Origin of the sequence: Paenibacillus sanfengchensis, assembly GCF_036864765.1 — a bacterium.
GTDB classification, from domain to species: Bacteria; Bacillota; Bacilli; order Paenibacillales; family Paenibacillaceae; genus Fontibacillus; species Fontibacillus sanfengchensis.
Genome location: NZ_JBAGJC010000005.1, coordinates 346,029 through 403,239, shown reverse-complemented (window position 1 = coordinate 403,239; position 57,211 = coordinate 346,029). Strand labels below are relative to the sequence as shown.

Annotated in this window: 54 protein-coding genes and 2 pseudogenes (2 of these 56 only partly in view); 38 read left to right on the top strand and 18 right to left on the bottom strand. The window is 54.1% G+C overall.

The genetic code is table 11. From position 1 onward, the window contains the following. Positions 1–514: the 5' portion of an AraC family transcriptional regulator gene (locus V4U84_RS13760; protein WP_334077332.1), read on the bottom strand. Its footprint begins 320 nt before the window's first position; 514 of the gene's 834 nt are visible here — the first part of the coding sequence; it begins with the start codon at positions 512–514; the stop codon falls past the left edge of the window. A gap of 120 nt (positions 515–634) precedes the next feature. Here V4U84_RS13760 and V4U84_RS13755 point away from each other — a divergent pair, with 120 nt between their 5' ends. Both V4U84_RS13755 and V4U84_RS13750 read left to right on the top strand, forming a co-directional pair. Further along, positions 635–2,671, top strand: coding sequence for a beta-galactosidase (locus tag V4U84_RS13755; protein WP_334077331.1), 2,037 nt, complete (start codon positions 635–637; stop codon positions 2,669–2,671). A 105-nt stretch (positions 2,672–2,776) separates the two neighbouring features. Beyond that, complete coding sequence (locus V4U84_RS13750) at positions 2,777–3,733, top strand: phosphotransferase family protein (RefSeq protein WP_334077330.1); 957 nt, start codon at positions 2,777–2,779, stop codon at positions 3,731–3,733. A 70-nt stretch (positions 3,734–3,803) separates the two neighbouring features. Here V4U84_RS13750 and V4U84_RS13745 read toward each other — a convergent pair whose 3' ends face one another. Further along, complete coding sequence (locus V4U84_RS13745) at positions 3,804–4,877, bottom strand: M42 family metallopeptidase (RefSeq protein WP_334075277.1); 1,074 nt, start codon at positions 4,875–4,877, stop codon at positions 3,804–3,806. 657 nt (positions 4,878–5,534) lie between these two features. Here V4U84_RS13745 and V4U84_RS13740 point away from each other — a divergent pair. The 19 genes from V4U84_RS13740 (at position 5,535) to rnjA (ending at position 22,216) form a co-directional block, all read left to right on the top strand. Next, positions 5,535–5,735: a hypothetical protein gene (locus V4U84_RS13740; RefSeq protein ID WP_334077329.1), complete on the top strand. Its 201-nt coding sequence runs from the start codon at positions 5,535–5,537 to the stop codon at positions 5,733–5,735. Between the two features lie 327 nt (positions 5,736–6,062). Further along, a complete protein-coding gene (gene spoVAC / locus V4U84_RS13735) occupies positions 6,063–6,569 on the top strand; it encodes a stage V sporulation protein AC (RefSeq protein ID WP_334077328.1) in 507 nt (168 codons plus the stop codon). After that, positions 6,569–7,594 carry a stage V sporulation protein AD gene (gene spoVAD, locus V4U84_RS13730; RefSeq protein ID WP_334077327.1) on the top strand — a complete coding sequence of 342 codons (1,026 nt, stop codon included), beginning with the start codon at positions 6,569–6,571 and terminating at the stop codon, positions 7,592–7,594. The genes spoVAC and spoVAD overlap by 1 nt, the downstream gene beginning before the upstream one ends. Next, the gene (gene spoVAE, locus V4U84_RS13725; RefSeq protein WP_334075281.1) at positions 7,591–7,941 is read left to right on the top strand and encodes a stage V sporulation protein AE; all 351 of its coding nucleotides are present in this window, start codon (positions 7,591–7,593) and stop codon (positions 7,939–7,941) included. Before spoVAD ends, spoVAE begins: the two co-directional genes overlap by 4 nt. 185 nt (positions 7,942–8,126) lie before the next feature. Further along, a complete protein-coding gene (locus tag V4U84_RS13720) occupies positions 8,127–9,101 on the top strand; it encodes an AAA family ATPase (RefSeq protein WP_416367244.1) in 975 nt (324 codons plus the stop codon). A gap of 3 nt (positions 9,102–9,104) precedes the next feature. Beyond that, positions 9,105–10,355 (top strand): DUF58 domain-containing protein, encoded by a 1,251-nt coding sequence (locus V4U84_RS13715; protein ID WP_334077325.1) that lies wholly within the window; start codon positions 9,105–9,107, stop codon positions 10,353–10,355. Then, positions 10,352–12,619 carry a DUF4129 domain-containing transglutaminase family protein gene (locus V4U84_RS13710; protein WP_334077324.1) on the top strand — a complete coding sequence of 756 codons (2,268 nt, stop codon included), beginning with the start codon at positions 10,352–10,354 and terminating at the stop codon, positions 12,617–12,619. Before V4U84_RS13715 ends, V4U84_RS13710 begins: the two co-directional genes overlap by 4 nt. Before the next feature lie 135 nt (positions 12,620–12,754). Continuing rightward, positions 12,755–13,282: a YqeG family HAD IIIA-type phosphatase gene (locus V4U84_RS13705; protein WP_334075285.1), complete on the top strand. Its 528-nt coding sequence runs from the start codon at positions 12,755–12,757 to the stop codon at positions 13,280–13,282. Continuing rightward, complete coding sequence (yqeH, locus tag V4U84_RS13700; RefSeq protein WP_334077323.1) at positions 13,279–14,406, top strand: ribosome biogenesis GTPase YqeH; 1,128 nt, start codon at positions 13,279–13,281, stop codon at positions 14,404–14,406. Before V4U84_RS13705 ends, yqeH begins: the two co-directional genes overlap by 4 nt. Before the next feature lie 39 nt (positions 14,407–14,445). Beyond that, complete coding sequence (locus V4U84_RS13695) at positions 14,446–15,309, top strand: shikimate dehydrogenase (protein ID WP_334077322.1); 864 nt, start codon at positions 14,446–14,448, stop codon at positions 15,307–15,309. 65 nt (positions 15,310–15,374) lie between these two features. Continuing rightward, entirely contained in the window at positions 15,375–15,749 is a 375-nt protein-coding gene (locus V4U84_RS13690; protein WP_334077321.1) for a hypothetical protein, read from the top strand. A 93-nt stretch (positions 15,750–15,842) separates the two neighbouring features. Then, positions 15,843–16,133: a ribosome assembly RNA-binding protein YhbY gene (gene yhbY, locus V4U84_RS13685; RefSeq protein WP_334075289.1), complete on the top strand. Its 291-nt coding sequence runs from the start codon at positions 15,843–15,845 to the stop codon at positions 16,131–16,133. A 21-nt stretch (positions 16,134–16,154) separates the two neighbouring features. Beyond that, on the top strand, positions 16,155–16,748 hold the full coding sequence (gene nadD / locus V4U84_RS13680; RefSeq protein ID WP_334075290.1) for a nicotinate-nucleotide adenylyltransferase: 594 nt from the start codon (positions 16,155–16,157) through the stop codon (positions 16,746–16,748). Then, the gene (gene yqeK, locus V4U84_RS13675; RefSeq protein ID WP_334077320.1) at positions 16,732–17,319 is read left to right on the top strand and encodes a bis(5'-nucleosyl)-tetraphosphatase (symmetrical) YqeK; all 588 of its coding nucleotides are present in this window, start codon (positions 16,732–16,734) and stop codon (positions 17,317–17,319) included. Before nadD ends, yqeK begins: the two co-directional genes overlap by 17 nt. 36 nt (positions 17,320–17,355) lie before the next feature. After that, the gene (gene rsfS / locus V4U84_RS13670) at positions 17,356–17,703 is read left to right on the top strand and encodes a ribosome silencing factor (RefSeq protein ID WP_334075292.1); all 348 of its coding nucleotides are present in this window, start codon (positions 17,356–17,358) and stop codon (positions 17,701–17,703) included. Further along, positions 17,700–18,605 (top strand): CvfB family protein, encoded by a 906-nt coding sequence (locus V4U84_RS13665; protein WP_334077319.1) that lies wholly within the window; start codon positions 17,700–17,702, stop codon positions 18,603–18,605. The genes rsfS and V4U84_RS13665 overlap by 4 nt, the downstream gene beginning before the upstream one ends. Positions 18,606–18,669: 64 nt before the next feature. Then, entirely contained in the window at positions 18,670–19,443 is a 774-nt protein-coding gene (locus V4U84_RS13660; RefSeq protein WP_334077318.1) for a class I SAM-dependent DNA methyltransferase, read from the top strand. Between the two features lie 115 nt (positions 19,444–19,558). Further along, positions 19,559–20,242: an SGNH/GDSL hydrolase family protein gene (locus V4U84_RS13655; protein ID WP_334077317.1), complete on the top strand. Its 684-nt coding sequence runs from the start codon at positions 19,559–19,561 to the stop codon at positions 20,240–20,242. A gap of 213 nt (positions 20,243–20,455) precedes the next feature. Then, positions 20,456–22,216 (top strand): ribonuclease J1, encoded by a 1,761-nt coding sequence (gene rnjA, locus V4U84_RS13650; protein WP_334077316.1) that lies wholly within the window; start codon positions 20,456–20,458, stop codon positions 22,214–22,216. 58 nt (positions 22,217–22,274) lie between these two features. Here rnjA and V4U84_RS13645 read toward each other — a convergent pair whose 3' ends face one another. From V4U84_RS13645 to V4U84_RS13635, 3 genes are read right to left on the bottom strand one after another with little or no spacing between them, the layout of a single operon-like run. Then, the gene (locus V4U84_RS13645) at positions 22,275–23,225 is read right to left on the bottom strand and encodes a DUF4179 domain-containing protein (protein ID WP_334077315.1); all 951 of its coding nucleotides are present in this window, start codon (positions 23,223–23,225) and stop codon (positions 22,275–22,277) included. A 20-nt stretch (positions 23,226–23,245) separates the two neighbouring features. Beyond that, positions 23,246–24,385: a DUF4179 domain-containing protein gene (locus tag V4U84_RS13640; protein ID WP_334075298.1), complete on the bottom strand. Its 1,140-nt coding sequence runs from the start codon at positions 24,383–24,385 to the stop codon at positions 23,246–23,248. Next, a complete protein-coding gene (locus tag V4U84_RS13635; protein ID WP_334075299.1) occupies positions 24,369–24,920 on the bottom strand; it encodes a sigma-70 family RNA polymerase sigma factor in 552 nt (183 codons plus the stop codon). Before V4U84_RS13635 ends, V4U84_RS13640 begins: the two co-directional genes overlap by 17 nt. Positions 24,921–25,217: 297 nt before the next feature. Between V4U84_RS13635 and V4U84_RS13630 the strand changes: the two genes are divergently transcribed. Beyond that, entirely contained in the window at positions 25,218–26,192 is a 975-nt protein-coding gene (locus V4U84_RS13630; protein WP_334075300.1) for a sugar kinase, read from the top strand. Between the two features lie 96 nt (positions 26,193–26,288). Here V4U84_RS13630 and kduD read toward each other — a convergent pair whose 3' ends face one another. The 3 genes from kduD to kduI form a co-directional block, all read right to left on the bottom strand. Next, on the bottom strand, positions 26,289–27,044 hold the full coding sequence (gene kduD / locus V4U84_RS13625) for a 2-dehydro-3-deoxy-D-gluconate 5-dehydrogenase KduD (protein ID WP_334077314.1): 756 nt from the start codon (positions 27,042–27,044) through the stop codon (positions 26,289–26,291). 39 nt (positions 27,045–27,083) lie between these two features. Further along, the gene (locus V4U84_RS13620) at positions 27,084–27,833 is read right to left on the bottom strand and encodes a DeoR/GlpR family DNA-binding transcription regulator (RefSeq protein WP_334075302.1); all 750 of its coding nucleotides are present in this window, start codon (positions 27,831–27,833) and stop codon (positions 27,084–27,086) included. A gap of 62 nt (positions 27,834–27,895) precedes the next feature. Next, complete coding sequence (kduI, locus tag V4U84_RS13615; protein WP_334077313.1) at positions 27,896–28,729, bottom strand: 5-dehydro-4-deoxy-D-glucuronate isomerase; 834 nt, start codon at positions 28,727–28,729, stop codon at positions 27,896–27,898. A gap of 473 nt (positions 28,730–29,202) precedes the next feature. On the opposite strand from kduI, the gene V4U84_RS13610 reads away from it, so the two are divergent. Beyond that, on the top strand, positions 29,203–29,868 hold the full coding sequence (locus V4U84_RS13610) for a bifunctional 2-keto-4-hydroxyglutarate aldolase/2-keto-3-deoxy-6-phosphogluconate aldolase (protein ID WP_334075304.1): 666 nt from the start codon (positions 29,203–29,205) through the stop codon (positions 29,866–29,868). 454 nt (positions 29,869–30,322) lie between these two features. Here the strand turns inward: V4U84_RS13610 and V4U84_RS13605 are convergent, their stop codons facing one another. From V4U84_RS13605 to V4U84_RS13590, 4 genes and pseudogenes are all read right to left on the bottom strand, one after another. Then, on the bottom strand, positions 30,323–31,426 hold the full coding sequence (locus V4U84_RS13605) for a Gfo/Idh/MocA family protein (protein WP_334077420.1): 1,104 nt from the start codon (positions 31,424–31,426) through the stop codon (positions 30,323–30,325). 40 nt (positions 31,427–31,466) lie between these two features. Beyond that, entirely contained in the window at positions 31,467–32,198 is a 732-nt protein-coding gene (locus V4U84_RS13600) for a ThuA domain-containing protein (RefSeq protein WP_334077312.1), read from the bottom strand. A 52-nt stretch (positions 32,199–32,250) separates the two neighbouring features. Next, positions 32,251–33,417, bottom strand: coding sequence for a Gfo/Idh/MocA family protein (locus V4U84_RS13595; RefSeq protein WP_334077311.1), 1,167 nt, complete (start codon positions 33,415–33,417; stop codon positions 32,251–32,253). A gap of 195 nt (positions 33,418–33,612) precedes the next feature. Further along, positions 33,613–34,335: pseudogene (locus V4U84_RS13590) on the bottom strand (helix-turn-helix domain-containing protein); the annotation flags it as partial. Between the two features lie 295 nt (positions 34,336–34,630). Between V4U84_RS13590 and V4U84_RS13585 the strand changes: the two are divergent. The 3 genes and pseudogenes from V4U84_RS13585 to V4U84_RS13575 all read left to right on the top strand — a co-directional run. After that, positions 34,631–35,173: pseudogene (locus tag V4U84_RS13585) on the top strand (ABC transporter ATP-binding protein); the annotation flags it as partial. A gap of 469 nt (positions 35,174–35,642) precedes the next feature. Beyond that, complete coding sequence (locus tag V4U84_RS13580) at positions 35,643–36,434, top strand: ABC transporter permease (RefSeq protein ID WP_334077309.1); 792 nt, start codon at positions 35,643–35,645, stop codon at positions 36,432–36,434. A gap of 1 nt (position 36,435) precedes the next feature. Beyond that, positions 36,436–37,245, top strand: coding sequence for an ABC transporter permease (locus tag V4U84_RS13575; RefSeq protein WP_334075310.1), 810 nt, complete (start codon positions 36,436–36,438; stop codon positions 37,243–37,245). Between the two features lie 968 nt (positions 37,246–38,213). Here the strand turns inward: V4U84_RS13575 and V4U84_RS13570 are convergent. Then, positions 38,214–39,500, bottom strand: coding sequence for a Gfo/Idh/MocA family protein (locus V4U84_RS13570; RefSeq protein ID WP_334076225.1), 1,287 nt, complete (start codon positions 39,498–39,500; stop codon positions 38,214–38,216). A gap of 131 nt (positions 39,501–39,631) precedes the next feature. On the opposite strand from V4U84_RS13570, the gene V4U84_RS13565 reads away from it, so the two are divergent. Next, positions 39,632–40,456 (top strand): helix-turn-helix transcriptional regulator, encoded by an 825-nt coding sequence (locus tag V4U84_RS13565; RefSeq protein WP_334077308.1) that lies wholly within the window; start codon positions 39,632–39,634, stop codon positions 40,454–40,456. A 126-nt stretch (positions 40,457–40,582) separates the two neighbouring features. After that, positions 40,583–41,251: a uracil-DNA glycosylase gene (ung, locus tag V4U84_RS13560; RefSeq protein WP_334077307.1), complete on the top strand. Its 669-nt coding sequence runs from the start codon at positions 40,583–40,585 to the stop codon at positions 41,249–41,251. A gap of 153 nt (positions 41,252–41,404) precedes the next feature. On the opposite strand, the gene V4U84_RS13555 is transcribed toward ung, so the two are convergent. Then, the gene (locus V4U84_RS13555) at positions 41,405–41,773 is read right to left on the bottom strand and encodes a DUF423 domain-containing protein (protein WP_334076228.1); all 369 of its coding nucleotides are present in this window, start codon (positions 41,771–41,773) and stop codon (positions 41,405–41,407) included. Positions 41,774–42,270: 497 nt separating this feature from the next. On the opposite strand from V4U84_RS13555, the gene V4U84_RS13550 reads away from it, so the two are divergent. The 10 genes from V4U84_RS13550 (at position 42,271) to V4U84_RS13505 (ending at position 54,797) form a co-directional block, all read left to right on the top strand. Continuing rightward, positions 42,271–42,942 (top strand): hypothetical protein, encoded by a 672-nt coding sequence (locus V4U84_RS13550; RefSeq protein WP_334077306.1) that lies wholly within the window; start codon positions 42,271–42,273, stop codon positions 42,940–42,942. A gap of 3 nt (positions 42,943–42,945) precedes the next feature. Continuing rightward, positions 42,946–44,451, top strand: a complete 1,506-nt coding sequence (locus V4U84_RS13545; RefSeq protein ID WP_334077305.1) for a phage baseplate assembly protein V — start codon at positions 42,946–42,948, stop codon at positions 44,449–44,451. Positions 44,452–44,471: 20 nt separating this feature from the next. Next, positions 44,472–45,587, top strand: coding sequence for a pentapeptide repeat-containing protein (locus V4U84_RS13540; protein WP_334077304.1), 1,116 nt, complete (start codon positions 44,472–44,474; stop codon positions 45,585–45,587). A gap of 14 nt (positions 45,588–45,601) precedes the next feature. Further along, positions 45,602–46,114 (top strand): hypothetical protein, encoded by a 513-nt coding sequence (locus V4U84_RS13535; protein WP_334077303.1) that lies wholly within the window; start codon positions 45,602–45,604, stop codon positions 46,112–46,114. Positions 46,115–46,131: 17 nt separating this feature from the next. Then, entirely contained in the window at positions 46,132–46,512 is a 381-nt protein-coding gene (locus tag V4U84_RS13530) for a DUF4280 domain-containing protein (RefSeq protein WP_334077302.1), read from the top strand. 18 nt (positions 46,513–46,530) lie between these two features. Then, positions 46,531–52,275, top strand: a complete 5,745-nt coding sequence (locus tag V4U84_RS13525) for a DUF6531 domain-containing protein (protein WP_334077301.1) — start codon at positions 46,531–46,533, stop codon at positions 52,273–52,275. A gap of 2 nt (positions 52,276–52,277) precedes the next feature. After that, positions 52,278–52,625, top strand: a complete 348-nt coding sequence (locus V4U84_RS13520; protein WP_334077300.1) for a hypothetical protein — start codon at positions 52,278–52,280, stop codon at positions 52,623–52,625. 194 nt (positions 52,626–52,819) lie between these two features. Next, on the top strand, positions 52,820–52,981 hold the full coding sequence (locus V4U84_RS13515) for a hypothetical protein (protein WP_334077299.1): 162 nt from the start codon (positions 52,820–52,822) through the stop codon (positions 52,979–52,981). 73 nt (positions 52,982–53,054) lie between these two features. Then, positions 53,055–53,636 (top strand): hypothetical protein, encoded by a 582-nt coding sequence (locus tag V4U84_RS13510; RefSeq protein ID WP_334077298.1) that lies wholly within the window; start codon positions 53,055–53,057, stop codon positions 53,634–53,636. Positions 53,637–53,798: 162 nt separating this feature from the next. Next, complete coding sequence (locus V4U84_RS13505; protein ID WP_334077297.1) at positions 53,799–54,797, top strand: RHS repeat domain-containing protein; 999 nt, start codon at positions 53,799–53,801, stop codon at positions 54,795–54,797. Positions 54,798–54,942: 145 nt separating this feature from the next. Here V4U84_RS13505 and V4U84_RS13500 read toward each other — a convergent pair whose 3' ends face one another. The 4 genes in view from V4U84_RS13500 to V4U84_RS13485 are tightly spaced (at most 33 nt apart) and all read right to left on the bottom strand, a layout consistent with a single transcriptional unit that may run on beyond the window. Further along, on the bottom strand, positions 54,943–55,599 hold the full coding sequence (locus V4U84_RS13500) for a 3-oxoacid CoA-transferase subunit B (protein WP_334072014.1): 657 nt from the start codon (positions 55,597–55,599) through the stop codon (positions 54,943–54,945). Positions 55,600–55,601: 2 nt separating this feature from the next. Further along, on the bottom strand, positions 55,602–56,261 hold the full coding sequence (locus V4U84_RS13495; RefSeq protein WP_334077296.1) for a CoA transferase subunit A: 660 nt from the start codon (positions 56,259–56,261) through the stop codon (positions 55,602–55,604). Between the two features lie 33 nt (positions 56,262–56,294). Further along, positions 56,295–57,041: an acetoacetate decarboxylase gene (locus tag V4U84_RS13490; protein ID WP_334077295.1), complete on the bottom strand. Its 747-nt coding sequence runs from the start codon at positions 57,039–57,041 to the stop codon at positions 56,295–56,297. Between the two features lie 25 nt (positions 57,042–57,066). Further along, on the bottom strand, positions 57,067–57,211 hold the end of the coding sequence (locus V4U84_RS13485; RefSeq protein ID WP_334077294.1) for an acetyl-CoA C-acetyltransferase. The gene runs 1,040 nt beyond the window's last position; the window shows 145 of its 1,185 coding nt (coding positions 1,041–1,185); its start codon lies off the right edge, out of view — the gene reads right to left on this strand; it ends in the stop codon at positions 57,067–57,069.

Here is a 57,211-nt window from a genome sequence, read left to right as displayed (position 1 = left end):
TATTGCGTGTGACCGAGATGGCGCTGGTTTGGCCATATTTGCTGAGCAGTCCGAGAAACCGGTAAATTCCGGCCGAAGCTTCCAGACCGAACCGGTCGGTTCCGGCTTCAAGCATCTCCAGCATGGAGCCAAGTAGTGCCGTCAGGGGAGCATCGGATTCCCAACGAAAAAAGGCCGGCTCCCGAATCATATAGGAGGACAGGATCGAGGGGGCCGCATGACCGCCAAAAGTGAGATACAGCGTTCTCCATATACCGCTGCCGCCGGCCTCGTACCGATGGGGGAGTCCGGGAGGCAGCAGAATACCGCTGTATGGTTCTAGCACGACCGTCTCCGTTCCGTAAAGCAACGTCCCCTGGCCGGACTCGGTCTGAATCCAATGATAACAGGGATATCCCTCGGGACGAACGATGGGTTCCTGGTGAGGATTATAGCCGATGCTTTCGACCACCAGGGGAAGATGGGGGTTTCCTGCTGGCGAAAAGACAAACCTGCGAACGACAGGGGGGTTCATTCGAGTCACCTCAAGTGCCATATTATTATATATCGTGACAATAATATTATATGTAAAGCCATTTCAATACATTTTACAATGAGAATATAATTATATCATGAATAAAGGATGTGTTTCGCAGTGATCAATCAAAAGCTGCCGAAAATATGGTATGGCGGGGACTACAACCCTGAGCAATGGGAGCCGGAAATCTGGAAAGAGGACGAACGGATGTTCAAGCTCGCCGGCATCGATGTGGCTACGGTTAATGTTTTTTCCTGGGCGTTGAACCAACCCGACGAGAATACTTATGATTTCGCGCAATTGGACGAAACGATGGATCGTCTTTATAAAAGCGGCGTCTATATCTGTCTGGCGACCAGCACGGGAGCCCATCCCGCGTGGATGGCGAGAAAACATCCCGATGTCTTGCGCGTCGACGTGCAGGGGAGAAAACGCAAATTCGGCGGACGCCATAATTCCTGTCCGAATTCGCCGACTTACCGCAAGCATTCCACCCGTATGGCCGGTAAACTGGCGGAGAGATACAAGGACCATCCCGGCCTGCTGATCTGGCATATCTCCAATGAATACGGGGGCTACTGCTATTGCGACAACTGCGCGTTGGGTTTCCGCGAATGGCTGAAGGAGCGTTACGGCAACCTGGATGCTTTGAACAAGGCATGGAACACCCGTTTTTGGGGACATACCTTTTATGACTGGGAAGAAATCGTTCCTCCGAGCGAGCTGAGTGAGGAATGGGGAGGCAACCGCACCAATTTCCAGGGCATTTCCCTGGATTACCGCCGCTTTATGTCTAACAGTCTGTTGGAATGCTATCGTCTGGAATACGAGGAGATTAAGAAGCATACGCCGAATATTCCGATCACGACCAACCTGATGGGCTTTTATCCGGAGCTTGACTATTTCGAGTGGGCGAAGTATTTGGATATCGTCTCTTGGGACAACTATCCTTCGCTCGATACGCCGGTCAGCTTCACGGCGATGACGCATGACTTGATGCGCGGCCTGAAGAGCGGCGATCCGTTCATGCTCATGGAGCAGACGCCGAGCCAGCAAAACTGGCAGGCCTACAATTCCCTGAAGCGTCCCGGCGTCATGCGGCTGTGGAGCTACCAGGCGGTGGCGCGCGGCGCGGACACGGTGCTGTTCTTCCAACTGCGCCGCTCTATCGGGGCCTGCGAGAAATATCACGGCGCTGTCATCGAGCACGTCGGCCATGAGCACACCCGGGTATTCCGGGAGGTTGCCGAGCTTGGCCGCGAGCTGCAGCAGCTTGGCGATACGCTGTTGGATGCCCGCACGGAGGCCAAAATCGGCATCGTCTACGATTGGGAGAACCGTTGGGCGACCGAATTGTCCAGCGGACCGACCGTTGCCTTGAACTATGTGAATGAAGTTCACAAGTATTATGACGCGCTGTTCCAAATGCATGTGGAAAGCGATATGGTGTCCGTCGAAGAGGACTTCAGCAAATATGAAATCGTCATTGCTCCGGTCATGTATATGGTCAAACCGGGCTTTGCCAAGAAAGTGGAGGAGTTCGTAGCCGCCGGCGGTACGTTTGTGACCACCTTCTTCAGCGGCATCGTCAATGAGAACGATCTGGTGACGACCGGCGGATACCCGGGAGAACTGCGCTACGTTCTGGGCATCTGGGCCGAAGAAATCGATGCGCTGTTCCCGGATCAGAAGAACCAAATCGTGATGAAGCAGCCTTGGGGGAGCTTGGAAGGGCAGTTTGAATGCGGATTGCTCTGCGACCTCATTCATTCCGAAGGCGCGGAAGTGCTGGCGGAGTACGGGGCCGATTTCTATAAAGGCATGCCGGTCGTGACGGTGAACAAATTCGGGGCGGGACGCGCCTATTACGTGGCCAGCAGTCCTGAAGCGGATTTCCTCCAAGGGTTCATGAAGAACCTGTGCGAGGAGAAGGGAATTAAGCCGCTTCTATACGCGCCGGCAGGCGTGGAAGTGGCCCGCCGCGTCAAGAGCGGGACGGAATATCTGTTCCTGCTGAATCACCATGCGGAAGCTTCCGCGGTAGAAATCGGCGCCTCCGAACGAAAAGATCTGCTTGCGAATGCCATGGTATCGGGTTCCGTAACGGTTCCGGGCCGCGGCGTCGTCATATTGGAAAGCAAACTGTATAATTAGGAATACAACAAGAACCGTCGGCCCTCGGACAACCGGCGGTTCTTCTGTTCAAAAGGCCGACGAAATCCGTCGGGCCACTATTTTCGATGATGGGAGCAAGCCGTGATGGAAAATGCAATTAAGCGCCAGCTATCCCGCCAAGAGCTGGAAGCCCTGGTAGATCGGGCTTTTCAAGGCCACAGAACGCTGGCAGGCTATGAAGAATTAAAAGACGGGTGGTTCAACTCGGCATATGCGCTTACCTGTAATGATGGGTTGAAAGCGGTTTTAAAGGTAGCCCCCCGATCCGGGGAAGGAATGATGTCCTACGAGCGGGATGTGATGAAAGCCGAGGTAGAGGTGCTTCGGTTGTTGAAGGAGGACGGCAGTGTTCCAGTACCCGAAGTGTATTATGACGAAATCGGAAATAAGGACGGCGAATGGTTCCTGATGGAATTCATAGCGGGGGATCCCTATAACAAAGTAAAAGAAAGCCTTGCGAGCGAGGAACGCGCGCAGATTGAAGAGGAGCTGGGCCGTATGAACCGGCGTATCAACCGGATTCGCGGCGAACGGTTTGGGTACTATGCCCGGGAGGAGCACCAGGGAAAGGATTGGCCGACGGTATTCACGGACATGGTATCGGGATTGCTGAAGGATGCCCGGGAAAAGAGAATTAAGCTCCCTGCGGACGAGGAAGCGATTCTGAATCTCTTGGGCAAACGAGAGGCCAGTCTGGCGGAGGTAACCGTTCCGAGTTTGGTCCATTGGGATTTATGGGACGGCAATGTCTTTGTAAAAGACGGGCGGATCACCGCTTTGATCGACTGTGAGCGGGCGCTGTGGGGAGATCCGCTGATGGAATTTTATTTTCGCGCCATAGCCGGGGGAAGTCAGGCTTTTTTCCGCGGCTACGGGAAGGAGACAATTACGTCCGCCGAGCGGGAGCGGATGAAGCTGTACGATTTATATCTGGCCTTCATTTTTCATATTGAGTGTTACTACCGGCAGTTTAGCGACGTGAACCATCTCCGCTGGGCCCAAGAACATCTGGCGGACACCTGGAACTCGGTCAACGGGTGAAGATTGGTGTAAACAAAAAGCGCGGGATTCAGGGGGATTCTTCTCCCTGTTCCAGCGCTTTTTATTATGCTTAGCTGCGTTCCAAAATCGTATTGAGCGTGGTGCGGTCCAGCCCTTTGACGAGGCGGATCAGCAGCTCCTTGGCCGCCGCATAATCATCCGTGTGGATGATCGAGGACGAAGTGTGAATGTAACGGGAGCAAATCCCGATCACCGTGGACGGGACCCCGATGCCGCTAAGGTGGACTTGACCCGCATCCGTTCCTCCCGGGGAAACGAAATACTGGTACTTGATTTTGTGCGTATCTGCCGTGTCCTGAATGTATTCGACCATTCCGCGGTGGGTCAGCATCGTCGGATCGTATATACGCAGCAAGGCGCCTTGGCCCAGTTGTCCGAAAGCCCGTTTGTCTCCCGTCATATCGTTGGCGGCACTGGCGTCAAGACCGAAGAAAATATCCGGCTGAATCAGATTCGCCGACGTCCGGGCTCCGCGCAAGCCGAGCTCCTCCTGGACAGTAGCACCGCAGTACAGCGTGTTTGGAAGCTTCTCCTGGTGCAGTGCCTCCATCAATTCAATCGCCAGGCCGACGCCGTACCGATTATCCCAAGCTTTGGCCATGATCTTCTTCGGGTTGACCATCGGCGTAAACTCGCAAATCGGCACGATTTGCTGTCCGGGACGGACACCGGCCGCTTCGGCCTCCTCCCGGCTGTCCGCGCCGATATCCAGATACATCGTTTTAAGATCGACCGGCTTGCTGCGCTGGGACTCGTCCAGCAGATGCGTAGGGATCGAACCGACAACACCGATGATGCGACCCTTCGGCGTTATGATCTGCAGCCGCTGCGCCAAAACAGCCTGGCTCCACCAGCCTCCGAGCGGCTGGAAATGCACCATGCCATTGTCGGTGATGCTTGTCGTTATAAATCCGACTTCGTCCAGGTGTCCGGCCACCATAACCCGGGGCCCTTCGTCATTGCCGCGCAGGACACCGAACAGGCTCCCCAGCCGGTCCTGCACGAATTCCCCGGTATACTGGGACAAGCGGTCTTTAAACCACGCCCGCAGTTCTCGTTCAAACCCGGGGGCCGCGGGGAATTCCGTAAGCTGTTTGAACAGCTCCATCGTTTTATCGTTCATCGATCGTACACTCCTTCCATTACTAAATAGTATGTACCACCTTGCACGGATTGTCCATGTCTGCCCGGTGACGTCTCCGAAGTCATGCGAATTCCATCTTTGGAGGTAGCAAGGAGCCCCGGGGGCTCATATACTACAGCAAGTTTGATTCAGGAAAATCAGGGAGGCAGAAGCGGCCATGATGGAGCGCTATACCAAGGACTTGTTGTTAATCTTGCTATTGTTCATCTTACTGGTCATCATTCTGGGATATTTATAAGAGAATGGGGATGAAACGGCGGTTTTCCACAGGAAAACCGCCGTTTCAAGGAGTACCTCATTTCCTGGAAATAAAGTCCTTATGCGGCGCTATTTTGTCGAATTTGGCTGGGCGGTGGGGAATAGCGGATTTTTAGGGCCTTATTTTGAGTAAAAGCCGGGACAACCCTGATTTCGGGGTCCGTAACAGTCCAATAACGCCCTTTTTCGCCGCTATTATTCCCCCGGAGCCGAATCGGTCTGCAATAGCGTCCCAAAAGGCCGCTAAGGAAGCGGACAAGTCTTTAGATGGGCAGCACCATGTCAGGTTTGATGCGATGTCCGTGGTCTGAACGACAAAGGAGTGTCAGATTAACTGGAAAAACTCCCGCTAATCAGGTGCGGAGAAGCCTGCAGCACGTGAATAACGGGAATAACACCAGTTATTTTTCGGGCGGAGGGCTGATTTGTGCCGAAGGGGAGAAATTTGCTGGAGGAATTCCAGCTAATGTGGCCAACGGCGTGAATAGCATCAATTTAACTGGAGAAAATCCCGTTAATTTGACTTCGGAGCAGCCCCAGTATGGGCGTGGTGTAACAGGTATGGAATCCGCTGATTAGCTAATTATATAAATTGAACTATTGAGGTACATGTACGGCCGTCGTGTGAAATGTTCTTCCGATTTATCGCTGCCTGTCCCAGATTTCTTAATTAAAAGGCGCAGGCAGCTTGTGCTTGCTTTCTTTCTTTCGAAGCAGATTTCTTGCAGAAAGCTTGTTGCTTCTCCAAATCATTTTGTCGATGGATGTTTTTTAGCACGGGATCCCGTGAATTTGGACGGGCCCAGCCATGGATGATTTACCAATCATAACAAGAAGCTTGATGGCAAATAATGAGGATACAGCGCAAGCCCTGTCTTGAAGTGATGAATAAAGGAGGAATCACGCTTGCCATCAAAAACGAAATCAAAGTCCGGGACTCGAGTAAAATTGAACACGATGTCTCTGACGGAACAGGATTATCAACAAATTGCCAAAAAACATAAGCCCAAGACCAAGGTTTTTACCAACTGCCTTAAGGCTTTTCTGGTCGGAGGGTTGATCTGTCTGCTCGGCCAGTGCATACAGCAGCTGTTCATGACTTACGGCGGCATGACGTCCCGGGAAGCGAGCAGCCCAACTGTGGCGGTGTTGATCATTATTTCCGTGATCCTTACGTCGCTGGGCGTGTACGACAAAATCGCCCAATGGGCAGGGGCGGGTTCTGCTGTGCCGGTCACCGGTTTTGCCAATTCCATGTGTTCCTCGGCGATTGAATCCAAAGCGGAAGGGCTTGTCCTTGGGGTAGGCGCCAATATGTTCAAACTGGCCGGATCCGTGATTGTATTCGGCGTGGTTGCCGCATTTGTGGTCGGCGTTATTCATGTAATCTTCGGTTTAGGGGGCGTACACTGATGATGCTGACCGGTTCGCAAACCTGGGAGTTCAAATCAAAGCCCGTTATTATCGGGACGGCAACCGTTGTCGGCCCGGAGGAAGGGGAAGGGCCGCTGGGCGGGGATTTCGATTTTGTGTACGACAATCTGGAGATCGACGAGAAGACCTGGGAGAAAGCCGAGCGCAAGCTGCTGGAGCACGCCTCTTCGCTGGCTTTGACGCACGCGGGGATTACCCGGGAAGAACTGCAATTCTATATCAGCGGGGACTTGATGAATCAAATTATCAGCGCCACTTTTTCGGCCCGCAAAATCGGGGCCCCGTATATCGGCGTGTTCGGCGCCTGCTCCACTTCCATGGAAAGTCTGGCCATGGCGGCATTGATCGTCGATGCCGGCGGGGCGAAGTATACGATGGCGGCGACGGCAAGCCATAATTGCACGGTGGAAAAGCAGTTCCGGTACCCGACCGAATACGGTTCGCAAAAACCACCTACCGCGCAGTATACGATCACCGGCTCGGGAGCCGCAGTCGTATCTTCCTCCGGCTCGGGGCCGCGAATAACGCATGCGACGATCGGACGCATTCAGGATCTCGGCGTCAAGGATCCCTTCAATATGGGGGAAGCCATGGCTCCCGCGGCGGCGGATACGCTGGTCGCCCATTTTCGCGACACCGGCAGGAAGCCGGAGGATTATGATTTGATCGTTACCGGCGACTTAGCGACGATAGGACATGCCATTGTGAAAGACGTGCTGAAAAAAGACGGCGTCAACATGGCGGCAACGGATTTCAAGGATTGCGGCCTGATGATTTATGACCGGGAGAAGCAGCCGTATGTGATGGCCGGCGGCAGCGGCTGCGGATGCTCGGCGGTGGTGACTTACGGACATATTTTGAAAAAAATGAAAAAAGGAGAACTGAACCGGGTGCTGATCGCCGCGACCGGAGCGCTGCTCTCCCCGCTGTCTTATCAGCAGGGCGAGACCATCCCTTGTATTGCGCATGCCGTCGCCTTGGAAAGGGAGGGATTTGAAGGATGATATTTCTGTGGGCTTTTGTTATTGGCGGTCTGTTTTGCGTTGTAGGCCAAATCATGTTCGACGTGTTTAAAATGACCCCCGCGCATACGATGAGTACTTTGGTCGTGGCCGGGGCGGTGATGGATGCGCTGGGCTGGTACGATCCGCTCGTCAAATTTGCCGGTGCGGGTGCGTCCGTGCCGATTACGAGCTTCGGCAACTCCCTGGTTCACGGTGCCCTGACCGAGCTGCAGCGCGACGGCTGGATCGGGGTGATCACCGGGATATTCGACGTCACCAGCGCCGGAATTTCCGCGGCGATTATCTTTTCGTTCCTGGCAGCCCTCGTTGTTCGGCCGAAAGGATGAAGGAGTAAGTACAATGAGGAAGACCCAATGGGCTGCTCTGGCTCTTTGGGGCTTCTTTTTTCAGGCGAAAATGCTGAACAGCGTCTCGGCGGGTATTCGGCGGGCATAGGGTGAAGTATACTTCCATATCTAACATCATGTACAATAGAAGTAATAACAAGCCAGCTATAGCACATGATGAAATTATGTCTGGAGGGAACTGCGTGCCCGTATACGAGCCATCTATATCCGTTATAGTCGCTGTAAAAGAAAACTTGGAATCCTGCATTCTTGGTAAATCCTTTGAGATCCAATTGCTGCTCACCGCCTTGCTCGCCGGCGGCCACGTGTTGATTGAGGATGTACCGGGTACCGGCAAGACGCAGCTTATCAAAGCGCTCGCCAAATCCATGGATGGAGAATATCGGCGGATTCAATGCAACCCGGACATTTTGCCTAGCGACATTACCGGCGTTTCGGTATTTCATCCGCATGAGGAACGCTTTGTATTCCGACCGGGTCCGGTGATGACGAACATCCTGCTTGCGGATGAAATCAACCGGGCGACGACCAAAACGCAATCCGCCCTGCTGGAGGTCATGGAGGAACGCAGCGTGACCGCCGACGGCGTAACCTACCCGCTTCCCCATCCGTTTATCCTTTGCGCTACGCAAAATCCGATAGATTTTGAGGGAACCTACATGCTGCCAGAGGCCCAGCTCGACCGGTTTATGCTGAAGATCGCGATGGGTTACCCCGATGCGGCCACCGAAAAAAGCATGCTGCAGACCCATAGCCAGGGGCAACCGGTCGACCAGCTCAGGCCCGTAACGACGATGGACCGCATTGCGGAGATTCAGCGGGAAATCCGCGAGGTGCATATCAGCGATGCGCTGGCGGATTATTTGCTGGAGATCGTCAGACGTACCCGTCAGCATGACGCCGTGCTTCTCGGAGCCTCCCCGCGGGCTTCGCTCGCCTTCATGACCGCAACCAAAGCGTACGCCTTCTTGCAGGGACGGGGTTATGTCCTGCCGGATGACGTAAAAATACTGGCGCCTTATGTGCTTGGACACCGGATACTGCTTCGGCCGGAATCACGCCTGGACAGCATGAATTCGACCCAGGTGCTGCAGCAAATTTTGCGGCAGGTGCAGGTGCCGGTGTCCGCGGGGCGGTAACCGATGCGCGCGGTTCTGGATTATTTCAAAACGGGGATCACCTCGCTGAATTTCTGGAAGGTGGCTTCCCTCTGGCTGATCTGTTTACTCTATGTTTTGTTTCAGGGCGGCAAGACGTCGCTGATGCTGTTCGCTATGGTTACGTTATTGGTGGCTTATTGGACGGTTAGCGGGCTTGGCGGAATCAAAAGAATCAAGGGGACTCGGACATTATCGCAGACGGGGGACCGGAGCGGCATCCTGAAAGCCGGCGAACAGGTTCAGGTCAAACTTCACGTGCAGCCGCCGCGGTTCCTCCCGCTTCCTTATATTGTGATCAGGGAGCATTTGCGCCGGCATAACGGAGACTCCTGGATCTTTGAGGATAGCATCGTTCCTCATTTTAACCACGAAGGCTTTTTGATTTACCAGACGCCGCCGCTGGAAAGAGGCAGGTATGTGTTCGCCAGCACGGAATGCCAGTCCGAGGATATTTTCGGATTAATGAAACATAAGGGTGGGTTCCAAGCCGGCGGCGAATTCCGAATTTTGCCGAGAACGGTGTTTGTGCCAAAGTGGCAGCTTTACAGCCGTAACTCCCGATTGGCCGGACCCGAGACGGCGGTTTCGCTGTCCCGCCGGGAAACGACGCAGATCAACGGGGTCCGGGATTATATGTACGGGGACCGGATCTCGCGGATTCACTGGAATGCCACGGCAAAAACCGGGTCCTGGAAGTCGAAGGAATTTGAACATGAATCGCTGCCGAAGACGATTCTGGTTGTGGACGCGCATTCGTCCAGCTATCAGGATCCGGCCCAATTTGAATTGGCGGTATCGACGGCGGCTTCGCTGATTGAATACGCAATCCGGGAAAGAATCAGCATGGGGATGTGCACGCTCGGCAGACCGTTCCGCGGGTTTTCGCCCGCGGAGGGTCTGCTGGAGCGCCAGCAAATGCTCCATCACCTGGTGGATATCGACGCCGAAGGGTACGGGAACCACCGGGATATTTTAGAGGCCAAACGGGATTTTTTCGCGCCGGGCGCGTTTTTTATCTTTATCAGCCCGTTGGTTGACGAAAGATTGCTGAGCGTGATGCATTGGGCACGGACCCGGCGGATGATCCCTTATCATATTCATACGGGGAGTCCCTTTCAAGCACCGACTCGTGAGGGGGGCGGGAGAGACAATCTCCACAAGCACGGGTTCAGAGGGGTTTCTTTATCGTCTCTGGGCCAGCTCCCGGTTGTCCTGGGAGGTGGCCAGCTATGAAACGGGCCGTCAACCGCCAATATTCCTGGTATCGGATATTTGCCGTTCTGTGGCTTTTGCTGATCGGTATGCAGTGGGTGGACTATACGGAACCCCTATGGTTTTCGGAAACAACGACGCTGGTTACGGTTACTTTGATTACGATAGCTCTTATTGAGGTACTGCCGGTCACTCCGCCATGGAAATGGTCGGTGAAAATGATCGCGGTGGTTCTGGGGTGGCGCGTCGTGTTGGTTGTAACGGGAGTTTATGTGCCGAGCGGTCCTTTTTTCCCCGATCAACTTCACGGGATGGCCTTGCATTTTGTGCCGTACATCTGGTTCTCCTTGGGAGCCTGGATTTTATTTGAGTTGGCGCTGGAACTGTTGACCGGAAAAAGAAGCGTATTGCTGTTTCTGGCGGGAAATATTCTGGCCTTCACCATTTTGGACTCTTTTACTTCCTATTATCTGTGGCAAAATGTGGCCTGGACCGTTTTCGCCGGACTCGGCTGGCTGGCCAGCCTGCATTTCCGGAATTTCCAACTGAAATATCCGCTGGGCTGGAGAAGAATGCGCAGTCAGCCGCTTAAGCTCGCCTTCAATATCCTTGCTATTTTTGCCTGTATCCTGCTGATCGGGATCAGCATGCCTACGGTCTCTCCGGTTTTGACCGACCCGTACACCGCCTGGAAAAACAGGGAGAGCGCCTCCGGCCCGGGAGACAGCGCGGCCCTGCCCGCGGCGGCGGCCGCCAACACGCCAACGGACCGAGGCAGGGACCGTTCGGATGTTCAATCCGGCTACAGCCGGGATGACAGAGAGCTTGGCGGCGGGTTTGAGTTCAACTATACCCCGGTCATGTCGGTGGAAAGCCCTGTCCGTTCTTATTGGCGGGGAGAGACCCGGAGAAACTATACGGGGGAAGGATGGTCCGATCTGAGCCAGGAAGAGCGTGATTATGAGCTGTTCCACGAAAACTCTACGGGTACGCTGCCCTTTAAAGAAAGGGCGCCCAAAACCGAAGTTATGCGGGTGGAGCAGACGATCACGATGCAAAATGAAGAGGTGTATCCCGTTTTATTCGGCGGATACGCGATGACGAGCGTTGAATTGCTGGATGAAGGGATCTTCTCGGCCAACATGCAATGGACCGCCAAGGAAAAGGAATTGTTCTGGCTTGGTATGGGTCAGGCGCTGAGCAGCCAAGAGCCGACAAACCGCCTTTACCCGCGGAAATATAAAGTAGTGGCGGACATCCCGGTCATTCCGCTGGAGGAGGTTCGCGGGGCGACCTATGAGGAGCTCTATTCGGGAAAACAGGATAAGGAATATCTGCAAATTCCGAACGGATTTCCGGACCGGGTGCGCGAATTGGCCCAACAGGTCACGGCCGAGGGAGCGACGCCTTACGCGAAAATGGAACTGCTTCAAGCTTATTTGCGGCAAAACTATGAGTATACGAACAAGCCGGACCTAACGCGCAAGAAGAGCAAGGATTTTGTCGACGGATTTTTATTCGACATCAAGCAGGGCTATTGCGATTATTTCTCCACCTCCATGGTGATGATGGCCCGTTCTTTGGGCGTCCCGGCCAGATGGGTCAAGGGCTATGCGCCGGGGTCCCAGCCGGAACCCGAATTGGTCCAGCGGAACCCCGAGAACGGGATGGCTTACCGCGTCAACAATGCGGACGCCCATTCATGGGCCGAGCTGTATTTCGGGGATTACGGCTGGATTCCTTTCGAGGCGACGCCGGGATTCGACGCTCCCATCGTGTACGATGAGAAAGAGGATGTCCCGGCTCTCGCCGAAGCGACGCCGCCCGAGGACACCGTCGCTCAAGCCAATCCCGGCTTGATGGACCGGCTGGATCCGGCCACCGTCCGGACGGTGTTCCTGCTCGCGCTCGCGATCGTTGTGGCCTGGGTCGTTTACCACCTCCGGTCCGCGATTTATTACGGGTTCTTCCGGTTGCGCTTAGGCCGGCCTTTGACGATGTCGGAGAAGGCGGTGATGGAAACGCTGCGTATCGTTGGTAAAATGAAGCGCAGAGGTTTTGAGCGCAGCGGCGATGAAACGCTTCGGGAGTCGTTCGCCCGCTGGAAGGAACAGGAGCCGGGGATATCTGCCGTCCTCGACAGGCTGCTGCGGGAATTCGAGCAAGCGAGCTATAGCCCCCAGGCGTTTTCGGTAAGCCAGTGGAAAATCGTGCTGGAGCTTGGCCACAAATTAGACCGCATGACCCGCAAAAGAGTACGGATTCCGTTTTTGTCGCAATCCTGATGCGGAAACTTGCGGTTAAACATTTAGCTCCATCCCCGGTGCTTGCGCCGGGGACAATTTATTTTTTAAAATAAAATGATAAGATCGAGTAAGAATATGGTATAGTTTGTCGTATGAAACCGAGGTGAACGTATTTTGTTTGAAAGATTTTTGCCGAAATTACGCGTAAACAACGTGTTTGATATCGATCTTCAGAGCTTGTATGATCAAGGCTACCGGGGGATTATCACCGATCTGGACAATACGCTGGTTGGAGCGAAGGCTCCCCTGGCCACGCCGGAGCTCGTGGAGTGGTTTGAAAAAGTAAAGAAAGCCGGGTTTAAACTCGTGATCGTGTCGAACAATAATTTGGACAGGGTGTCGGTGTTTGCGACCCCATTAAATATCGAATATGTACACAAGGCCAGAAAACCGGCCGGCTCCGCTTTCCGCAAAGCCATAGATATGATGGGGCTGCGTCCCGAAGAAACGATCGTGGTCGGCGACCAGCTGATGACCGACATTTTCGGCGGGAACCGGCAGGGCTTGTTTACCGTGCTGGTGCTTCCGATTTCCGTGGCGGACGAAGGGTTTGGAACCCGCATCAACCGCAGGCTGGAACGAATCGTCAAGCATCGGCTCGGGAAGTCGGGATTATGGCTGGAGGAGGAAAAACAGAAATGACTGACAAGCGAAACGAAGGGCTGGAATTCCGTTGCAGCGGCTGCGGGATCCGGCTGCAAAGCGAAGAGCAGAATAAACCGGGATATACCCCGCAACAAGCATTGGAGAGGGAGCCGGTCATCTGCCAACGCTGTTTTCGCATTAAAAATTACAACGAGTCTTCTTCCGTTACTGTGGAGCAGGACGAGTTTTTAAGACTGTTGGGACAAATCGGCGGCAAGGAAGCGCTGGTCATCCATATCGTCGACCTTTTCGATTTTCACGGCAGCGTGATTTCGGGGCTTCAGCGCTTCATCGGGACTAATCCTGTGCTGCTGGCGGTCAACAAGACCGACCTGCTGCCCAAAGTCACCAACTGGAATAAGGTGCGCAACTGGGTACAGAAAGAAGCGAAGGATCTCGGGCTGAAAGTCGAGGATGTGGTACTCTGCAGCGCGAAACAGAACAGCGGGTTTGACCGTTTGCTCGAGGCACTGCAAACTTACCGGGGAGACCGCGACGTCTACGTCGTAGGGGCGACAAACGTCGGCAAATCGACGCTGATCAACCGGCTGATCCGGGATTACAGCGATCTGGAGCAGGAACTGACCGTGTCCAGATATCCCGGGACGACGCTCGATATGGTGCATATTCCGCTTGATGACGGGAAGGCGATCATCGATACGCCGGGAATCATGTACCCATCCCGCTATACCGAATTGGTCAGCCCGCAGGATTTGGGCGTGCTCCTTCCGGACAAGCCGTTGAAACCGGCGGTCTACCAGTTGAATGAAGGGCAAACCCTCTTCTTCGGCGGATTCGGACGTTTCGATTTCATTCAAGGGGAGCGCCAGTCCTTCACCTGCTTTGCGAGCGGCCGGGTGCCGCTGCATCGTACCAAACTGGAGCGGGCGGACGATCTGTTCAAGGATCATGCCGGCGAAATGCTCTCGCCGCCAAACCGCGAAAATCTGGAGAAGCTGCCCGAGTGGACAAGGCACGAATTCCGGATTCCGAAGGGGAGCCGGTCCGATCTGTTTATTTCCGGTCTGGGCTGGATCAAGGTCAATAATGACGCGGGAGCGGTCGTTGCCGTCCATGTGCCCAAAGGCATTAAAGTGTTGGTACGGCCTTCTTTAATCTAAAAGGCCAGCACTTATGGAACGGACCAAAGGGGGTAAGCTATGAATGCCTTGGAACAAAACACGAGTCCCGAGCTTCCTCTGCTGCTCGGCGTGATGGGGGACCCCGTCATCCAATCGAAATCGCCGGTCATGCATCAGGCGGCGCTGCGCGCCTCCGGGCTTGCGGGGACGTACGTTCCGCTGCACGTGGAGGCTCAGTTTCTTGAAGAAGCGATCCTGGGGGTGCGGGCGCTGGGATTTCGCGGCGTCAACGTCACGGTCCCCCACAAAGTCAATTGTATCCCTTTCCTGGATGAGGTGGACGAGGGGGCGCTGGCAATCGGCGCGGTGAATACAATCGTCAATGACGAAGGCCGCCTGAAGGGGTATAACACGGACGGCATCGGTTATATTCGCTCCTTGAAAGAGGAGGCGGTATCGGACTTGTCCGGCAAGAACGTTCTTGTGCTCGGCTCGGGCGGCGCGGCGCGCGGGATCGTCCATGCGCTGCTTGGCGAGAAGCCGGGCCGGGTCACGGTAGCGAATCGGACCGCGGACAAAGCGCGCGGCCTGGCCGCGGAATGGAGCGGGCTGGGCCCGCTGGCGGGCTGCGGAATGAATGAGATCGCCGGGATTCTGCCCGAAATCGATATTCTGATCAATACAACGTCGGTCGGCATGTATCCGCATCCCGGACAAACGCCGATAGACCCGGCGCTTTTGCCCTCCGGTATAGTTGTAAGCGACCTGATCTACAATCCGCTCAAGACGGAACTGCTGATCCGGGCGGAAGAGAAGGACTGCCGGATTCACAACGGTCTCGGCATGTTTGTGTATCAGGGCGGCTATGCCTTTGAATATTGGACCGGCCTTTCGGCGCCAATCGAAGCGATGCGTAACGCGGTTTTAGGAACGCTGGTTTAACGTCATAGCTACAGAAATGCAGAAATGCATAAGCTGCTGCGGCAGCCGTTTTCGAGGGGGATTCTATGAGCAGGAAAGACGTGGAGCGTTTGCTGGCCGATTTGACACGGGAGTTATTGATCACGCGGCAGACCTTTGAAGGTCTGGATGTGGAAGCTTATCTGGAGGAACGGGATGAACCCGGGTTTTCCGAGGCGTGGATGCAGGCGTTTGAGGCCCTTGCGGAAACATCCGTCACGGTTGAGGACCAAGTGCTGCAGTCCTGTAGGGAACAAGCGTTCAAGCAGACGTTCGCCCTAACGGGTGACCCGGAACTGGCCGGTTATGTCAGCGATGATCTGAGACTGATCGGCGCGTATCTCATGCAGGACAGTGTCCGAAATTCCTTTGTGGACCGGTTGCACGAGAGCTATAGGCTGGGGAAACTGCCCTTACGTTAAGAATTGCCGTATTTTTGGCAAACGTTCCCCTTTCCTCGCAAGAGGTGTTGGGATATGATTACCATTATAAATTTAGAGGAGTTATGAACTTACATGCTTAGTGGAAAACAAAAACGCTATTTACGGAGCCTTGCTCATCACCTGCAGCCCATTTTTCAAGTGGGCAAGGGAGGAACCAATGACCAGATTATCCGTCATATCTCCGAGGCTTTGGAGCGTCGGGAACTGATCAAGGTTTCCGTATTGAACAATAATCTGGACGATCCGAAGGAGATTGCCGAAGAACTGGCCGAAGGCGCCGGAGCGGAACTGGTGCAACTGATCGGAAGAACGATCGTTTTATATAAGGAGTCCCAAGAATATAAGCAGATTGAGCTTCCTTAAGCGGTCGGGGGGAGAACAGCGATGAGCAGAGCAGGTATCATGGGGGGCGCTTTCGATCCGGTCCATCTGGGCCATTTGCTGGCGGCGGAAGCCGCGCGGGAGCAGTATGGTCTGGAGGAGGTGTGGTTTATGCCTTCCCATATTCCTCCCCATAAACAGCAGGCCGGGGTAAGCGGGAAACAGCGCCTGGAAATGGTGGAGGCCGCGACCCGCGCTAATCCGGCGTTTAAACCGCTCGATATCGAGCTCCGCCGCGGCGGAGTATCGTATACGGTGGATACGATCCGGGAACTTCGGCGTGAGCATCCGGATCTGGAGCTGTATTTTATTATCGGAGCCGATATGGTAAACTACCTGCCAAAGTGGGAAGGGATCGAAGAGTTGACGGGAATGCTCAAGTTTATCGGCTTGCAGCGTCCCGGGAGCTTTCTGGAGCTGGACGTGCTGCCCGAGCATATACAGAGGGCGGTGCATCTGGCCGATATGCCGCTGGTCGACATTTCGTCCAGCCTCGTACGCAAAAGGATCGCTAGCGGCCAGTCGGTGCGGTACATGGTTCCCGACGAGGTGTATGAATATATCGTAAGGAGCGGATTGTATGGTCTACAGCCGTGAACAACTGATCGGGATCGTCTCGGGGCAAATGCCCGCCAAGCGCTGGAAGCATGTCGAAGGCGTGATGCAAGCGGCGGCGGAATTGGCCAACCGGTACGGCGCGGATCCCGTCAAAGCGGATCTGGCGGCCCTGCTGCACGATTTGGCCAAGTTCTGGCCGGTGGAGCGGCAGGAAGCCGTCATTCGGGAGAACAACCTGAACGCGGAGCTTCTGAAGCACGACAAGCAGCTGCTTCACGCCGAGGTGGCGGCTTTTATTTCGCAAAGGGATTACGGCGTCGACGATCCGGAGGTACTTGATGCGGTCCGCTACCATACCTCCGGCCGTGTAGGCATGACCAAGATGGATAAAATCGTCTGCCTGGCCGATTATATCGAGCCGGGGCGGGATTTTCCGGGAGTGGAGCGCATCCGGGAACTGGCCGAAGTCAATCTGGAAGAGGCGCTTCTGGCCGGATTCGATTCGACGATCTCTTTTTTGCTGGAGAAGAAAAAGACGATATTCCCGTTGACGGTATTGGCCCGGAACGATTTGATCGCCGAGCTTAAGAAGCGAAACCCGGACGTTTGAACATTATATTACCAACAATAACAGGAGGCTGAATGAATGCCGGTATCACCAAAAGAACTGCTTCATATCGCGGTATCCGCCGCGGAAGACAAGAAAGCGATGAACCTGGTGGCTTTGGATCTGAAAGGAATTTCGCTCATTGCGGATTATTTCGTAATCTGCCACGGTAATTCGGATACACAAGTACAGTCGATCGCCACCGAGGTGCGCAAGCGGGCCCAGGAGGCCGGAGCCACAATACGCGGGATCGAGGGTATGAACACCGCCCGCTGGGTTTTAATGGACCTCGGCGATGTCGTCGTCCACGTGTTCCATCGGGATGAACGGGAGTACTATAATATCGAGCGTTTGTGGTCGGACGCTAAAGTTGTGGAGAACGTATGAGTCTGGTCGCGGGAACGATTGTCTCCCTTCCGGTGGACCGGGAGGTCTCGCCTTACGGCTATTTCCTTACCGGCGGAACGCAGGACGTCCTGCTTCATTACTCGGAGCTGACGCGGAAAATTAAGCCGGGCGAAACCGTTGAGGTCTTTCTGTTTTATGACACGGAGGACCGTTTGGCGGCCACGATGAAAAAACCTTTCCTGACCCTGGGTGAGCTGGCGCTGCTCGAAGTGGCCGACGTGCATCCGCGGTTGGGGTGCTTTCTGGAAATGGGTCTCGGCCGGCAGCTGCTGCTTCCGATCCGCGAGCTTCCCGAGCTCAGGGAACTCCACCCGCAGGTTGGGGACCGGGTCTATGTCATCATGGAGCACGACAAGCAGGGGCGTCTCAAGGCCAAGCTGGCCGGTGAACAGGAACTCGCACCGCTGACGTTCCACGCTCCCACCTCTTGGAATAATCAATGGATGGAAGCTATCGTGTACAAGCCGCTGCAAATGGGGACGTTCGTCATTGTCGATGGCGGCGTACTCGGGTTCGGCGCGATCGGCATGATCCATTCCTCCGAACGCAATCGCCTGCTTCGATTGGGCGAGCGGGTCAGAGTCCGTGTAGCGCACGTCCGGGAGGACGGACGGGTCAACCTGTCCATGGCGCCGCGCAAGGAGATCGGCCGGGACGAGGATTCGGAGCGCATCCTGGCCTATCTGGAAAGCCGGCCCGGCGGGAGTATGCCTTATTCCGACGCGACGGCGCCGGACTTGATCAAGCAGAGGTTCGGCATCAGCAAGTCGGCGTTTAAACGGGCGCTCGGCAAGCTGATGAAAGAAGGCAAAATCACGCAAGAAGAGAACTGGACCTATCTGACCTCGGTCTTGAAGAACAAGCCGGACAAACCCGAATAACCAAACCCTTGGCTAGGCGCAGCGAGAGGGTGGCGGGAACAGAAAGGAAGAGTGCGGAAACCCAATGGTAGCCTACCGGAAATTTGCTTATGTTTACGATGAACTGATGGAGGACATGCCTTACCCGGATTGGATCCGGTTTGCGCGCCAGGCGTGGGAGCGTCTCGGCATGCCGAAAACGGTCGTGGATCTCGGCTGCGGAACGGGCAGCATTACGATCCCCCTGGTCAATGCGGGATTTGAGGTGACCGGCATCGACCTTTCCGCCGATATGCTGTCCGTGGCCCGCCGAAAAATGGAGGGCACCTCGCAAGGCGTACGTTTGTTTCGCGACGGCAGTATCCGCTGGGTCCAGCAGGACATGACCGAATGGGAGCTCCCCGAGCCGGTCGATTCGGTCCTCTCTTTTTGCGATTGCCTGAACTATCTGCTGGAAGAGGAGGATATCGTCCGTACTTTCCGGCGGACCTATGAGGGGCTTAAACAGGGCGGCACGTTTCTGTTTGACGTGCACCATCCGAACACCTTGCGGCGGTACGAGGAAGAACAGCCGTTTATCTGGGACGAATCCTCCGTGGCCTATATCTGGACCTGCGAACGGGATGCGGCACGGGAAGAAATAGAACATCATCTGACGATTTTTGCCCGTGAAGAAGAGAACGGCCCGGGCCTGTACCGGCGCTTTGAAGAGCACCATGTCCAGCGTGCTTACGACCCGGCGTGGATGAAGAGCGAGCTGCTCCGCTGCGGCTTCCGCGACGTTGCTTGCTACGCCGACTTCGAGTGGGTGGAAGCTGGCGAGGATGCGACCAGGTTGTTTTTCGTCGCTGTGAAATAGTGCGTAACAATAGCAAGATGGGCTCCGCTATGCGGGGTCTTTTTTTGCATGACTGTGAAATTCCGTTCTTCGCGCGGGCGTCATTCCTTGCTATAATCAATAGATGGAAAATACTATGCCGTTCATATTTGGAAAAGAGGGATTCGTGTTGAAAAAGAATTGCGTCATTTTGTTTCAGGGCGATTCGATCACTGACGGAAATCGGGACCGGGGGAGCGATCTGAACCATATTTTGGGACACAGCTACGCGTATATGCTTGCCGGTGAACTCGGCCAAATGCATGCGGAGCGGAATCCGTTGTTCATCAACCGCGGGATCAGCGGCAACCGCGTATCCGATTTGTATGCGCGCTGGAATGAAGATGCGATCAGTCTGAAGCCGGATGTCATCAGCATTTTGATCGGGGTCAACGACGCCTGGAGAATTGTATCGGGAGAACCCAGCGGGGCGACGGACCGTTTTGAAAGGGCTTACCTCCACTTGTTGACCGAGACCCGCGAGGTGATGCCCGAAGTCAAGCTCGTGCTGTGCGAGCCGTTTATCCTGAAGACCGGAGCCACCGCCGCACAGTGGGAACAATGGACCGAATTGATATCCGGGTACCGGAAGACGCTGCGTGAATTGGCCGAGCGATTCGGCGCGGTTTACGTCCCGCTCCAGGACGCCTTTGACGCGGCCGAACAGCGGAGAGAGGCGGCTTACTGGCTTTGGGACGGAGTGCACCCGACGGTCGCCGGCCATTACCTCATTGCCAAGCGTTGGCTGGAGGTCGTAGGCGCAAGCGGAATCCTGGACTGATCCGGGAACAAACGTGTTTGAAAGTTTTGCGGCGGGGGTAAATCCCTTTATAGCTTCCTACAGGCTGGTGTTCGGGTATTTCGGGCATCGGCTTGTTTCTTGTCCCGGCGTACAAAAATATCAAATATAAAAATTAAATAGTTATTATGATTAGTTTTCAGTATAATTGAGCATAGATTAGTCTGCATAATTCTAGAGAGGATTAACCGCATAATGAATGAAGCAAAAATGAAGGAAGCAAAAACGAAGCCAGCGAATACAGCAAATACAACAAATGCAAATGCGGCAAATGCGAAACCCGGCCGCCGCTCCAAGTCGTCCCCGCCGCCCGTGCGGATTTTCTCCCTTGGCGGTATAGGCGAAATCGGCAAGAACATGTACGGGATCGAATACAAGAATGAGATCGTGATCGTGGACGCCGGATTGAAGTTTCCGGATTCCCGTTTGTCCGGCATCGATTACATCATCCCCGATATCAGTTACCTTACGCAAAATCAGCATAAAATCAAAGGATTGTTCCTGACCCACGGCCATGAGGATCACATCGGCGCCCTGCCGTTCGTCCTTCGCCAGTTGTCGGTTCCCGTTTACGGAGGCCCGCTGACGATCGGTCTGGTGCGTGCCAAGCTGGAGGAATACCGGATGCTGGGCGAAGTGAAGCTGCATGTGTTCGATGAGAACGACCGGTTCGATTATCAGCAGCTGTCGGTGCATTTTTTTCGGACGACTCACAGTATACCGGATGCGTTCGGCATCGTGATCGATACGCCTTACGGGGCGGTTGTGCATACGGGGGATTTTAAATTCGACTTTACGCCGGAGGACAAGCCGGCGAATTTGTTCAAGATGGCGAGCGTCGGAGGGGAAGGTGTGCTGGCCCTTTTGGCGGATAGTACGAACAGTGAAAAAGAAGGATTCACTCCCTCGGAACGGCGGGTGGGCGGCGCTATTTTGGAAGCGTTTCGGCAGTGCGACGGAAGAATTCTGTTCGCGACGTTCGCGTCGAACGTACACCGGCTGCAGCAGGTGGTGGATGCGGCGATGGCCTGCAACCGGAAGATCGTCGTGATCGGCCGCAGCATGGAGAAGGTGTTTGCGATCGGCCAGGACCTGGGCTATATCCGGGTTCCGGAGGGCATGCTGATCGATGTGAAGCATATCGACCGGTATGAGGACCGGCAGATCCTTATCGTCTGCACGGGCAGCCAGGGCGAGCCGAACGCGGCGCTCAGCCGGATCGCTTCGGGGGCGCACCGCTCCGTGCAAATCTATCCGGGGGATACGGTCATTTTCTCCTCCTCTCCGATTCCGGGCAACGGCCAAAATGTGAACCGGAGCATCGATATGCTGATGCGCGCAGGCGCTCATGTCATCTATGGATCCATTTTCGATATCCATACGTCGGGACACGGCTGCCGCGAGGATCTTAAACTGATGCTGAGCTTCATCCGGCCGAAATATTTTATTCCGATTCACGGGGAATACCGTATGCTGCTCAGTCACAAGAACCTGGCGCTGCAAACGGGGCTGACGGAGGACCGGATATTCGTCATGAATATCGGCGACACGTTGTCGGTCTACCGGAACCGCGCGAAACGGGGGAGAACGATTCCCGCGGGCGAGGTCTTTATCAGCAACGGCGAGATGCGCCTTAATGAAGATGAGTTGGTTGAAGAACGTATGGAACTGGCCCAGGAAGGCATCGTCGTGGTCGTCATGACCGTGGACAGCCGGACGGGCAAGATTTTATCCGGTCCGGACATCGTGACCCGGGGATTTGTATACATGCAGGACGCCCGGCCGCTGCTGCGGCGTGCGGAAGCCGCTTTACGGCGCAGCTTGAACCGTATGGGGGAGAAGGAGACGTACAGCCAAAAACTTTGGCTGCGCACGACCCAACAGGTGATGCGGAGATATTTTCAAAGGGAAGTCGGCAGAACGCCGCATATCATGCCTTCCGTACTTGAGGTTTAGCGATAATAAAGGATTAAGGACCCTTATGGAGTAGGGTCCTTTTTCTGTTGCCGTCGTTTTATTTTTTTAGGGAAAGCGTAAGTTCCGCATCTTGCAGATAGACTTTTTTCGAAGCCCCGTTTTCGTCTTTTTCCAAGCTATACGGCTTCACGACAATAGAGCTGGGAGTGGCCGCGAAGGAAGGATACGTCATATCGAAGTAGCGTTGATTTTTGACGACGCCATCCCATGTTTGCAGCAAAGGGGTTAGTACATTTCCCTTATTGTCCGCGATATCGAATCTCAAGTTCTTTAAATCCTTGATCTGCTTATGAGAGCCTTGCGCAGCCAATTCCAACCGGCTCGAATAAGGGGTTAGCTCTACGCGCTTTACGGTATAACTTAAATTCCCGGCCTTCTTCACAACAGCTTTATTCAAAACCGTACTTTGCTCAGCTTGTTTTTTAACCTGCACTTTAAAGGTGAAAGGATCATCTACGCCCGATACGTAAGCTTTAACCGTAAGTTCGAATTGTTTGGGGAAAAATACGGTTCGCGGACCTTTATCGGACTGGTCGTTGAAGGAGATCACCATACTGTTACCGTCATTTATCGAGGATCTTCCGTAAGACTTCAGATCCTGTTTTTTGCCGTTGATATAAATCTCGTGATATAGCAGAACCCCTTTTTTCTCGACATTGGTCACGTCATCCAGCGTTGTTTCAAGATTGTCGCCTTCTCTTTGCAAAGCGAACGAAACTCTGGCTCCGTCATAGAGATAATCGGTCAATTTCAAGGTGACGCCATCCTTCGTCACTTTTTGATTTTGAACTTTCGTCGTACCCTGTTTGGCCGCTTTTAGGAGACCAGGATCATTTTTTACCCCTTCAAAAAGACTTTGGGTAGAAGCGGTTTCTTGATTCGCAGCTTTCGCCGTAACCGTACTGGATAGGGCCGTTTCGCTTGCGGTTAAAACCGAAACGGCAAGCAAGGCAACGGCGATTTTACTGTCAATTAGTTTGCTGATCATTATGTTCAACTCCTCGCAAGTTAGTTATTATTCAGCGGAATCGTCATTTCCAAATCTTCGTGATAGATTTTTTCTTTTTCTCCAGCAACCATCCAGTCCGATTTATTGACCGTATAGGTATAAGGTTTGATCGTAATGGATTTTGGTGTCGTTTTGAACGGGCTGTACAGCTCTTCGTCATGATATTGAGCTTTTGGCGCTTCTTGATAGGACGGGATCAGAATCTGCTCGATCGAGTTTCCGTTATCATCGACAATATCAAAATACATTTTGCTGGCCGCAAACTCGCCGGTTTGTTTCTCAGTCACAGGGACTGTGCCTTTGCTGTCAATCACCACTTTGGTGGAGCCTGGAGTAAGTTGAACCTGTTTCACCGTATAACTGAAATCGCCTTTGCTCATGGTTTTTTCCGGATGGACGGAAAGAGTCGGCTGAACTTTGGTGATCGGGATTTTCAGTTCGAAAGGTTCATTCACCTGGGTGACTTTGGCTACCAGCGTCAATTCAAATTGATCCGGAAGATTCGCCTCTTCCAGGCCTTTTCTTACGTTGAAAATAAAGGCGTCTTGTTGACCGGGAACTTCCCCGCTATCGATGGACAACCCTTTCACGGGTTTGCCGTCAACGATGGCTTCCATCGTGGAACGCCAGTCAATATAACCTTTTACTTTCTCGCTTTGATCGATGGTTTGCCAAGGCATCATGACATCTTTCAGATCCACTCCCTCGCGGGTGATCGATACGCTTAAACGATTTCCATCGTAATAAGCTTCCGACACTTTCAGAGTGATGCCATCGTGCGTCACACTTGCATTCGGAGAAGACAGAAGCCCTTTTTCAGCGGCTACCCGAAGGCTTGGGTCCTCGTTTTTAAATATGCTGCCGATCACAGGCAAGTTTTCCAAAGTGGCCGCCATGGCCGGAGAAACGAAACCCGAGCCGATCACGGCTCCTCCCAACACAAGCGTTGCTGCGGCGGTAAGCCCAAGTCTTTTTACCATTTTCATATGAATAACGACTCCTTTTTGCTGATTTGAGTTGCTCATCTCTTGTTCCATAATCATTTGATAGGTTTTATCCATTCTTTGACGCGTACTTTGGGGCAGTTGATTAGGCTGCTGTGAACGCAGTTTCGACATTTCTTCAGTAAAATGTTCCATAGTTTATTTTTCCCTCCTTCTGATCTTGTTGATCGCTATAAGACTGCATCAGTTTTTGCCGGGCACGAAAAAGCCGTGTTTTTACGGCAGCCGGTGTCAATTGCAAAATGTTGGCTACCTGATTGATATTCATATCCTGGTAGTAATGAAGGACAATTACAATCTTCAGATTCTCTTCGAGACGATCCACTGCATCCCGTAAGTCCACTGCGGAGTATTCATTGCGCTGCAAACCGCCGAATTGCGCCGTATCGCCGATGGCTACGGTTTTTTTGTTCTTTTCCAGGATTCTCAGACATTCATTGATTAAAATTCGAAAGATCCATGTCTTGAAATAAGAAGGCTCCCGCAAAGCGTGGATGGATTTAAAAGCTTTTAAGATGGCCTCCTGCATGGCGTCATCACAATCTTCCGGTCTTTTGACGATGGCCCAGGCAGTTTGATAGAGCTGCAGTTCCGTCCGTTTCATCAACTCAACAAAGGCATTACGATCTCCGGCTATGGCTAACCGTATGTTTTCCTCACTAAACTCCAAAGGGTTTCACCTCTCTTCTCTTTTAAATCGACTATTAGATCGGCCAACGGCCGGGAAGGTTACATACAAATTTTTTACCGTTATTTCAGAAAACCTTATTTCTAGGGAAAGCGCAAGTTTCGGGATGTCCGGCTTCTTGTTGCATGCCGGTTTCAGAAGGATTTTTTCGTCCCGGTGTTACTAAAAACATAGTCCGGAAGAGAGAATCATGAGATAATAGAAGAAGCAGCCAATGGACAGATTTGGAACATACCCGACGTAACGGCTCGATCGACTGAGAGAAGGTGAAACGAGAAAATGCAAGCTTCCCATTTAACTGAACAACGATCTCCCGAGGTGGTTACTTTTGGCGAAAGTATGGCTCTGTTAATCGCCGAAGGGGGGAAAGGACTGGAGTACACGAATGCCTTGACACCATCGTTTGGAGGGGCTGAATCCAATGTCGCGATCGGATTGGCTCGTCTCGGCCATGCCTCCGGCTGGTGCGGACGGCTTGGCGACGACCCGTTTGGGCACCGCGTGATCAAGGCGATTCGGGGCGAAGGGGTGGACGTCTCCCGCGCGCAGCTTACCGCTGAGGCGACGACCGGGTTGATGATCCGGGAGAATGTCGCGGGGAAGAGTTCGGTCCATTATTACCGCAAGCTGTCCGCCGCCAGCCGGATGCGGCCGGAACATCTGGACGAGGCTTATATTGCCGGCGCCCAGATCCTCCACGTCACCGGCATTACCCCGGCGCTGAGCGATTCCTGCGCGGAAACGGTGGCCGCCGCCATGGATCTGGCCAAGCGCCACGGCGTGAAAGTCAGCTTCGATCCGAATTTGCGGCTGAAGCTATGGGACCTTGAAGCGGCGCGAAAGGTGCTTTTGCCGCTTGCTATGAAAGCGGATTATTTTTTGCCGGGGCTGGATGAATTGAAGCTAATGTACGAGACCGAATCCCTGGAAGACATTCTTTCCCGGCTTCGCGAGCTTCCCGGTGTAAGCGTTATTAAGGGCGGCATGGATGAAACCTATCTGTACGAGCACGGCAAACTGACCCCGGTTCCTTATTATAAAGTCGATCATGTGATCGATACGGTGGGTGCCGGGGACGGCTTCTGCGCAGGCTTTCTTTCCGGTCTGCTGCGGGGGTATACCTTGGAAGAAGCGGTCCGGCTCGGCAACCTGATCGGCTCCCAGGTGATTCAGGCCGTCGGTGATTGGGAAGGGCTGCCGAGCGCCGCGGAAATCGAGCGGCTGTTGAGCGGAGCAGGGCATGTGGAGCGGTAACCCGCTCCGCTAAGATAGTAGTTCAGACGAGAAGAAACCCGCCAGGAGATATGCTCCGTGGCGGGTTTCTTCGTTTGCCGGATCGCGGCGGCAGGCTTATCTGGCCATCCATCCGCCGTCGACGCAGAGGATGTGGCCGTTTAAATAGTCGGAGGCGGAGGAGGCGAGGAAGACGGCGGGGCCCTTCAGGTCCTCCGCGGTCCCCCAGCGTCCGGCCGGAATCCGCTCCGTAATGGAGGCGGTTCTCTGCTCATCGGCCCGGATCGGCGCCGTGTTGTCCGTCGCCATGTAGCCCGGGGCGATGGCGTTGATCTGAACGCCGCTTTGCGCCCACTCGTTCGCGAAGGCCTTGGTCAGGCCGGCAACCCCGTGCTTGGAGGCGGTGTAGCCGGGGACATTGATCCCGCCCTGGAAGGAAAGCATCGAGCAAATGTTGATGATTTTGCCGCTGCCTCTCTCAAGCATCGGTCTGGCGGCGATTTGCGATAGCAGGAACACCGTATTCAGGTTGATGTCGATAACATCAAACCAGTCTTTCTGGCTGTGGTCCTTGGCCGGCGTGCGGCGGATAATGCCCGCGTTGTTGACAAGGATATCGATCTGACCGGTCAGCTTGAGCGATTCGTCGAAAATCGCTTGAAGCCTGTTATGCTGACTAAGGTCCGCTTCAATGGCGGAGGCTTTCCGGCCCAAAGCTTTAACGCGCTCCGCGGTTTCCTCACTCGAGGCGTAGGAGACGCAGACGATGTCGGCTCCCGCTTCCGCCAAGCCTAGGGCGATGCCTTGTCCAAGGCCGCCTGATGCCCCGGTTACCAGGGCGGTTTTTCCTGTAAGATCGAATAAACTATGCATAGGACGAACACTCCTTAACTAAATTGGATGATATAAAAATCACTCGATAGGAATTCCGGCCTCGGCAAAAGCCCTCGCCATCTCCTTATCCAGATCGTTGTCCGTAATGATCCGGGTAAGTTCTTGCAGGGACGCAAACGTCCGAAGCGCGGTCTGTCCGAATTTATGGTGGTTGACGACGGCGATCACTTCATGGGCCGTATCGATCAAGGCTCTTTTGAACTCGATAAAGTCCCCGGTGTAGATGGACAATCCATGCTCGGGATGAATGCCGGTCGTGGAAATGAACGCCTTGCGGATATTCAGCTTTTGGATATAGGCTGTGGCCTCGGGACCGGCAAGCATATTGCGGACCCGGTAACCGCCCGGTACGACGAGACGGATCTGATCCTTTACAGCCAGCTCGCTGATGATGTACACATCGTTGGTAACCACGGTGAGCGGCTGATTGTCCAGGCGGCGGGCGATTTCCAGCGTCGTGCTGCCGCCGTCCAGGGCGATGATGTCGTTCGCTTGAATGTGAAGCAGGGCTTTGCGGGCGATCTCGCCTTTCTCCTCGGCATGTTTCACCACGGGCTCCTTGGCGGGAAGAATGCCGAACTGGTCTCCCTGGGCCAGGACGGCTCCTCCATGGACCCGCACGATAAGTCCCTGCTCCTCAAGACGGGTCAGATCCTCGCGGATCGTTTTGCCCGTTACTCCCAGCTTGTCGCTCAGCTCCGCCACGGTCACCTCTTTGTTCGTCAGCAGAACCTCCATAATTTTTTCGTATCGTCGTATCGAGCTCATTGGGGCGTCAACTCTTCCGTTAGAAATTGATTTGTTAAAAAGTCCGAATTGGCTTAACCCTCTTATTGTAAATCCTTCATCGGAACGGCGTCCATATCCGCGTACGCTTTGTTGTCTCCGGCCATGCCCCAAATAAACGTATAGTTGCTCGTTCCCACACCGCTATGAATCGACCAGCTCGGAGAAATGACGGCCTGCTCGTTCCGCATGACAATATGGCGCGTTTCGTTCGGCTCACCCATCAGATGGAAGACAACCGCATCTCCGGGGAGATCGAAGTACATGTAAGCTTCCATCCGGCGGGGATGAACGTGCGCAGGCATCGTATTCCACATATTGCCGGTTTTGAGCTGTGTCATGCCCATGACCAACTGTGAGCTTTGAATGCCGTTCTCATGGATGAAACGGTGGATCGTCCGCTCGTTGGAGTTTTCAATGGAGCCCAGCGCTCCGGATTCCGCTTCGACGAGGGTTGTTTTCGCGGTAGGGAACGACTTGTGGGCCGGTGCCGAATTCAAGTAAAACTTGGCCGGATTTGCGGCGTCTTTGCTTTTAAAGATGACCTCCTTGGTCCCCATCCCGATATAGAGACAGTCCTTGTGCTCCAGTTCATAGGCGGTGCCGTCCACGACAATCACGCCGGGTCCGCCGACATTAATGGCCCCGAGTTCCCGGCGCTCCAGGAAATAGGCCACCCCCAGCTCTTTGAGATCTACTTCAAGCTTCACATCCTTTTGCACAGGGGCCGCTCCGCCAATAATCAGGCGATCCTCATGCGTCAGCACGAGCTCCAGACGGTCCGGCGTAAACAAGGTCGGGATATGAAACTCCTGGCGCAGCCGCGCTGTGTCGAACTGTTTGACTTCATTGGGGTGGGAGGCGTAACGTCTTTCCATAAAAACACTCCTCTTTTCGTTTATTTAGGTTTATAATGTTCATATAGGTTTACATTAAATCTTTTGGGTTCATTTTGCAAGCGGTTAACCCAAAATAGAATGAGGTGATGCTCGTTCAAAGAGAGAACTACATAAGTTGAACCAATTAATTAGCAATAGGCAAGAGTGTGAAATGATTGGGGAGTAGCTTTCTGTAAGAAAGCTGTTTCGGAAGCATAGGCTGAGCGAGCCTCTTTGACCGGATTCGGAAGAACATTTCACACCACGGCTGCCTTACACGCAAATCAATAGTTTCAACTTATTATAGAAGGAATTTGAACTGAACAGACATGGACAAATTTTCAACGAACAGTAGAAAACAAGCTTTAGCCGACAGCATAACCATGATAGGATAATGAGTAAGAAAAGGCTTTCATGCCATTTTGGGACGGGTAGATTCTTTAACTAATCTGAAGGGAAGAGGGAAAACGAATATGAAAAAGCTGCAGCTTACCCAAAAAATCGCCGAGGAGGGTGTCGTGGCCGTACTGCGCGGCGAGACGCCGGAGCAAGTGGTGGAGATGGCCGAGCAGGCGATTGCCGGCGGGATTAAGGTCATTGAGGTGACGATGACCGTTCCGTTTGCGCTGCGGGCGATCGAAACGCTGGCCCGCAAATATGCCTGGAACGCAAAGGATCCTTCGGCGTTTGCGATTATCGGTGTCGGCACGGTGCTGGATCCGGAAACCGCGCGCGCCGCCATCCTGAGCGGGGCCGAGTTTGTCGTCGGGCCGAGTCTGAACCGGGAGACCGTTATGCTCTGCAACCGGTACCGGATTCCGGTGATGCCCGGGGCGATGACGATCAAGGAGATCCAGGAGGCGCTGGAGCTGGGCGTGGACATCGTCAAGCTGTTCCCGGGCAACCTGTACGAACCGTCGATGATCAAGGCGATCAAGGGCCCGCTTCCGCAGGCGAACATCATGCCGACCGGCGGCGTGTCCCTGGACAATCTGGGGCAATGGATTCAGGCGGGCGCCGTGGCGGTCGGCATCGGCTCGGATTTGACGAGCGAGGCCTTGAAGCAGCAGGACTTCTCGCTGATCGCCAATAAGGCGGCCGCCTACAAGGAAGCGTTTCTCCGGGCCAAGGCCCGGTAAGAGGGAAGCAGGCGGGGTCCTCCGTGGACTCCGCCTTTTTTTGATGGATTCCCTCTAGCCGAATATGACGGGAAGATGCGAAATTAGGCGGCCGTGTTGACGAGCCTGGATTCGGTAAGTCGGATGAGTCGGGGAGTCGGGTGAGTTGATAAAGTCGGCGAGTTGATGAGTCGGAAATTCGGATTAGCTGGAAAAGTTCCCGTTAATCTGACGCGGGGCGAACGCGGTACGTGAATAACTGGAAAATCTCCAGTTATTTTGAGCGTAAGAGGCCGATTTGCGCCGATGGGCCGGGATTAACTGGAACAATTCCAGGTAATGGGGCGAATAGCGAGGAGAGCTTCAAAATAACGGGAGAAAATCCCGTTAGTTATTGCAGCCAAAGGCATAGAAGCGGAAAAGCCGCTGATCTGTTCAGCGGCTACGGGTTTATCTATGTGTTGCACGCTCCCCGCTAGTCCAGCGTATACGGCGCGAGTCCGGCCGGCAGTGCCGCGGGCCGCTCGCATCGGCTCTGCATCGCGTAGTAGCTGCCCGTGTCGGACGAGGCGTGGAACGCCCACATCGCCTCCAGCACATGGTAGGCCAGCTCCCCGCTGGCCCGGTGCGGCCGCCCCCGCAGCAGGGCGCCGGCCATATCGGCCGGGCCGATGCCGCGGCTGTTGGCCTCGTAGCCGGGCAGCAGCGGCTGCTCCGTCCACGCTTCCTCGCCGGTGCGCCGGTATTTCACCGGCCCGCCGAAGGTGTTCGGGTCCGGCACCAGTAGGGTGCCTTCGGTCCCGTGAATCTCGATCGGCGGAAGCGTGCTGCCGCCGAAAATATCAAAGCTCGTGATCAGGCTCGCGATCGCCCCGCTATGAAATTCCAGCGTGCCGGCCACATGCGTCGGCACCTCGACGGCGACCCGGGCCCCGCGCTTCTTCTCGCTCGTGATGATCCGCTCGGGCAGCGCCTTGCCGGTAATGCCGGCGACACGGCGGATCGGCCCGAGCAGCTGGACGAGCGCGGTCAGGTAGTAGGGCCCCATGTCGAACATGGGCCCGCCGCCCGGGGCGTAGTAAAATTCCGGGTCGGGATGCCAGTGCTCATGGCCGCGGCTCATCATAAACGCTGTGGCCGATACCGTGCGCCCGATCGCGCCCTCTTCAATCAGGGCCAGCGCGGTCTGAATGCCGGCGCCGAAAAACGTCTCCGGCGCGCATCCCACCATCAGGCCCCGCGCCTTGGCGGCCTCGAGCACCCGCCGCCCGTCTTCCAGCGAAATGGCGAGCGGCTTCTCGACGTAAACATGCTTGCCCGCTTCCAGCGCCCTCAGGCTGACTTCGGCGTGCACGGCCGGGATCGTCAGGTTCAGCACGAGCCGGATGTCCGGATCGGCCAGCAGTTCCTCGGGCGTGCACGCCCGGGGAATGCCGTAAGCGGCGGCTTGCTCCCGGGCGCGTTCCGGATTTAAATCCGCGCAGGCGACCAGATCGAGAACGCTGAATTTTTGGCAGTTTTCCATATAAATGCCGCTGATTTTGCCGCAGCCGATAATTCCGATTTTGATCTTGTCCATGTTGCGGTTCGTCTCCATGTTCATCCTCAATTTCTCCTCCCTATGCCCGATACTGGCTGTCGCCCATCCCGGTGTAGCTTGAGCCGGTGCCTCGGCTTTGGGAAAGGGCCAGGTTCTTGCCCTCGGCCGCCCACAGCAGTCCCCGGGTCATCAGTTCTTTTACGGGGGGGAGTTCGACGATGTCGGCATGGTGGCCCAGCGAGTTGTAATAGACGCGCCCGTGCCCCCAACGCTTGGTCCATACGACGGGCATGTCGACCGCTTTGTTGAAACGGTGCGGTCCGTCCGCCACGGGAAACCGGGTTGTCGCCAGCACCTCGACGGCGGGGTCTACGTGAAGATAGTATTGTTCCGTCCGGACGAGGAAGTCGTCCATGCCGTCCACCAGCGGGCTGGAGCTCTGCTTGATCTCCACTTTGTACTCGACCCCGTCGTTTCCGGGATGCGCCACCCATTGGCCGCCGGTCATAAACTGCCAGTCCACGTTGCTGCGGAAGGAATCGCCCATCCCGCCATGGCAGCCGGCGAGCCCGGTCCCGGCCTGGACGGCGGCGGACACGTTGTTCACCAGTTGCTGGGCGATGTCTCCCATCGTCCATACCGGGACGATTAAATCCAGCCCTAGCAGTTTCTCGGCATCGGCGTAAGCCTCCAGCGTATCCGAGACCTCCACCTCGAACCGGTGTTCCCGCAGGATGCCGGCAAAAATCGCCGCCACTTGCTCCGGCTCATGACCGTCCCAGCCGCCCCATACAATCAGCGCTTTTTTCATGTTTATCCCTCGTCTCCTTAAAACCGGATCCAACCGGTCCTCTGATTGGTTTCTACATTTCCGCAAGGCCGACCCAGCGGCGTTCGAGAACCGAACGCTCCACCGCTTCCAGCACCGCCTGGCACCGCACACCGTCCCGGAAGTTCGGTACCGGGTTGCGCCCTTCGGAAATCGCCTGGGTGAGCTCCAGCACTTCATGGATGAAGGTGTGTTCAAAGCCGATCGTATGGCCCGGGGGCCACCAGGCCTCGGCGTATGGATGCGCCGGATCGGTAGCCAGCACGCGCCGGAAGCCCTGCACGTCCTCCTCGTCGGAGGTAAAATAAACCTCCAGCTCGTTCATCCGTTCAAAATCAAACCTCACGCTGCCCAGGCTTCCGTTAATTTCAAACGCGTTCGTGCTGCGGTGTCCGGCCGCAAACCGCGTCGCCTCGAAGCTTCCCAGCGCCCCGTTCTCGAAACGGGCCAGAAACAGCGTGGCGTCGTCCACGGTGACCGGGCCTTTCGGCGCATCTTTCCCTTTGGCGCCTTTGGCGCTGAGCCCGGTCATTTCTTCGGCCAGCGGCCGCTCCTTGATGAAGGTTTCACTCATCCCGATCACTTCGCGAATATCGCCGACCAGGTAGTGAGCGAGGTCGATCAGGTGCGCCCCGAGGTCGCCGTGGGAGCCGGAACCCGCGATCTCCTTCTGCAGCCGCCATACGAGCGGGAAGTCCGGATCGAGAATCCAGTCCTGAAGAAACCAGGCCCGGAAATGATAAATTTTCCCGAGCCGGCCGCTTTCGAGTAGCTTCTTGGCCAGCTGGACCGCGGGAGAGAACCGGTAGTTGAAGCCGACCATGTGGAGAACCCCGGATTCCTCGGCGGCCTCCAGTATCTCGCGGGCGTCCCCCAGTGTAAGCGCTAACGGTTTTTCGCAAAAAATATGCTTCCCGGCCCGGGCGGCAGCCAGCGCGATTTCCTTATGCGCGTTGCTAGGGGCGTTGATGTCGATCAAATCGATATCGTCCCGAACGACCAGCTCCTTCCAGTCGGTGACATAAGCCTGCCAGCCCATTTGATCCGCCGCTTCGGCCACGGCCTTGCCGTCTCTTCCGCACAGGACGGCCATTTCGGGTTTTACCGCTTGGGGGAAAAACATCGGGAGGGAACGATAGGCATTGCTGTGGGCTTTTCCCATAAACTTGTAACCGATCATACCTATGCGCAACTGATTCATAGAATTCCTCCATCACGGATGATTTGGCTATTTCAAAATCAATCTTCAGGCTACCCCTATTATAAAAAAACTGAGCGGCGAATCTCTCGCCACTTTATGCTCCCAAACTGGTCAAAAATTGCACTCAGGCACTGTTCATTTCGTCTCCTTGCGGTATGCGGACGGGGAATGCCCCTGAAATTCCCGGTACACCCTGTTAAAAGTGCGGATGCTGCCGAATCCGCATTCCAGCGCGATTTCGGTGATGCTGGCGGCGCTGTTTTCCAACATTCTTTTGGCGCTGTGCACCCGAATCGTATGGAGAAACGTTTTGAAATTCATGCCGACGTTCTTTTTAAACATACGACAAAAATAAGAGGGACCCATTTGAAAGTGAGCCGAAATCGTCTCGACGGACAAGTCCTCCCGGTAATGGTTCTCGATATAGGAGAGGATCTGTTGAATGCGATCCCGCCCGGGATCGGCCTCATCCTGAGCCGGCGGAACGGAGATGATGTCAAGCTGGCGCAGCAGCGTTCCGCACAGTTCGGCCAAGCTGGCCTGAATGAACAATTCATGGCCGCGCAGGGCGTCTCTTTTTTCGCGTAGGGTCCTCTCCAGCAGTGGATGAATCAGCGGGGCGAGATCATGCTGCTGGCCGCAAATAAACGGGGAGGCAAAGCGGACGCCGGCAGGCCACCCCAATGCTTTGCCGACCATCTCCGGATGAAAAATAGCGATGATAATCACAGAGTTAAGGCCCCTGCTGTCGTAGAAGTGAATATCGTTGCTGCCGATGACGGCCATATCGCCTTGACCGAGAAGCCGGCTTTCCTTATTGACTCCGATCCGGATCTCGCCCGACTCGACATAAACGAATTCCACCTCGGCATGGAAGTGGGGATAAAAATCGAGGTCCGCGGACCGGTGAATGACCATCGGCAGCCCTTGATCCAACTTCCAGTTTTGATAAAAAGAATTCATGGTTCCTCCTTTCCCGCAGCCGCATGCAACGGTTCATTTGTCCACATCATAGCGGGTGGCGATAGAATTGTCTAATTGTGCCTCGGTGCTGCATTGAGTTTAAAAAAGTAGGGGATAAGTTCCCTAATTTTTAGGGTAGGAAGGCGGCCGGCTTTCTTTTATAATAGTAAGGAATTGGAAGCCAAAAGGAAGGGATTGCCACTTGAGTCTGATTGAAACGAAAGGCCTGCGGAAGGTATTCCGGCAGGCGGTGAAAGAACCTGGGTTGGCCGGGGCGGTCAAGCATTTGTTTACCCAGCGCTATCGCGACAAATACGCGGTGGAGGGGATCGATCTGACCATCGAGGAAGGGGAGACCGTCGCCTATGTCGGGCCCAACGGCGCGGGCAAGTCGACGACGATCAAAATGCTTAGCGGCGTGCTGGTACCGTCCGGTGGTGAAATTCGGGTGGACGGGCTTGTCCCCCACAAGCAGCGGATGGAGAACGCTCAGCGGATCGGGGCGGTTTTTGGCCAACGGACCCAGCTGTGGTGGGACATCCCGGTTCGCGAATCGCTCGGGCTGCTCCGGGATATCTATCAGGTGCCGCCGGAAACGTTCAAAAGAAACATGGATGCGTTTGCAGAACTGCTCGGGATGGAGGATTTTCTTCATTTATCCGCCCGCAAGCTGTCGCTCGGTCAGCGGATGAGGGCCGATCTGGCCGCAGCTCTGCTGCATGATCCCAAAATCGTCTATCTGGATGAGCCGACGATCGGCCTTGATGTGGCGGTCAAGCACCGGATTCGGGACTTTATTAAGGAAATGAACCGCAATAAAGGCACAACGATGCTATTGACCACGCATGATCTGGGGGATATTGAGGATTTATGCGAGCGGCTTATCATTATCGACCAAGGCCGGATCATATACGACGGCAAACTGCGGGAAGTTAAGGACGCGTTTGCGCGTGAGCGAACGATACATATGCAGCTGAGTTCACCGATTCCGGAAGCGGAGAGCCTGTTTCGGGATCTTCCCGATGTCCGGGTCGTCCGGCCCGCAGAGGAGCAGAGTCAGGGCACGCTATCCTTATCCATTCGGTTCGACCGCTTCCGCTGTACGGCCAGCGATATCGTCAAGCGGCTAATGAGCCGGGGCGAAGTCGTCGATTTTCGCATCGACGAGCCCAAGCATCGAGGAGATCATCCGCCAAGTTTACGAGGGCCAACTGGATTCCGAGTCCTTATCGCTGGCGGGAAGGGGGAGCGCCTGACCGGTCATGAAAAAATACCTTTCCCTGGCACTCTGTTCCATGCAGAATACGCTCGCTTACCGGCTATCTTTTATATTGAACTTTTTGGCCAATTTTATCGGGCTGATCGCGATGTACTGCCTCTGGCAGGCCATCTATACCGGAAGGGCGGAGCTTTCCGGCTTTACGTGGGAACAGATGCAATCGTACCTGCTGATTACCTTTTTCGTGAACTCCATGCTGTCCTATTATTCGGAATCGAGCATCACCAACAAAATTATCGACGGCAGCGTCATGATGGACCTGCTTCGCCCGATTCAGTTTCAAAAAGCCAGGCTGGCGGAATCCCTTGGCTCCTGTGTCCTGGAAGGGCTGCTGAGCTGCCTGCTCATCGGTTTGGGGGCGGTGTTCACCCTGGGGGTTTCGCTCCCGAGCGATGCGGTGACACTGCTGTTGTTCCTGCTTAGCATGGCTTCATCGATTCTGGTCAAGTTCGGCATCGTCTATTTGTCGGCCTTGCTCTGCTTCTGGACCACCAGCGGCTTCGGCATCTACTGGGCGAGAACGGCGATCACCAATCTGTTGTCCGGGGCGCTTGCGCCGCTGGCGTTCTTCCCTTCCTGGCTGCAATCGGCGGCGATGCTGCTTCCGTTCCAGGGGATTGTCAATACGCCGGTGACGATCGGTCTCGGAATGACGGAGGGAAGCGAGGCGCTGCGACTGATCGGGATCCAGTGGATCTGGATCGTTCTGCTGTGGCTGCTCGGTAAGTGGATGTGGTCCGGGGCCGTCCAGCAAATCACGATTCATGGAGGATAAAATGTCGATCAAAAATTCACCGCGGCGGATTCTTTATTTATACTGGCGTCTTTATAGCCAGCAGTTGAAGGCGATGATGGAGTATTCCGCCGATTTCTACATTATGATCGGAGCCGCCGCCTTGACTCAAATCACCGGCTTCCTGTTTTTGTGGGTGGTTTTTTCCCGGATTCCCGACATTCAGGGCTGGGGGCTTTGGGAGATCGCTTTTATGTACGCGGCGATTTATGTTTCGGAGGGCTTCGGCTCACTGTTTTTTGAAGGCACCTGGCGGATGCTTCGTCTGGTTAACTTGGGGGAGCTGGACCGTTACCTGGTTCGGCCGGTGCCGATCGTTCTGCAGATTTTCTGCACGGGGATCGGGATGAACGGGCTCGGAAATATCGTGATCGGCGGGGCGATCATCGCGATGTCGCTGTCCCATATCGATATCGTGTGGAATCTTCAGACCATCTTTATGGCGCTTCTGCTGTTCGCCTCGGCAATGACGATCCGGGTCGCGATCAACCTGGCCGCGAATTGCTCGGCTTTTTGGATACGGAGCAGCGGCAACGCCTTCCCGGTCATGATTCATAATTTGGGCGAATTCGCCAAATACCCGATTACGATTTTTTCCATGGGGCTGCAGTTGTTCATTTCCATCGTCGTTCCGTTTGCGTTCGTCAGCTTCTTTCCGGCCGCCGCGCTGTTCGGCAGAGAGCCCTGGAGCTGGTGGGGGTGGCTGAGTCCGCTCGTGGCCGCTTATTTCGTCGGCCTGGCTTTGCTGATCTTGCGCATCGGCCTGCGGCGGTATGAGAGCGCCGGAAATTGAGGCTGGGTTTGGTTTCTAGGTTCAATTTCTGTAAGTTGGGAAATCGGCCATCGGGATTTTTGTCTTGGGCAGCCGATCGCGGATTTGTCCGTCGAGAAGTTTAACTAAGGATGGCGGCCGCTTTTTATTTGGGGCTCTAGCCAGTTGAGCTGGCGAAGCGTGCGAAACAAAAAACCACCTGCTATGCGGGTGGTGTAGTGATGCTTATAGCCAAAAACCACCTGATGGGGTCGTTATCATAGGAGTGTTCAAGCTACGATGTATAACGAAAGGAAAAGGGTGGCTTAATGGCTAATGGAAGTGATATGTCACATCCAAAGAGGCGCCTAGTGTGCTTCCAAGCTTCCAACTCCAAAAAGATGAAAATCTGCAGGTATTTAAGCCGATTCCCGAGGGAATGCGAAAAAAGATGCAAATCTGCAGGCATTTCCAGCGATTTTAGAGAAACGAGCCGGTTTCGTCGAAAATTCCTGCAGATTTGCAGGTATTTAGAAATTTTGAGTCCAAACAGGAAAAAAGCATGCAGATATGCAGGGATTTTATGTTATCAAGGTTGTTTGACGGGGTGCTAGTAATAATCGCACCCCTTCATGGGGTAGTCAAAAGCGGCAGCGGTATAGTAGCTTGAACGTAGTGAAAGCTAGCGCCTTTAGACGCGAGCCGGTAATAAAGGCTTATAGCCTTAGAGCAAACCACCCGTTCACACGGGTGGTTTTGATTTTGATCCAATCGTGGTATAGTTTGGGTAGAAGATACGAACAATGCAAAGGGAACCGTGCAGCTAACACGGTTCCGGATGCAATAGCCGCTTTTAAGGGCGGCGGCTTTACGGCTTGACAGTCAGAAATAGACCGCAACCTTTGGATGAGGGCGGTCTATTCGCCTTTTCTATTGCCTATTCATTATACCATAATTGCATCTGCTATGGCATTTTCTGGTGCTCTTTCCGAGTTGTAAATACGCCAGTTTCAGCCTTTCCAAAGCTCGTCGATTTTCACCGGATGTCCCGTTTGCATGGACCGATTGGCGGCGATACCGGTCATAATGGACAGCGCCCCATCGATATGGGAAGCGGACCGATTGAACCGGTCGGGCTCGGCATGGCCGAACAGGTCCCGAAGCAGGAGGGGGTCACCTCCGCCGTGGCCGCCCGCGCCCTGCTCGATGCTTACCCGATAAGGCTCTCCGAAATGAGGATAGACTGTCATCCGGATGCCTCCAAGCGCGCCTTCGTTCTCCTTCTTTCCGCCGGAGTTGACGTAGGACTGTTCCGTAACGCGCACCTCCAGGCGTCCGCGGGTTCCGTTAAACACAACGATAAACCCCTCCCAAGGCATGTAGGCGTTGAGCGAGTAGTTCATGACGGTTTTATTTTTGTATTTCACCATCACGCTCATCGTATCTTCAATGCTGATGTTGTCGCCAAAGACACTTTGGTCCCGCTGGTACCCGTCCTCATGTTCGGCCTCAAGGTACATCCGCTTTAAATGCTCATTCCGGTCCAGGTGAAGGGCGAAGGGATCGCTCTCGGCCGCCGGGCTTCCGTAGGCGCGTTGATAGAATTGCGTGACTCCCCGTTTCTCGGCGTTCTCCTTTCCATAGAACCGCAAATCTCCCATCGCAAAAACCGTATCGGGCTGCGAAGCGAGCCAAAAGTTCATCAAGTCGAAATGGTGGGTCGATTTATGGACGAGCAAGCCTCCGCTATTGCGTTTATCGCGGTGCCATCTGCGGAAATAGTCGGCTCCATGCTCGGTATTCAGCAGCCATTCAAAGTTGACGGACAGCACCTCTCCAATCGCCCCGTCCAGGATCAACTCCCGGATCTTCGTATTATGCGGCGCATACCTGTAATTGAACGTCACCCGTAATTGCCGGCCCGTTCGCCCGATCGCCTCGAAAATATCCCGGCACTTTTCCGCATCGATGGTCATGGGTTTCTCCGTAATCACATCGCAGCCAAGCTCCATCGCGTGGGTGATGTATTTATGGTGGGTCCGGTCAATCGTACATACAAGAACCACGTCCGGTGTCCGCTCCCGGATCATTTTCTCGAAGTATTCCGCTTTATAGGCGGGAACAGGGGGATAACCGTACTTGTCTCTCAACAGTTCGTTCGCATAATTCATTCGCGTTTGGTTGACATCGCAGATGGCGACCAGTTCCGTGGTTTCCTTATAAGTCGTGGCCAGCGCGCTGTAAAAAAATTCCGCCCTTCCGCCAACGCCCACGATCGCGTATCTCTTTTTAACCAAGACGATCCCTCCATTTACATGAACTTGGATCTATCTTATAGTATATAAAATGCAAATTTCTAAACATTTCCTGCTTATTCGGTGAAAAAGTATGCATATATTATCCGATTTGAATGCGGAGGATGACGTATATGGCTCATGCGCCGATTCTGAGTGTTGAAAAAATGAAACGTACCGGGCCGTTTAATATGGACTCCAACCATATGCACGATACCTATGAAATCTATTATTTGTTGGCCGGGGAAAGGTTTTACTACATCCATGACCGGGTATATGCCCTTCAGGCGGGCGACATTGTATTCATTCATAAAAATCAGCTTCATCGGACCACCGGGAAGGGCGAAAACCCGCATGAACGGATTCTGGTCAATTTCGACGATGCCTCTGTTCGGCCCTTTCTGGAGATGGGACTGGGGAGTCTCCCTCTGTTCCGGGGCGAAAGTTATTTGCTGCGGCCGAGCGTCCAGGAACAGGGGAGGATCGCGGACTTGTTGTTTCTGATGCTGCGGGAAGAAAAGGAAGGCCGACTATGGCAAGGTCCGTACCTCCAGACGTTGCTGGCCCAGCTGCTGATTCTGCTCGGCCGGATTCGGGAGGCAAGGACGGAGCCCGTTAAGCCGGAAAATACGGAGCGGCAGCAGCGGGTTTACCGGATCGTGGAGTATTTGAATGGGCACTATGCCGAGCCATTGAAGCTTGAGGACATTGCGGAGCGCTTTTTTATCGGGACCACTTATTTGTGCCGGATTTTCAAGCAGGTTACCGGGTTTACCGTGGTCGAATACTTAACTTACATACGGGTTCGCGAGGCGCAGACTCTATTGGCCCGGACGGATTGGAAGATTACCAGAATCGCAGAGGAAGCGGGCTTTGACAGTATCGCCCATTTTGGGAGGGTATTCAAAAAAATTACCGGCCGCTCCCCCCTGCAGTACCGTAAGCAGAAAAGGGACTGAGCCGGCTGCCGCCTATAGGCTTTGCCTTGGGCCTGGCAGGCTCTCAAGTCGGTTTTTGTTTGCTAGATTCCGCAGGCTTCGCTAGAATGGAATACTAGAGAGGTTGGAGTGGAGGTTGGAAACGATATGTTTGGAAATGATTGGGATGAAGTTTTGCAGGAAGAGACACAGAAATCTTATTTTCAGGAGTTAAGATACGCGTTGGCCAGGGAGTACAAGCTGCATACCGTCTATCCGCCCAAAGAGCTGCTTTTCTCGGCGCTGAAGCTGACGCCTTATGAGCGGACGAGGGTGGTCATCCTTGGGCAGGACCCTTACCATGGACCGGGGCAAGCGCACGGACTCAGCTTCTCGGTCATGCCCGGGGTGCGCATTCCGCCTTCGCTGCAAAATATCTATAAGGAACTGGAATCCGACCTCGGGATCCCGGCTCCGAATCACGGATATCTGCTGCATTGGGCAGAGCAGGGCGTGTTGATGCTGAACGCCGTGCTCACGGTGCGTGAGGGCCAGCCCAATTCGCACAAAGGACTTGGCTGGGAGCGGTTCACGGACGCGATCATGATGAAGCTGAATGAGCGCAATGAACCGCTCGTGTTTATCCTTTGGGGGAGCTATGCCCAGCAGAAAGGTGCCTTTATCGACCGCCGCCGCCATAAAGTCATCCGCTCCCCGCATCCGAGTCCGCTTTCCGCGCACCGCGGTTTTTTGGGCAGCCGGCCGTTCTCGCAGACCAATGAATTTCTCAAGGAGAATGGCCTGGGACCGATCGATTGGACTTTGCCAACCATGTAAAATAGAAAATGGTAAATAGACCGCTGTCTTTGCAGGCAGTCGGTCTATTTGCGTTGCGCCAAGTTCGACTGGGGCGGCAGAGAGCCGATCATCGGGAATGGAATTAACGGGATTTCCTCCCGTTAATTATGCCATAGGGCTGTAGCTCCCCTCCTACCCGTTTACAGCGGCGATCACGACGATCAGCCAGCCCGCCAGGAAACAGAGGCCGCCCAAGGGGGTGATCGCGCCGAGTTTACGGATGCCCGAAATGCTCAGGGCATATAGGCTCCCGGAGAATAATACGATACCGGCCAAAAGGAGCCATCCGGCCCAAATGATCAGGGAAGGGTCGGCGATTTCCCCCGCAAGGATCCCCAACAGCAGCAGCCCCAAACTATGGGCCAAATGATATTGGACACCGGTCTGATAAGTTTTTTGCTTATCCCCTGTCAGCTTGTGCTTCAAGGCATGCGCGCCGAAAGCGCCAAGCGCCACGGCAAGAAACATCATGATTCCGCCGAGTGCGAGCAATGTGTGCATGATCGATCACCTCGCTACTATGTTACTCTACCGCGAGATATAAGGGCAATTGTTATATAAATTGAACTATTGATTTACATGTGTGGCCGCCGTGTGAAATGTTCTTCCGATCGCTGTTGCTCCCGGATTTCTTTAATTAATTTTAAATGGTTGAAATCCAGTCACAAAGGCGAACGCTTCGCTTCTCCAGAATCATTTCACACTCTAGCCTATTGGTAAATCTTAAGTTCAACTTATATAGGGAATTTTTTAATTTTATTTCGTATTGGGAAAATGGCCCAAATTACGGAGAAATGTGTAAAGCAATTGGAATATTATTCCGATATACATAAATAAGTGCTTAGTCGTTGACTTTGGCACGGCATCTACAGCGATTGCTTCCTAGGCTTGTGCACCCCGGGAACGTCGCTGTTTTTTTGTAGCTGGCGGAATTAGGCAAGAGGCTAGGCGAAGTCGGCTTGGCCGAAAAAGAGTACATAGGCGGAAGAGGTGCTTGCATGACCCCATTTATGGATGAACAGTTCCTCAAATTGATTCGGGAGGAGGATCGGCAGGAGCGGGAACAGCTTAGAGAGCATCGGCTTTCCATTCCGGAAGTGACCCAAGCGGTCCGGGCCGGAGAGCTGGAACTTGAAGAGGAAACGCTGGAATTTGCAGAATTGGAGGTGATTCCGGAACGGGTGAGCTTGCGCTTGCCGGCGTCTTTTACCGAAATGCCGGAGGCCTATGCCCGGATCAAATACCCGTCCGACCGGAGGCCCAAGCTGATCTACACCAATGATTCCCTGACGGTGAACGTTACGGTCAACCCCACGGACAATCGGCTGTTTGACGATGAGCTGGAGGTGTATCAGCAGGAACTGCTCAAGATGCTGAAACGCATGCAGCCCAATGCTTCCTGGCTGTCGGACGGGGTGCTGGAACTGGGCGTGGCCAATACGGCGGAAGAATTGCCGCCACCCAAGAAATTGGCCGGTTATTATGAGCTGGTGTCTCCGGCGATGGATGGCAATATCTATAACTTGACTTTTTTTATGGCCTGGGAACAAAAAGGGATCTTCTTCGGGGTGAATTGCATGGAGAAAGAGATGAAGTTATGGCGTCCGATCGCTCACGGCATCATGGCTTCCTTGCAGGTGAGCGGACAGGAAGGCGAAGGGGAGGGCTAAAGGATGGAAGGAACGCAGAATTCATACATTGTGATCGAACCGTTTGAGCTCAAGCAGCTTCAGGAACTGAAGATCGAGAAGCGGATGAATGAACATGTAAGGCTGACTTTTAAAGGGATCGTTCCGGAAAGCTGCAAGGACAGTTATGTGCAGATGGCCGACGCGCAGACGGAGATCGTGGTAAAAGAAGTCGACGGGGAAGGCAAGCGGGTGACGTTGTTCCACGGCATGATCCTGGATGTGGAAGTTCAAATGGTGAACGGGGTGTACTCCATTTCCGCCCGGGCGGTATCGTCCACCTACAAGCTGGACGTCAAGCCGGTGGACCGTTCTTTCCAGCAGATCGGCCTCGCTTACCGGTCCGTGATGAATCAGGTGGTCGACGCTTATCCTCAGGCCGATTTCATCGATTATGCCTCTAACGGCTCCTCGCTGGAAAGCATGATTTTGCAGTATCGGGAAAGCGATTGGCAACTGCTTAAGCGGCTGGCCTCGCATTTTTACACAGGGGTGGTCCCGGCCGCTATGGATGAGCGGATATTATGCTATATCGGGTTGCCCCGGCTCGGCAGCAAAGGCAAGCTGACCGTGCACAATTACCGCGTCAAAAAGCGGATGGATTTGTATCAGCAGGCGCTGCGCACCCGTATTCCCGGGGTCTCGCAGCATGATTTCGTATTTTACGAGGTGGAATCGCCCCAAGTGCTGGATCTCGGGCATGAGGTGGAATTTGCCGGAAGCAAGCTGCTTGTCAGCGAGGTCGTGATGATGCTGGAGCAAGGGGAATTCAAGCGCAGATATACGCTCGCCAGAGAAGGCGGCCTGGTCGTTCCCAAACAGTACAACAGCACCATCGTCGGAGCTTCGGTCCAGGGGAAGGTGCTGGCCGTCAGCAAGGACACGGTCAAGGTGCATCTGAACATGGACGCGTCACAGGATGAAGGAGGCGCCTGCTGGCTGCCGTACTCGACGATTTATGCGTCCGCGGACAATGCGGGCTGGTACTTCATGCCGGAGCAGGGGGACCAGGTGCGGATATACTTTCCGACGCATGAGGAGAAGGACGCCTTTGCCACCAGCTCGGTGGCGAAAGCGGGCGGCACCCCGGGAAGCGGGACAGCCGGGGGAGAGGCCGGCGCGGCAGCGGGCTCGGGCGCAAGTGCAGGTGCGAGTGGTGGCGGCTCCGGCGGTTCGGCTGGTTCCGGCGGCGATCCGATGCAGGACCCGGAAATCAAAACGCTCAAAACAAAGAACGGCAAAATGATCGTACTGGCGCCGGACTACATTATGATTTCGGGGAACGGCGTATCGATTTTGCTGGAGGACGAGAACGGCATCACGCTGACCAGCAGCAAGGATATCAAGGTAACCGCGACGGAAAATGTGATTCTGCAATCGAAGAATATCACATTGGCGGCAAGCGAAAAGGTGGAAATGAGCTGTAAGGACAGTTCGCTTGTGATCGAGAACGATGTCGCACTCAAAGGAAACCAGGTGCGGAACAACTAGGATTAGGAGGAGGGATGGGGTTGACCTTGACGGATTCGGTAGAACGAGAGGTTACCCGGCTGCGGGATGCGCTGCTGCAAGAAGCCGACAAGTTTTGGCGGGCCGGGAGGATGGAGGCGCATAACGGCGAGCTGATCGCGGCGTTCCGCAGGCTCTTCTTACGCATCCGCAAGCAGCAGGAAGACGGGACGAAGGCCGGAATCGCATTTGTTCATTTTTCTTATTTACGTTCCTGGTTGCTGCAGGGAAGGCTGGTGTACAGCCTGGAAGCTTACGATGATCGCTGGTATGTCGACCGGAACGAATGCGTGGAGATGATTGAGCTGTCGTGGCTTTATCCGCTGCTGCATTCTTTTAAGCGGGAACTCGGCACAAAGCTGTCCGGCACGGTGCCCGAGATGGAGCAGGAAGCGATCTTGCTGCGGGAGATCACGGTTTTGCATCAGTATGTCAGAGAATGGGTGCGCCGGCTCGTGCCGCAGCTGATCGCCCTGCCGGAGTTCCGGCAGGTGGAGCGGGCCGGTGTGCTCCGATTCCGTACCGGGGAATACAAGGATTTCAGCGAACCAATCTGGATGGAAGACGTGGCGGACAAGGATGCGGCGGCCCTGAAACGGTGGCTGGAGCAAAAATGGCCGAATGGTTACATGAACAGCGATTTTCGGGGCCTGAACTTGAGCGGAGGGAATTATGAGCACCTCGATTTGCGCTACAGCCATTGTGAGCGGAGCGATTTTAGCGGGGCTCGTCTAAATCGGAGCGTCTGCATCGGCACCGATTTTAGCCGCGGCATCCTGACCGGCGCCGACCTGAGTCAGAGCCTGCTGTACGATGCCGATTTTAGCGGCAGCGATCTGCGCGGCGCCCGGCTGACGGAAGCTGTGGGCGGCGAACGGTTTATCCACGAGGGGATGGTGCTGGGGCTTGGCGGCGTTCGCTTTAACGGCGCTAATCTCGAAGGCGCCAACCTGCTGTACGCCGATCTGGCCGGGGCCGATTTCCGGGGAGCGCATATGGCCGGAGCCGCGATCCTGAAGCGGGATGCCGTCCATTGGCGGCTTAGCGAAGAACAGAAACGCAGCGTCGTCTGGATGGAAGAGGACGACAGCGGCGTTCCCGTACCGGCGGGTGAATAGAAAGGGGGATGGCGGTGCACTATTTTTTGCTGGAGCAGGATAAACGGAGCAAACCGCTGCTCGTGATCGGCGGCCGGCGGGATGGTTTAAGCGGTACGGGCGGCGAGCGCGGCGGACAGACGAGCAACAGTTTGTATGTGCGGGAAGATGCGGAGGTTCGTTTCCTCGATTATGTCGAGAAGCCGCGCCGTATGGTGTCAAACCGGATGAAGCAACTGTTGGAATTGTATGAAGCCGGTCTGAACTGGACCTCCGTTATTTTGACGGCCAAAGAGGCCAAGCGGCAGGAGCTTTACTGGTTTTTGGAACCGAGGGAGCGGGAAGTGTTATTGGATCGAAGCCGACGCGACCGGTTCGGTCATGTGACCGCATGCGTGTTGGACGGAAGACGGCTGGGGAGCGAGCGGATCTTGTGCGCGGAAGGGCAGGTCATCGTCCATCTGGACGTGGCCGAAAGTCTGCTGCGCCGGGCTTATTCGGGGCTGCACTTCACCCCCGTGGAAGTGGACGGTGGATCGAAATTTTAAGTGAGGGGGACTAAATGATGGCATCTGCAAAAGGAACACGCACCGTTGTGCAGGAGTCGGCCACCGAGGAGTTCAGCTACGTGGTGCGCGGGGCGATGCTGCGCTGTGCGTGCGGCAGTCATCCGAACATGCTGAATCTGCCGACGAGTCACGGCATGTACATAAAAGGTCAACCGCTGATGAATGTGGGGGACAGCAAGATCGAGGACAATATTTCCACCTTCGGGGTATGCGAAGCGAGGGACAAGCCGTGCGAGCCCGATGTGCATATGGAGTGGGTGAACGGCAAGCCGGATTTAATGGTTGAGGACAAGCCTGCGCTGCTAAGTTGCTCTTATGTCACTTGCGCACACCATGAGAACGGCATCATTTATGTGGAAGACGACGGCCAGAAATAAAGGGAAAGGAGGAGCGGCATGCTGGAGCAAAAAGTACAAAGAAGTGAGCCCGTGAGCCTTACGCTTGGGGATCTATATCTAACATGGCCGTACGGCCGGCTTCGCCTGGAGGGGATCAAGATCATCCGCCATCCGGGCAATCACGCGCGGTTAATGCTGCGGGGATTACTGCCGGAGCATAACGGCGAAGAAATCGTCGAGCGGGCAAGCAGTGGCGACCGCGTCGGATTATGGGGACACGGCCGGGGCGGTCTCCCGGACTATCCGCTGTTTCTGGGACAGCTTCATCAGCTTGAGCTGCATGAGGTGCAAAACAATCAGCACATCGAACTGGTCGTGATTTCGCCAACCTATCAACTGGACATCGAACGGAAAAGCCGTTCGTTTCAGCAGCTAAATATGCGTTACCGCGAAGTGATCGACGAAGTGTTATCTCCTTACAGCCACCGCCTTCAGGAAAATGCGTTCGATACGTCGCGGCCAATCGGGAAGCTGCTGCTTCAGTACGAAGAGACGGATTGGGAGTTTCTGCAGCGGGTCGCTTCCCACGCGGGGGCGGTGTTGACGCCGGACGTCTCCGGGGATGAGGCGCGGATCTGGATCGGAGCTCCCGCCCGATCCGGCCGGTTGAAGCTGCCGGAAGGGACGGCCTATCGGCTCGGACGGGAGGTGGATGCCTTCCTGACCGCGATCGCGGCGCCGAACGAGAGACTGCGGGAGAACTCTTTTACCCGTTGTGTGGTCAGGCTGGAGCAACTGCTTCAGTTGGGTGATCAGGTGGAGCTTGGCGGCGTGTGGTTTACGGTCATGGGGCTGGAGGCGGAACTCCGTAAAGGCATTCTCGAGTTTGATTATTTGTGTGCGCTGCCCGAAGGGATCCGGCAAAACCAGCGGTACAATCCGTATTTGGTCGGGCTGGCGTTAGAAGGCAAGGTTATCGGTGTTGCTCCCAATATGGCCAAAGTACATCTGGATATCGATCCGGAGCAGAGTGAAGCGGAAGCCGTCTGGTTCCCTTATTCTTCGCCGTTCAGCCATTTGCTGCATACGATGCCGCAGGTGGGGTCGCGGGTCAAGCTGTATTTCCCGGGCAAAGACGAGGACGACGCGATGCTGATCAATTCGGTGCGCACGCCTTTGTCCGCCGGCGGAGAAGCGTCCGCCAAAGCCGGTCAGAAAATGGCCGATTCCACGGTAAAATCGTTTACTACCAGCTATGGCAAGGATTTTGTACTGGGACTGCAGGACATTTCTTTTACGGCCAAAGAGGGCTCGCTGTACTTGTCGATTCATGAGGGCACGGGGATCGAGCTGCACAGTGAACAGGATATCGTCTGGATGGCACCGGAGAAAATCGATTTTAGCGGGTTCAAGCAGTTTCAGGCGATCGCGGAAGAGGAAATCATCGTCGTCGGCAAGGGCGGCAGCATGATCATAAACGACAATGTGGAAATCGCCGGTCAGGTCATTGTGGCCGAAGGCCGGGATCGGCAGCCGTTTGAGAAGCTGACCAATCCGGAAGCCGAGCAGGCGAAGATCGATAAGGAAAAAGAAGGGTTCTGGGACAAGATCCAGACCGGTCTGGACGTACTGGGCATGCTGCCCGGCGTCGGCGCGGTGTTCGATGTGCTCAACGCGGGGATCAGCCTGGCTCGCGGGGATGTTGTAGGCGCGGGTCTGTCGCTCGTATGCATGATCCCCGGGGTCGGGGACGCCTTTGGCGCCGCCCGTCTGGCGGGGAAGGCCGCGAGCAAGATCGGCAAGGCGGTAGTGAAGTTTGGCGGGGAGAAGGTCCTGAAGCTGGGCAAAAGCCAAATGGACAAGGTGCTTACGGCCGCGAAAAAGGTCGTGGGCCAGACCGATGTCATTCAGAAGCAGGTCGCGGAAAAACTGGCGAAAATGCAGGACGAGCTGGCGGAGCGAACGGGCAAGCTGGTGCAGGCGGCCTTGGAAAAATCCGGTTTACACAAAGCGCTGACCGCTTTGAATCACAAGGTGCTGAAAAATTTCACATGTACAGAAGGGTTAAGTGAGAAGTTCTGTAAATGGGGCTTTGAGCCTGTGGATTTAATTACCGGACGGATGATAAGCCAGGCCACGGACTTCGAGTTCCCCGGCCCCCTGCCCTTGGTCTGGGAGCGCCGGTGGATCAGCGACAGCGGGTACCGCGGCTGGCTCGGTCACGGTGTGCATCATGCCCTCGATATGCGCCTCGCCGTGCTGAAGGAGGGCATCGGGGTGCTGCTCGGCGATGGCCGGGCGGCGGCGTTCGAACTGCTGCACCGTGGCCGCGTGGAGACGTTTAACCGCGCCGAGCGGCTGACACTGCGCCGCCTGGGGCACAACTACGCGCTGTATGAGCATGAGCGGCGGTTGACGTATTATTTTGCGCCCGTGCCCGGGGTTAGTTTCGGCTCGGAGGCTACCGCATCGTTCTCTGCAGGCTCGGCATCGGGAGAGGAGACAAGGACAAAGGCGGAGACGCTGTCGGCGGGGGCAACACGGCATCCGGTGGCGGTTGACGATGCGGAGGAGGATACCTCCGTCCCGTACCAGTTGGTGCGGGTGGAAAACGAACTTGGTCAGCGGATTGAGCTGCATTATGATGAGCGGGGCTTTTTGCAGCAGGTCATAGACAGTGTGGGACGTGTGCTGGAGGTCGATACGGATGCTGCGGGGAGGATCACGAAGGTCACTCATGTGTACCGCACAAACCCGGACAGCCGGCTGAGTGAGCAGCGCGAGGTGCTGGTGCAGTACCGGTATAACGAAGCGGGCGATCTGGTCGCCATTACGGACGCGCTGGGACAGACCACGTATCAAACCTATGACCAGCATCTGCTGATTGGGAAGAAGGACCGCAACGGATACCGTTTTTACTGGCGTTATGACGGCCCTACCACCGGCGCGCGCTGTGTGCATACGTGGGGCGAAGATGGGTTGTTGGAAGGGCGAATCGCCTATTTTGACGGGTACAATGAGGTGACGAACAGCCAGGGGCATACGACAAGGTATGAATATACCCCGGACTATTATTGTACGGCGATCGTCAACCCGCTGGGCGGCCGCACCGAATATACGTACAGCGATACGGCCGACCTGCTCAGCGAAACGGACCCGGACGGCCGGAAGACGGAGTATGTGTACGACGAGCTCGGGCAATTGGTGCGGACGATCCAGCCGGACGGCGGCAGTTGGCAGTATAAGTACAGCGAGCAGGGGCAGTTGCTGCAGGTGACCGACCCGGAAGGCGGTAGTCAGTCGTGGGTGTATGACGAACGGGGGAGATTATACAGAATCATCGGCCCCGAAGGGACGGTTGCGACGTTCGCGTATGATGAACACCACCGGATTCGCGAGGTGCGTAACCCGTCGGGGGCGGCGACGCTCCTGGCTTATGACGACCACTGCAATTTAACCCGGATGACGCTTGCGGACGGATCGAGTGCCGAGTGGCGCTATAATAACCGGGGCGAGATGGTTCAGGAGACGAACCCTCTCGGCGCAAAGCAAAGCCTGGAATATGACGCGCTGGGCCGCGTGGTTCGCGCGGAGCTGCCGGACGGCAATGTGGTCAAGTTGCGGTACAATGCGTATGAGGAAGTGATCGCCGCGGAGGATGCCAAGCTGCGCGTCACTTTCGGGTATACTCCGCTCGGCCAGTTGACCTGGCGCGAAGCCAAAGGCAAGCGGGTTGAGCTGGTCTACAACAACGAGGAAGAGCTGACTGCGGTCGTGAATGAGCACGGGGAGCGCTATGTGCTTGAACGTGACGCGAACGGCGAAATTGTGCGGGAAACCGGGTTTGACGGCATTGTCAGACAATATGTGCGCAGCCCGGGTGGGATGCTGGAGAGAGTGGAGCGTCCCGGCGGCCGGTGGTCGGCTTTCAGTTATGATGAGATGGGCCGTGTGACTCAGACAGACTATAGCGACGGTTTGAGCGAAACGTTCAGGTACAACCGGATCGGAGTTTTGTTGGAGACCTCCAATCCGTTTGCTGCGATCAAGCTGGAGTATGATGCGACCGGTCGCCTGATCAAGGAATGGCGGGACCGTTATTGGATCGCCAGCACGTATGATGAACTCGGTAACCGAAAGGAAATAAACAGCAGCCTGGGTGCACAAATCAGGATGGACCGGGATGTGCTGGGCCAGATCAGCCAGTTGCAGGCCGAGCAAAAAGGGCAGGGACAAGAGCAGGCTGATCCCGGAACGGCCTCGGCGGGAACGGCCATGCCATGGACGGCGCAGATGTCTTACAACAAGCTGGGGCAAGAGATCGAAAGGTTGCTCCCCGGCGGCGTAGTGAGCCGATGGCAATACGACATCGCCGGCAGACCGGAGCGGCATAGCGTAAACATCGGCGGCCGGGAAAGCCGGAAGAGAAGGTATGCCTGGGATATCAACTACAGGCTGAAATCACTGACGAACGAACTGACCGGCAAACAAATCAGCTATAACTATGACGATTTCGGCACCCTGATTGGGGCCAGCAATGAGTTTAATAAAATCTTCCGCATGGTCGACGATGTCGGGAACCTATACAGCTGCGGCCTGCGCACGGACCGGAAATATGGCGCGGGCGGGCGCTTGCTGGAGTTCGAAGGAACGAAGTACAGCTATGACGAGGAGGGTCAACTGATCGAAAAGGTGGACCCGGACAAAACTCGCTGGCGTTACGAGTATTACGCCAACGGCATGATGAGCAAAGTCGTGCGGCCGGACGGCCAGGAAGTGGTGTTCACGTACGACAGCTTGGGCCGCCGGATTGAGAAGCGCTTCAAAGGCGTAGTATACTGCTATATATGGGACGGGAACCAGATTTTGCATGAGTGGGCAGCGGAGAGTAAACCAGGAGAGCAGGAAGGAAACCCTGAATCTGCTGCTTTAGCTGCACCTCAAGGAGCGGCAGAAAAATTTAAGTACCTGCTAGCTCAACCCACTGTTGCGCAAGAACCCGACCCCGCGAGCCTGACGACCTGGGTGTTTGAAGACGGAACCTTCCGCCCGGCCGCCAAAATCACGGCCAACGGGACATACAGTATCATCACCGACCACCTGGGCACCCCGGTAGAGATGTATGATGAGCAAGGGGAACGCGTCTGGGCCGCCGAATTGGATATTTACGGGGATATCCGCGGGATTTATCTGCGGGGCAAGAGATCCGATTGCCCGTTCCGATACCCGGGTCAATACGAGGACGTGGAAACGGGGCTGTACTACAACCGCTTCCGCTACTACTCGTCGCATGAAGGAATGTATACGCAGCAGGACCCGATCGGGCTGGCGGGGAATAACCCGACGTTGTATGGGTATGTGGGTGATCCGAATAGTTCTATCGATACGTTTGGACTACTAGAATTAATACCTGGCTCACCGTTACCAGATGGTACAAGGGTTTTTAGAATTTCTCAAGAGAAAGGAATACAAGCTTTCTTACCAAATCAACGTGAAATTGAAGCAGCATCGAAAGGAAGATTGAATCCGAATGGAATTTCATTAATAAGGGCGAATAATGCAGAACATGCACAGGAAATTTGGAATAGTGCGTTTCCTGAACGACAAGTAGAACTAACTTCAATTAAAGGGTCATCTGTTGAAAAAATTAGAGAATCTGGATTTGATGTTATACATGATCCATCTAAAAAAGGAAGACTGGGTGAAAATCATGCTCGATTAACACACCCACAAGGTTTTGTAGGTTTTACAGAGAGTAATTTACAAAATCTCTCAGGGAAATTCTCTTGTAAAGGAGGTTAAAAATGCTCGCTTATAAATATGATTACATTTTTTCTGAGAAATTAAATAAAGATCTAGCCTATATTGAAATTCAAGAATTCGATATGGAATATCATTTTCAGGGAGACATCTTAAAAAATAATCTTCCTGAAGAATTAATCGAACTTACAAGAGAATATTGGGGATGTGTCGATGATTTTTCAATTAGTTTATTAGATGATATTGTAACTGAGATTCAATCCTATAAACTAAAATTGCGACAAAATAATTTAAAAATTTTTGATCCAGAAATAGATTTGGAAGATAACATAATAAAATTTACAATTAAATATTTTACTTCAAATGGGGTATATGATGATTATCCTGAATAACTAGGGTCAAAGTATATTTTTTAAATTTAACAAAAAGTGTTGCTCAAATAATTTTGTATTTTTCAATCTTGATTTAGCTAGTTAAAACACAACACATGTAAAGAAAATGTATAGCTCTTTTCTTTACATGTGTTTTTGTGTTTTAAGCGAAATTACTTGTACAATATTCGGTGGATTGGTATTTATAAGAAAATATGTTTGCAGTCTTGTGGAACGGCGTTCGGCTGGAGTTCGGCAGCCTGGTCAAGAAATGGTGGGACTATTATTGGGTCGCCAGCACGTACGATGAACTCGGCAACCGCAAAGAGGCTATCTTAAGATACGCGATACTGGTGAAATTCTGGCAAAAAATATAACTATAAAGGGAGCTCTCGATAAATCCTTAAAATGGAATAAGAAGCAAGTGAAAATGCTAGGAGGTAAGTGCCCATGACAAGTAAACTTCAATTAACACTTCATATGCAAGGAATTGTTATATTTGACCCTGCTAACTTAGATAGATTTGTTAAGGATAACGGGATAGTAAGCTCAGATTTAGTTACCTATTTTTATGAGCACGAGCTTGTAGGCGAGGAAGCTATATATCAAGGAGTTATAATCCCGATTTATCCAATACCGGATATTGACTATACTATTTATATCAATAATAGCAATAGTAACAAACAGATTATCCCGGAGGGATGGAAGATATTCGAAACAGAAAGGTTATTTCCTCTTACAGTTACAAGCGGAAAGTTGGTCGTGTCAGATATAGAATCTATTATTTATTGGGATCCCAGTTTTTACATGGATTATGACTTTTTTCAAGAGAATAGGTCAAGCTCAAGCGATGCTATAAAGCTAAAGAATGGATGCTATGGAGTTCGTATTGTTGGTTTTTGCGAACCGAATAAGGGATATTCAGCGGAATGTGGTTACTTACTTGAGCTACAAGAAAGAGAAGCATTACCAAATTTCGATTTTTCAAAAAGTATTGACCAATACAATTTTAGAGTAGATCCGGAGCGTTAGGTTATTATAGGGTTAAGGCTGTCGAGGAGTCTCGACAGCTATTTTTTTATGAGCATTTTTCATAAATTTGATTCTTTGTACGACAAGAAATTCTGGGCATAAAAAAGGGACTTCACCCTAACTTGGATCGGATCGAGCAACGAGTTCGGCAGCCTGTTCCGGATGACGGACGATGTCGGGAACCTGTACAGTTGCGGCCTGCGCACGGACCGGAAATATGGCGCGGGCGGGCGCTTGCTAGAGTTCAAAGGAACGAAGTACAGCTATGACGAGGAAGGCCAACTGATCGAAAAGGTGGACCCGGACAAAACTCGCTGGCGTTACGAGTATTACGACAACGGCATGATGAGCAAAGTGGTGCGCCCGGACGGACAGGAAGTGGTGTTCACCTACGACAGCATGGGCCGCCGGATTGAGAAGCGCTTCAACGGCGTAGTATACCGCTATATATGGGACGGGAACCAGATTTTGCATGAGTGGGCAGCGGAGAGTAAACCAGGAGAGCAGGAAGGAAACCCTGAATCTGCTGCTTTAGCTGCACCTCAAGGAGCGGCAGAAAAATTTAAGTACCTGCTAGCTCAACCCGCTGTTGCGCAAGAACCCGCCCCCGCGAGCCTGACGACCTGGGTGTTTGAAGACGGAACCTTCCGGCCGGCCGCCAAAATCACGGTCAACGGGACATACAGTATCATCACCGACCACCTGGGCACCCCGGTAGAGATGTATGATGCACACGGGGAACGCGTATGGGCCGCCGAATTGGACATTTACGGGGATATCCGCGGAATTTATCTCCGTGGCAAGAGATCCGATTGCCCGTTCCGATACCCGGGTCAATACGAGGACGTGGAAACGGGGCTATACTACAACCGCTTCCGCTATTACTCGCCGCATGAAGGGATTTATACGCAGCAGGACCCGATCGGGCTGGCGGGGAATAACCCGACGTTGTATGGGTATGTGGGCGATCCGAATACGGAAGTGGACGTATTTGGGCTGAGTAAGAGTGGGTGTAGTATAAACCGCTCCGTCCGTTATTTCGTCACGCGGGAGGACCGGGTAGACGTGAAGTTGGTGGAAGCGCTGAAAAAGCTACCTCGTAAACCATCTACAGTGCGCCTCACGGGTTTCCTTTCGTATCAATCTGTAGGGAGAACATAGTGATATAAATTCCCTCTATTTCCTTCAAATGAACGGATAGGCATTACGGATCCTTACAAGGTAAAGGTGACGACAAACTAATACGAAAAAGAACAAGCCCCTTCGGGAAGCTGATTTCCTTGAGGGCTTGTTCCACTTCTATGATTTACACTGCAATAGCCTTCAAATCCGGTGAAACCATCAGCTTAGCCTCGGTTGCCTTCTGAACGTCTTCCACCGACAAACCCGAAGCGATTTCCTTCAGTAGCAGCCCTTTGCCTGGAATCACATCGATGACGGCCATTTCGGTAACGATGGTCTTTACAACATTTACGGCGGTTAGGGGGAGCTTGCAGGTTTTCAGGATTTTCGGCGCTCCGTCTTTGGTCAGATGCTCCATGGCTACGATCACCCGCTTGGCTCCAACCACCAAATCCATGGCCCCGCCCATACCCGGCACTTTTTTCCCGGGAATCATCCAGCTTGCCAGGTTGCCTTGCTCATCGACCTCCAGGGCGCCCAGAACGGTGATGTCTACATGCCCTCCGCGAATAATGGAAAAAGATAGCGTACTGTCGATAAAACAAGCTCCTTTTACGGTAGTTACGTAGTTTCCGCCAGCATCGATACAATCGAGTCTTTCCTTTCCCTGAGCCGCTTTGGGACCTACGCCGACAATTCCATTCTCAGCCTGCAGCGTAATATGCACGTTTTCGGGGATATAGTCCACCGCCATGGTAGGCAGGCCGATTCCAAGGTTGACGATATCGCCGTCTTTAAATTCCCGGGCTATTCTTCTAACGATTAATTCTCGGTTATTCATGCTTAATCTCCCACCTTTACGATCGCATCGACAAAGATTCCGGGGACGTTGACATGATTGGGATCAATGTCCCCTGCCTTTACGTATTCGTCCGTCTGTGCAATGACATACTCGGCCGCCGTTGCCATAATGATATTGAAGTTGCGTGAAGAGCCGTTGATGACCAGGTTCCCCGCTTCATCCCCCTTATGGGCGCGAATTAACGCCACGTCCGCTTTGAGCGGTAGCTCCAGCAAATATTCCCGTCCGTCTATCTCCAGCTTCTGTTTACCTGCCTCGACAACGGTGCCTACGCCTACAGGGGTTAAAACACCGCCCAAGCCCGCTCCTCCCGCGCGGATTTTTTCCGCGAGCGTGCCTTGCGGGAAGAGCTGCACATCCGCTTCTTTCGTCATCAGGAGTCTTCCTGTTTCCGGATTGGCGCCGATGTAGGAAGCAAAAATCCGCTTTACTCGGCCGCTTTTCACAAGCTCATAGATCGATAGTTCCGATGTGCCCGTGTCGTTGGAAATTACGGTTAGATTGCCGGCGGAATTAGTGTCGACCAGCGCGCGCACCAGCTCTTCCGGATAACCTCCGGCGAGAAAACCGCCGACCATCACCGTATCCCCGTCTTTCACCTTCTTAACCGCTTCTTCCGCAGAGATGATTTTGTTCATCATGTTTCTCCCACCCTTATTTGATTTTTAGGGAAACTAACTTTCTTGGAGATAATCGTGGATGACTCTCGCATAGGGCAGCGTTAAATCGGCGATAAAATGTTTTCCGCCAACATAAGCTTTCACTGGCAAGTCGGCCACAGGGGCATTGACATGGGGGACCAGGAATAATCTGGAGGGCCCTGACCAGGCGCCTTTTACCGTGATGTTTTCCAGATTATACGCCACTAACTGAGCGATTTTCGGAGTGCCGTCAACATCGGGGATCAATTTTAAATTAACCTGGGTTTTGGCGATCGATTTAGCCGTTTCCGCTTCATCGAGAATGTGATATTTGAAAGGCATCGTTCCCACGGCCACCAGGACGTTATTATAGTGCAGTGTGCCCGTCAGCGTCTCGGTTTCTTCGACTCTCAAGCGAGGTTTCGCCCATTTTTTCGGAAATCCCCAGATTTCCCGTCCCCCGAGAATAGCGGGTGCGTTGTCCAAATACATTTGCGCGACAAAATTGCACGGCTTTCCTTGAAAAGTACACGGAATAACAATCCCGCTTTCCTCATAGCTTCCCAAACCGGACGAATCGGGCATCTTGATCCACTCATACGAAACGGTGTTGCTTCCGTCCGGCTCAAGCGGTTCTGGGACCGCCTGTCTAATCGCGGCGGGATCGGATTCATAAGTAATGATAAAAAATTCCCGGTTAATGAAACGGCATGGCGGTCGTCCGTAACTGGCGCTGGCCGCAGGCATCGATTGCAGTGAAAGTACCTCTTTTTGATTCATAACGATCTCGCTCTCCCTTTTTTAGTTAAATGAGTGCATTCTCAACCAGCATCGCGATTCCCATGCCCGTTCCGATGCATAACGAGGCTATGCCGTAACGTGAAGATCTTCGTATCATTTCGTGAACCAGCGTAACCAATATTCTAGCGCCGCTTGCCCCGACAGGATGC

What these genes read in the sequence shown, in the direction of transcription:
- V4U84_RS13750 (WP_334077330.1), top strand. Translation starts at nt 2,777, where the DNA reads ATGGAAAATGCAATTAAGCGCCAGCTATCCCGCCAAGAGCTGGAAGCC.
- V4U84_RS13745 (WP_334075277.1), bottom strand. Translation starts at nt 4,877, where the DNA reads ATGAACGATAAAACGATGGAGCTGTTCAAACAGCTTACGGAATTCCCC.
- spoVAD (WP_334077327.1), top strand. Translation starts at nt 6,569, where the DNA reads ATGATGCTGACCGGTTCGCAAACCTGGGAGTTCAAATCAAAGCCCGTT.
- spoVAE (WP_334075281.1), top strand. Translation starts at nt 7,591, where the DNA reads ATGATATTTCTGTGGGCTTTTGTTATTGGCGGTCTGTTTTGCGTTGTA.
- V4U84_RS13720 (WP_416367244.1), top strand. Translation starts at nt 8,127, where the DNA reads ATGTCTGGAGGGAACTGCGTGCCCGTATACGAGCCATCTATATCCGTT.
- V4U84_RS13715 (WP_334077325.1), top strand. Translation starts at nt 9,105, where the DNA reads ATGCGCGCGGTTCTGGATTATTTCAAAACGGGGATCACCTCGCTGAAT.
- V4U84_RS13710 (WP_334077324.1), top strand. Translation starts at nt 10,352, where the DNA reads ATGAAACGGGCCGTCAACCGCCAATATTCCTGGTATCGGATATTTGCC.
- yqeH (WP_334077323.1), top strand. Translation starts at nt 13,279, where the DNA reads ATGACTGACAAGCGAAACGAAGGGCTGGAATTCCGTTGCAGCGGCTGC.
- V4U84_RS13695 (WP_334077322.1), top strand. Translation starts at nt 14,446, where the DNA reads ATGAATGCCTTGGAACAAAACACGAGTCCCGAGCTTCCTCTGCTGCTC.
- V4U84_RS13690 (WP_334077321.1), top strand. Translation starts at nt 15,375, where the DNA reads ATGAGCAGGAAAGACGTGGAGCGTTTGCTGGCCGATTTGACACGGGAG.
- yhbY (WP_334075289.1), top strand. Translation starts at nt 15,843, where the DNA reads ATGCTTAGTGGAAAACAAAAACGCTATTTACGGAGCCTTGCTCATCAC.
- nadD (WP_334075290.1), top strand. Translation starts at nt 16,155, where the DNA reads ATGAGCAGAGCAGGTATCATGGGGGGCGCTTTCGATCCGGTCCATCTG.
- yqeK (WP_334077320.1), top strand. Translation starts at nt 16,732, where the DNA reads ATGGTCTACAGCCGTGAACAACTGATCGGGATCGTCTCGGGGCAAATG.
- rsfS (WP_334075292.1), top strand. Translation starts at nt 17,356, where the DNA reads ATGCCGGTATCACCAAAAGAACTGCTTCATATCGCGGTATCCGCCGCG.
- V4U84_RS13665 (WP_334077319.1), top strand. Translation starts at nt 17,700, where the DNA reads ATGAGTCTGGTCGCGGGAACGATTGTCTCCCTTCCGGTGGACCGGGAG.
- V4U84_RS13660 (WP_334077318.1), top strand. Translation starts at nt 18,670, where the DNA reads ATGGTAGCCTACCGGAAATTTGCTTATGTTTACGATGAACTGATGGAG.
- V4U84_RS13655 (WP_334077317.1), top strand. Translation starts at nt 19,559, where the DNA reads ATGCCGTTCATATTTGGAAAAGAGGGATTCGTGTTGAAAAAGAATTGC.
- rnjA (WP_334077316.1), top strand. Translation starts at nt 20,456, where the DNA reads ATGAATGAAGCAAAAATGAAGGAAGCAAAAACGAAGCCAGCGAATACA.
- V4U84_RS13645 (WP_334077315.1), bottom strand. Translation starts at nt 23,225, where the DNA reads ATGATCAGCAAACTAATTGACAGTAAAATCGCCGTTGCCTTGCTTGCC.
- V4U84_RS13640 (WP_334075298.1), bottom strand. Translation starts at nt 24,385, where the DNA reads ATGGAACATTTTACTGAAGAAATGTCGAAACTGCGTTCACAGCAGCCT.
- V4U84_RS13630 (WP_334075300.1), top strand. Translation starts at nt 25,218, where the DNA reads ATGCAAGCTTCCCATTTAACTGAACAACGATCTCCCGAGGTGGTTACT.
- kduD (WP_334077314.1), bottom strand. Translation starts at nt 27,044, where the DNA reads ATGCATAGTTTATTCGATCTTACAGGAAAAACCGCCCTGGTAACCGGG.
- V4U84_RS13620 (WP_334075302.1), bottom strand. Translation starts at nt 27,833, where the DNA reads ATGAGCTCGATACGACGATACGAAAAAATTATGGAGGTTCTGCTGACG.
- kduI (WP_334077313.1), bottom strand. Translation starts at nt 28,729, where the DNA reads ATGGAAAGACGTTACGCCTCCCACCCCAATGAAGTCAAACAGTTCGAC.
- V4U84_RS13610 (WP_334075304.1), top strand. Translation starts at nt 29,203, where the DNA reads ATGAAAAAGCTGCAGCTTACCCAAAAAATCGCCGAGGAGGGTGTCGTG.
- V4U84_RS13605 (WP_334077420.1), bottom strand. Translation starts at nt 31,426, where the DNA reads ATGGACAAGATCAAAATCGGAATTATCGGCTGCGGCAAAATCAGCGGC.
- V4U84_RS13600 (WP_334077312.1), bottom strand. Translation starts at nt 32,198, where the DNA reads ATGAAAAAAGCGCTGATTGTATGGGGCGGCTGGGACGGTCATGAGCCG.
- V4U84_RS13595 (WP_334077311.1), bottom strand. Translation starts at nt 33,417, where the DNA reads ATGAATCAGTTGCGCATAGGTATGATCGGTTACAAGTTTATGGGAAAA.
- V4U84_RS13580 (WP_334077309.1), top strand. Translation starts at nt 35,643, where the DNA reads ATGAAAAAATACCTTTCCCTGGCACTCTGTTCCATGCAGAATACGCTC.
- V4U84_RS13575 (WP_334075310.1), top strand. Translation starts at nt 36,436, where the DNA reads ATGTCGATCAAAAATTCACCGCGGCGGATTCTTTATTTATACTGGCGT.
- V4U84_RS13565 (WP_334077308.1), top strand. Translation starts at nt 39,632, where the DNA reads ATGGCTCATGCGCCGATTCTGAGTGTTGAAAAAATGAAACGTACCGGG.
- ung (WP_334077307.1), top strand. Translation starts at nt 40,583, where the DNA reads ATGTTTGGAAATGATTGGGATGAAGTTTTGCAGGAAGAGACACAGAAA.
- V4U84_RS13555 (WP_334076228.1), bottom strand. Translation starts at nt 41,773, where the DNA reads ATGCACACATTGCTCGCACTCGGCGGAATCATGATGTTTCTTGCCGTG.
- V4U84_RS13550 (WP_334077306.1), top strand. Translation starts at nt 42,271, where the DNA reads ATGACCCCATTTATGGATGAACAGTTCCTCAAATTGATTCGGGAGGAG.
- V4U84_RS13545 (WP_334077305.1), top strand. Translation starts at nt 42,946, where the DNA reads ATGGAAGGAACGCAGAATTCATACATTGTGATCGAACCGTTTGAGCTC.
- V4U84_RS13530 (WP_334077302.1), top strand. Translation starts at nt 46,132, where the DNA reads ATGGCATCTGCAAAAGGAACACGCACCGTTGTGCAGGAGTCGGCCACC.
- V4U84_RS13525 (WP_334077301.1), top strand. Translation starts at nt 46,531, where the DNA reads ATGCTGGAGCAAAAAGTACAAAGAAGTGAGCCCGTGAGCCTTACGCTT.
- V4U84_RS13520 (WP_334077300.1), top strand. Translation starts at nt 52,278, where the DNA reads ATGCTCGCTTATAAATATGATTACATTTTTTCTGAGAAATTAAATAAA.
- V4U84_RS13515 (WP_334077299.1), top strand. Translation starts at nt 52,820, where the DNA reads ATGTTTGCAGTCTTGTGGAACGGCGTTCGGCTGGAGTTCGGCAGCCTG.
- V4U84_RS13510 (WP_334077298.1), top strand. Translation starts at nt 53,055, where the DNA reads ATGACAAGTAAACTTCAATTAACACTTCATATGCAAGGAATTGTTATA.
- V4U84_RS13505 (WP_334077297.1), top strand. Translation starts at nt 53,799, where the DNA reads ATGACGGACGATGTCGGGAACCTGTACAGTTGCGGCCTGCGCACGGAC.
- V4U84_RS13500 (WP_334072014.1), bottom strand. Translation starts at nt 55,599, where the DNA reads ATGAATAACCGAGAATTAATCGTTAGAAGAATAGCCCGGGAATTTAAA.
- V4U84_RS13495 (WP_334077296.1), bottom strand. Translation starts at nt 56,261, where the DNA reads ATGATGAACAAAATCATCTCTGCGGAAGAAGCGGTTAAGAAGGTGAAA.
- V4U84_RS13490 (WP_334077295.1), bottom strand. Translation starts at nt 57,041, where the DNA reads ATGAATCAAAAAGAGGTACTTTCACTGCAATCGATGCCTGCGGCCAGC.